General features: G+C 72.5%; 53 protein-coding genes and 2 pseudogenes (1 of these 55 only partly in view). 19 read left to right on the top strand and 36 right to left on the bottom strand.

Features of this window, described 5'->3' with window-relative positions; all coding sequences use genetic code 11:
* Positions 1-276 carry the 5' portion of an ester cyclase gene (locus ABZS42_RS21465; protein WP_355147856.1) on the bottom strand. 156 nt of this gene lie to the left of the window's left edge, so only the first 276 of its 432 coding nucleotides appear in the window; its start codon is at positions 274-276; its stop codon lies off the left edge, out of view.
* Between the two features lie 160 nt (positions 277-436).
* Between ABZS42_RS21465 and ABZS42_RS21460 the strand changes: the two genes are divergently transcribed.
* A complete protein-coding gene (locus ABZS42_RS21460; RefSeq protein WP_355147891.1) occupies positions 437-1,456 on the top strand; it encodes a glutathione S-transferase C-terminal domain-containing protein in 1,020 nt (339 codons plus the stop codon).
* A gap of 76 nt (positions 1,457-1,532) precedes the next feature.
* Here the strand turns inward: ABZS42_RS21460 and nuoH are convergent, their stop codons facing one another.
* Positions 1,533-2,492 (bottom strand): NADH-quinone oxidoreductase subunit NuoH, encoded by a 960-nt coding sequence (gene nuoH, locus ABZS42_RS21455; RefSeq protein ID WP_355147854.1) that lies wholly within the window; start codon positions 2,490-2,492, stop codon positions 1,533-1,535.
* A gap of 329 nt (positions 2,493-2,821) precedes the next feature.
* A pseudogene (locus ABZS42_RS21450) lies at positions 2,822-3,421 on the bottom strand (NADH-quinone oxidoreductase subunit C); the annotation flags it as partial.
* A 240-nt stretch (positions 3,422-3,661) separates the two neighbouring features.
* On the opposite strand from ABZS42_RS21450, the gene ABZS42_RS21445 reads away from it, so the two are divergent.
* Positions 3,662-4,708 (top strand): glucose 1-dehydrogenase, encoded by a 1,047-nt coding sequence (locus ABZS42_RS21445; protein ID WP_355147852.1) that lies wholly within the window; start codon positions 3,662-3,664, stop codon positions 4,706-4,708.
* A gap of 69 nt (positions 4,709-4,777) precedes the next feature.
* On the opposite strand, the gene ABZS42_RS21440 is transcribed toward ABZS42_RS21445, so the two are convergent.
* The 5 genes from ABZS42_RS21440 to ABZS42_RS21420 form a co-directional block, all read right to left on the bottom strand.
* A complete protein-coding gene (locus ABZS42_RS21440) occupies positions 4,778-6,094 on the bottom strand; it encodes a DUF2252 domain-containing protein (RefSeq protein ID WP_355147850.1) in 1,317 nt (438 codons plus the stop codon).
* Between the two features lie 87 nt (positions 6,095-6,181).
* Positions 6,182-6,760 carry an NADH-quinone oxidoreductase subunit B family protein gene (locus ABZS42_RS21435; RefSeq protein ID WP_355147848.1) on the bottom strand — a complete coding sequence of 193 codons (579 nt, stop codon included), beginning with the start codon at positions 6,758-6,760 and terminating at the stop codon, positions 6,182-6,184.
* Positions 6,761-6,869: 109 nt separating this feature from the next.
* A complete protein-coding gene (locus tag ABZS42_RS21430) occupies positions 6,870-8,354 on the bottom strand; it encodes an aminotransferase class V-fold PLP-dependent enzyme (RefSeq protein ID WP_355147846.1) in 1,485 nt (494 codons plus the stop codon).
* Entirely contained in the window at positions 8,351-9,769 is a 1,419-nt protein-coding gene (locus tag ABZS42_RS21425; protein ID WP_355147844.1) for an MFS transporter, read from the bottom strand. Before ABZS42_RS21425 ends, ABZS42_RS21430 begins: the two co-directional genes overlap by 4 nt.
* A 52-nt stretch (positions 9,770-9,821) precedes the next feature.
* Positions 9,822-10,151: an MGMT family protein gene (locus ABZS42_RS21420; protein ID WP_355147842.1), complete on the bottom strand. Its 330-nt coding sequence runs from the start codon at positions 10,149-10,151 to the stop codon at positions 9,822-9,824.
* A gap of 62 nt (positions 10,152-10,213) precedes the next feature.
* Here ABZS42_RS21420 and proB point away from each other — a divergent pair, with 62 nt between their 5' ends.
* Both proB and ABZS42_RS21410 read left to right on the top strand, forming a co-directional pair.
* On the top strand, positions 10,214-11,323 hold the full coding sequence (gene proB / locus ABZS42_RS21415; protein WP_355147840.1) for a glutamate 5-kinase: 1,110 nt from the start codon (positions 10,214-10,216) through the stop codon (positions 11,321-11,323).
* A 74-nt stretch (positions 11,324-11,397) separates the two neighbouring features.
* Complete coding sequence (locus tag ABZS42_RS21410; protein WP_355147838.1) at positions 11,398-12,642, top strand: glutamate-5-semialdehyde dehydrogenase; 1,245 nt, start codon at positions 11,398-11,400, stop codon at positions 12,640-12,642.
* Between the two features lie 46 nt (positions 12,643-12,688).
* Here the strand turns inward: ABZS42_RS21410 and ABZS42_RS21405 are convergent, their stop codons facing one another.
* The 6 genes from ABZS42_RS21405 to ABZS42_RS21380 form a co-directional block, all read right to left on the bottom strand.
* Complete coding sequence (locus ABZS42_RS21405; protein ID WP_355147836.1) at positions 12,689-13,564, bottom strand: prenyltransferase/squalene oxidase repeat-containing protein; 876 nt, start codon at positions 13,562-13,564, stop codon at positions 12,689-12,691.
* Between the two features lie 91 nt (positions 13,565-13,655).
* Positions 13,656-14,837, bottom strand: coding sequence for an adenylyltransferase/sulfurtransferase MoeZ (moeZ, locus tag ABZS42_RS21400; RefSeq protein WP_355147834.1), 1,182 nt, complete (start codon positions 14,835-14,837; stop codon positions 13,656-13,658).
* Between the two features lie 171 nt (positions 14,838-15,008).
* Positions 15,009-15,830: a DUF3152 domain-containing protein gene (locus ABZS42_RS21395; RefSeq protein ID WP_355147832.1), complete on the bottom strand. Its 822-nt coding sequence runs from the start codon at positions 15,828-15,830 to the stop codon at positions 15,009-15,011.
* Positions 15,831-15,973: 143 nt separating this feature from the next.
* Complete coding sequence (locus ABZS42_RS21390) at positions 15,974-16,768, bottom strand: DUF3152 domain-containing protein (RefSeq protein WP_355147830.1); 795 nt, start codon at positions 16,766-16,768, stop codon at positions 15,974-15,976.
* 191 nt (positions 16,769-16,959) lie between these two features.
* Entirely contained in the window at positions 16,960-17,934 is a 975-nt protein-coding gene (locus ABZS42_RS21385; protein WP_355147828.1) for an alpha/beta hydrolase, read from the bottom strand.
* Positions 17,935-18,003: 69 nt separating this feature from the next.
* On the bottom strand, positions 18,004-21,120 hold the full coding sequence (locus tag ABZS42_RS21380; protein WP_355147826.1) for a hypothetical protein: 3,117 nt from the start codon (positions 21,118-21,120) through the stop codon (positions 18,004-18,006).
* A 147-nt stretch (positions 21,121-21,267) separates the two neighbouring features.
* Here ABZS42_RS21380 and ABZS42_RS21375 point away from each other — a divergent pair, with 147 nt between their 5' ends.
* Positions 21,268-21,906, top strand: coding sequence for a TetR/AcrR family transcriptional regulator (locus ABZS42_RS21375; protein ID WP_355147824.1), 639 nt, complete (start codon positions 21,268-21,270; stop codon positions 21,904-21,906).
* Positions 21,907-22,028: 122 nt separating this feature from the next.
* Positions 22,029-22,256, top strand: coding sequence for a DUF3107 domain-containing protein (locus ABZS42_RS21370; RefSeq protein ID WP_076466726.1), 228 nt, complete (start codon positions 22,029-22,031; stop codon positions 22,254-22,256).
* A gap of 76 nt (positions 22,257-22,332) precedes the next feature.
* Here the strand turns inward: ABZS42_RS21370 and ABZS42_RS21365 are convergent, their stop codons facing one another.
* Entirely contained in the window at positions 22,333-22,635 is a 303-nt protein-coding gene (locus ABZS42_RS21365; protein ID WP_355147822.1) for a ferritin-like fold-containing protein, read from the bottom strand.
* 110 nt (positions 22,636-22,745) lie between these two features.
* Positions 22,746-22,901, bottom strand: a pseudogene (locus tag ABZS42_RS21360) (ferritin-like fold-containing protein); the annotation flags it as partial.
* Positions 22,902-23,343: 442 nt separating this feature from the next.
* Here ABZS42_RS21360 and ABZS42_RS21355 point away from each other — a divergent pair.
* The 3 genes from ABZS42_RS21355 to ABZS42_RS21345 all read left to right on the top strand — a co-directional run bounded on the left by ABZS42_RS21355 (position 23,344) and on the right by ABZS42_RS21345 (position 27,261).
* Positions 23,344-24,984 carry a DEAD/DEAH box helicase gene (locus ABZS42_RS21355; RefSeq protein WP_355147820.1) on the top strand — a complete coding sequence of 547 codons (1,641 nt, stop codon included), beginning with the start codon at positions 23,344-23,346 and terminating at the stop codon, positions 24,982-24,984.
* A gap of 466 nt (positions 24,985-25,450) precedes the next feature.
* A complete protein-coding gene (locus ABZS42_RS21350; RefSeq protein ID WP_355147818.1) occupies positions 25,451-26,641 on the top strand; it encodes an SAM-dependent methyltransferase in 1,191 nt (396 codons plus the stop codon).
* Between the two features lie 203 nt (positions 26,642-26,844).
* Positions 26,845-27,261 (top strand): helix-turn-helix domain-containing protein, encoded by a 417-nt coding sequence (locus ABZS42_RS21345; RefSeq protein WP_355147816.1) that lies wholly within the window; start codon positions 26,845-26,847, stop codon positions 27,259-27,261.
* Between the two features lie 97 nt (positions 27,262-27,358).
* Here ABZS42_RS21345 and ABZS42_RS21340 read toward each other — a convergent pair whose 3' ends face one another.
* The 3 genes from ABZS42_RS21340 to ABZS42_RS21330 form a co-directional block, all read right to left on the bottom strand.
* Positions 27,359-28,291: a hypothetical protein gene (locus ABZS42_RS21340; RefSeq protein WP_355147814.1), complete on the bottom strand. Its 933-nt coding sequence runs from the start codon at positions 28,289-28,291 to the stop codon at positions 27,359-27,361.
* A complete protein-coding gene (locus ABZS42_RS21335) occupies positions 28,284-28,511 on the bottom strand; it encodes a heavy metal-associated domain-containing protein (RefSeq protein ID WP_355147812.1) in 228 nt (75 codons plus the stop codon). The genes ABZS42_RS21340 and ABZS42_RS21335 overlap by 8 nt, the downstream gene beginning before the upstream one ends.
* 114 nt (positions 28,512-28,625) lie before the next feature.
* Complete coding sequence (locus ABZS42_RS21330; RefSeq protein ID WP_355147810.1) at positions 28,626-30,851, bottom strand: DEAD/DEAH box helicase; 2,226 nt, start codon at positions 30,849-30,851, stop codon at positions 28,626-28,628.
* Positions 30,852-31,023: 172 nt separating this feature from the next.
* Between ABZS42_RS21330 and ABZS42_RS21325 the strand changes: the two genes are divergently transcribed.
* Positions 31,024-31,230 carry a hypothetical protein gene (locus ABZS42_RS21325; protein WP_355147808.1) on the top strand — a complete coding sequence of 69 codons (207 nt, stop codon included), beginning with the start codon at positions 31,024-31,026 and terminating at the stop codon, positions 31,228-31,230.
* Positions 31,231-31,302: 72 nt separating this feature from the next.
* On the opposite strand, the gene ABZS42_RS21320 is transcribed toward ABZS42_RS21325, so the two are convergent.
* The 6 genes from ABZS42_RS21320 to ABZS42_RS21295 form a co-directional block, all read right to left on the bottom strand.
* Positions 31,303-32,049: an SDR family oxidoreductase gene (locus tag ABZS42_RS21320; RefSeq protein ID WP_355147890.1), complete on the bottom strand. Its 747-nt coding sequence runs from the start codon at positions 32,047-32,049 to the stop codon at positions 31,303-31,305.
* Positions 32,050-32,126: 77 nt separating this feature from the next.
* Positions 32,127-33,260 (bottom strand): branched-chain amino acid ABC transporter permease, encoded by a 1,134-nt coding sequence (locus ABZS42_RS21315; RefSeq protein ID WP_355147806.1) that lies wholly within the window; start codon positions 33,258-33,260, stop codon positions 32,127-32,129.
* Positions 33,257-34,147 (bottom strand): branched-chain amino acid ABC transporter permease, encoded by an 891-nt coding sequence (locus ABZS42_RS21310; protein WP_355147804.1) that lies wholly within the window; start codon positions 34,145-34,147, stop codon positions 33,257-33,259. Before ABZS42_RS21310 ends, ABZS42_RS21315 begins: the two co-directional genes overlap by 4 nt.
* On the bottom strand, positions 34,147-34,923 hold the full coding sequence (locus ABZS42_RS21305; RefSeq protein WP_355147802.1) for an ABC transporter ATP-binding protein: 777 nt from the start codon (positions 34,921-34,923) through the stop codon (positions 34,147-34,149). The genes ABZS42_RS21310 and ABZS42_RS21305 overlap by 1 nt, the downstream gene beginning before the upstream one ends.
* Positions 34,920-35,663, bottom strand: a complete 744-nt coding sequence (locus ABZS42_RS21300) for an ABC transporter ATP-binding protein (protein ID WP_355147800.1) — start codon at positions 35,661-35,663, stop codon at positions 34,920-34,922. The genes ABZS42_RS21305 and ABZS42_RS21300 overlap by 4 nt, the downstream gene beginning before the upstream one ends.
* Before the next feature lie 4 nt (positions 35,664-35,667).
* Positions 35,668-36,867, bottom strand: coding sequence for a substrate-binding domain-containing protein (locus ABZS42_RS21295; protein ID WP_355147798.1), 1,200 nt, complete (start codon positions 36,865-36,867; stop codon positions 35,668-35,670).
* A gap of 347 nt (positions 36,868-37,214) precedes the next feature.
* Here ABZS42_RS21295 and ABZS42_RS21290 point away from each other — a divergent pair, with 347 nt between their 5' ends.
* Positions 37,215-38,549 carry a potassium transporter TrkG gene (locus ABZS42_RS21290; protein ID WP_355147796.1) on the top strand — a complete coding sequence of 445 codons (1,335 nt, stop codon included), beginning with the start codon at positions 37,215-37,217 and terminating at the stop codon, positions 38,547-38,549.
* Between the two features lie 25 nt (positions 38,550-38,574).
* Positions 38,575-39,207 carry a TrkA family potassium uptake protein gene (locus ABZS42_RS21285; RefSeq protein ID WP_355147888.1) on the top strand — a complete coding sequence of 211 codons (633 nt, stop codon included), beginning with the start codon at positions 38,575-38,577 and terminating at the stop codon, positions 39,205-39,207.
* A gap of 41 nt (positions 39,208-39,248) precedes the next feature.
* Here ABZS42_RS21285 and ABZS42_RS21280 read toward each other — a convergent pair whose 3' ends face one another.
* The 7 genes from ABZS42_RS21280 to ABZS42_RS21250 form a co-directional block, all read right to left on the bottom strand.
* Positions 39,249-40,889 (bottom strand): serine/threonine-protein kinase, encoded by a 1,641-nt coding sequence (locus tag ABZS42_RS21280; RefSeq protein ID WP_355147793.1) that lies wholly within the window; start codon positions 40,887-40,889, stop codon positions 39,249-39,251.
* 70 nt (positions 40,890-40,959) lie between these two features.
* Positions 40,960-42,513: a fused MFS/spermidine synthase gene (locus ABZS42_RS21275; RefSeq protein WP_355147791.1), complete on the bottom strand. Its 1,554-nt coding sequence runs from the start codon at positions 42,511-42,513 to the stop codon at positions 40,960-40,962.
* 36 nt (positions 42,514-42,549) lie between these two features.
* Positions 42,550-43,554: a hypothetical protein gene (locus ABZS42_RS21270; RefSeq protein ID WP_355147886.1), complete on the bottom strand. Its 1,005-nt coding sequence runs from the start codon at positions 43,552-43,554 to the stop codon at positions 42,550-42,552.
* Between the two features lie 206 nt (positions 43,555-43,760).
* Positions 43,761-44,570 carry an inositol monophosphatase family protein gene (locus tag ABZS42_RS21265; RefSeq protein ID WP_355147789.1) on the bottom strand — a complete coding sequence of 270 codons (810 nt, stop codon included), beginning with the start codon at positions 44,568-44,570 and terminating at the stop codon, positions 43,761-43,763.
* Complete coding sequence (locus ABZS42_RS21260; protein WP_355147787.1) at positions 44,563-45,015, bottom strand: response regulator; 453 nt, start codon at positions 45,013-45,015, stop codon at positions 44,563-44,565. The genes ABZS42_RS21265 and ABZS42_RS21260 overlap by 8 nt, the downstream gene beginning before the upstream one ends.
* Entirely contained in the window at positions 45,012-46,736 is a 1,725-nt protein-coding gene (locus ABZS42_RS21255) for an ATP-binding protein (protein ID WP_355147785.1), read from the bottom strand. The genes ABZS42_RS21260 and ABZS42_RS21255 overlap by 4 nt, the downstream gene beginning before the upstream one ends.
* Positions 46,733-47,977 (bottom strand): fused response regulator/phosphatase, encoded by a 1,245-nt coding sequence (locus tag ABZS42_RS21250; protein WP_355147783.1) that lies wholly within the window; start codon positions 47,975-47,977, stop codon positions 46,733-46,735. The genes ABZS42_RS21255 and ABZS42_RS21250 overlap by 4 nt, the downstream gene beginning before the upstream one ends.
* A 354-nt stretch (positions 47,978-48,331) precedes the next feature.
* On the opposite strand from ABZS42_RS21250, the gene ABZS42_RS21245 reads away from it, so the two are divergent.
* The 3 genes from ABZS42_RS21245 (at position 48,332) to ABZS42_RS21235 (ending at position 51,989) form a co-directional block, all read left to right on the top strand.
* On the top strand, positions 48,332-50,701 hold the full coding sequence (locus tag ABZS42_RS21245) for a M28 family peptidase (RefSeq protein WP_355147884.1): 2,370 nt from the start codon (positions 48,332-48,334) through the stop codon (positions 50,699-50,701).
* 115 nt (positions 50,702-50,816) lie between these two features.
* A complete protein-coding gene (locus tag ABZS42_RS21240; protein WP_355147781.1) occupies positions 50,817-51,695 on the top strand; it encodes an aminoglycoside phosphotransferase family protein in 879 nt (292 codons plus the stop codon).
* Between the two features lie 18 nt (positions 51,696-51,713).
* Positions 51,714-51,989, top strand: coding sequence for an isocitrate lyase/phosphoenolpyruvate mutase family protein (locus ABZS42_RS21235; protein WP_355147779.1), 276 nt, complete (start codon positions 51,714-51,716; stop codon positions 51,987-51,989).
* Positions 51,990-52,019: 30 nt separating this feature from the next.
* On the opposite strand, the gene ABZS42_RS21230 is transcribed toward ABZS42_RS21235, so the two are convergent.
* Both ABZS42_RS21230 and ABZS42_RS21225 read right to left on the bottom strand, forming a co-directional pair.
* Positions 52,020-52,547, bottom strand: coding sequence for a PspC domain-containing protein (locus tag ABZS42_RS21230; RefSeq protein WP_355147777.1), 528 nt, complete (start codon positions 52,545-52,547; stop codon positions 52,020-52,022).
* Between the two features lie 3 nt (positions 52,548-52,550).
* Entirely contained in the window at positions 52,551-52,874 is a 324-nt protein-coding gene (locus tag ABZS42_RS21225) for a PadR family transcriptional regulator (protein ID WP_355147775.1), read from the bottom strand.
* Positions 52,875-53,263: 389 nt separating this feature from the next.
* Here ABZS42_RS21225 and ABZS42_RS21220 point away from each other — a divergent pair, with 389 nt between their 5' ends.
* The gene (locus tag ABZS42_RS21220; protein ID WP_355147773.1) at positions 53,264-53,398 is read left to right on the top strand and encodes a hypothetical protein; all 135 of its coding nucleotides are present in this window, start codon (positions 53,264-53,266) and stop codon (positions 53,396-53,398) included.
* A 76-nt stretch (positions 53,399-53,474) separates the two neighbouring features.
* On the opposite strand, the gene ABZS42_RS21215 is transcribed toward ABZS42_RS21220, so the two are convergent.
* Positions 53,475-53,690 (bottom strand): hypothetical protein, encoded by a 216-nt coding sequence (locus tag ABZS42_RS21215; RefSeq protein ID WP_355147771.1) that lies wholly within the window; start codon positions 53,688-53,690, stop codon positions 53,475-53,477.
* A 131-nt stretch (positions 53,691-53,821) separates the two neighbouring features.
* Between ABZS42_RS21215 and ABZS42_RS21210 the strand changes: the two genes are divergently transcribed.
* Together ABZS42_RS21210 and ABZS42_RS21205 are read left to right on the top strand one after the other, a co-directional pair.
* A complete protein-coding gene (locus tag ABZS42_RS21210; protein WP_355147769.1) occupies positions 53,822-54,148 on the top strand; it encodes a hypothetical protein in 327 nt (108 codons plus the stop codon).
* Positions 54,145-54,810, top strand: coding sequence for a hypothetical protein (locus tag ABZS42_RS21205; RefSeq protein ID WP_355147767.1), 666 nt, complete (start codon positions 54,145-54,147; stop codon positions 54,808-54,810). The genes ABZS42_RS21210 and ABZS42_RS21205 overlap by 4 nt, the downstream gene beginning before the upstream one ends.
* Before the next feature lie 160 nt (positions 54,811-54,970).
* Here ABZS42_RS21205 and ABZS42_RS21200 read toward each other — a convergent pair whose 3' ends face one another.
* The gene (locus ABZS42_RS21200) at positions 54,971-55,579 is read right to left on the bottom strand and encodes a permease-like cell division protein FtsX (RefSeq protein WP_355147765.1); all 609 of its coding nucleotides are present in this window, start codon (positions 55,577-55,579) and stop codon (positions 54,971-54,973) included.
* Between the two features lie 359 nt (positions 55,580-55,938).
* On the opposite strand from ABZS42_RS21200, the gene ABZS42_RS21195 reads away from it, so the two are divergent.
* Positions 55,939-56,709, top strand: coding sequence for a hypothetical protein (locus ABZS42_RS21195; protein WP_355147763.1), 771 nt, complete (start codon positions 55,939-55,941; stop codon positions 56,707-56,709).
* Positions 56,710-56,907 lie beyond the last annotated feature (198 nt).

Raw genomic sequence — 56,907 nt, 5'->3', positions numbered from 1 at the left:
GCCCGTCGGCGGCACCGGCCCGAACGGGCCCACCTGGGTGCCGGCCGCCCGCCAGTGCACGGCGACCCGGTCCCCGGCGGCGACCAGGTCGACGATCTTGTAACGGAGGTCGGGGAAGGCTGCCCGCCGGTCCCGGTGCCAGGCCAGGGTCGCCTCCGGGCCGGTGCCGCCCAGACCCGGGCAGTCGGGGGCGATCAGCTCGTACGCCGACTCCTCGCGCCCGGCGTTCCACACGTCGGAGATGAATCGCCGCGCCGCCGCCTCCGTGTCGATCACAGGAGGCAGCGTAGCGCCGGGGGCGCCCGACCCAGCCGCCGCTCGCGACGGACGCCCCGCAGCCGCCCGGCCCAGCCGCCAGAATGGGACGAGGCGACAGGATCGGAGGGGCGGCGTGGGTACGAGCAGCGAAGGCAGCGGGACCGAGACCGACGAGGAGGTGCTGCTGCGCACCGGCGGCAAGTACGTGGAGCCGGGTGGTGAGTTCACCCGCGACCAGCGGTACATCGCGACCCGGATCACCGTCGACGGACGAGACGGCTACCCGGTCGAGCCCGGCCGGTACCGGCTCGCGGTCAGCCGAGCCTGCCCCTGGGCGAGCCGCCTGGTCATCGTCCGCCGGCTGTTGGGCCTGGAGGACGCCATCTCGATGGCGATGGCCGGGCCGACGCACGACAAGCGGAGCTGGACGTTCGACCTCGACCCGGGTGGGCGGGACCCGGTGCTCGGCATCGAGCGGCTGGCCGAGGCCTACTTCAAGCGGTTCCCCGGCTACGAGCGGGGCATCACCGTGCCGGCGATGGTGGACGTGCCGACCGGGCAGGTGGTGACCAACGACTACGCGCAGATGAGTCTCGACCTCTCCACCGAGTGGACGGCCTACCACCGCGCGGGCGCGCCGGAGCTCTACCCGGAGCGGCTGCGTGGCGAAATCGACGAGGTCAACAACGTGGTGTTCAGGGACGTCAACAACGGCGTCTACCGGTGCGGGTTCGCCGGCAGCCAGGAGGCGTACGAGAAGGCGTACCGGCGGCTCTTCGACCGGCTGGACTGGTTGAGCGAGCGGCTGTCCGGCCAGCGCTACCTGGTCGGCGACACCATCACCGAGGCCGACGTGCGGCTGTTCACCACGCTTGTGCGGTTCGACCCGGTCTACCACGGCCACTTCAAGTGCAACCGGCAGAAGCTCACGGAGATGCCGGTGCTGTGGGCGTACGCCCGGGACCTGTTCCAGACCCCCGGCTTCGGCGACACCGTCGACTTCGACCAGATCAAGCAGCACTACTACGAGGTGCACCGGGACATCAACCCGACGGGCATCGTGCCGCTCGGGCCGGACCTGGCCAACTGGCTCACGCCACACGGCCGGGAGGCGCTCGGCGGTCGTCCGTTCGGTGACGGCACCCCGCCTCCGCCGCCCGCGGAGCCGGTCGACCCCGCGCACACCCCGCAGCGCTGAGCAGGCTCGGCGGTGAAGCCCCCTCCCTCGCGGAGGGGGCTTCAATCTGCCGGTACGCCGACGTGCGGGGGGTGCCTCACAGGGCGACGCGGACCGCGGCGGTGAGGACCAGCTGCGCCAGGGACGCCGGAACGAGGACCAGCCAGCAGAGGCGCTGGAGCTGGTCCTCCCGCAGCCGCGGGTACGACACCCGGAGCCAGATGATCACGAAGGCGACGGCGAACACCTTGAGCAACGTCCAGAGCCAGCCGAGTTGGTCGTCGGCGGGCCCGTGCCAGCCGCCGAGGAAGAGCACCGTGGTGAGCGCCGCGATCACCACGATGCCGACGTACTCGGCCAGCAGGAAGAACGCGAAGCGCAGCCCGGTGTACTCGGTCATGTAGCCGAAGACCAGTTCGGAGTCGGCGACCGGCATGTCGAACGGCGGGCGGCGGATCTCGGCGAGCCCGGCCACGAAGAAGACGATCATCGCGGGTGCCTGCCAGAGCAGCCACCAGGGCCGCCACGCCTCGACGATGCCGGAGAGGCTGAGCGTGCCCGCCGCCATCGCCACCGACGCCGCGGCCAGCACCAACGGCAGCTCGTAGCCGAGCAGCTGCGCGGCGCCGCGCAACCCGCCGAGCAGGCTGTACTTGTTGGCCGAGGCCCAGGCCGACATCAGCACGGCCAGCACCCCGACACCCACCACCGCGAGCACGAAGAACAGCCCGACGTCCAGCGGCTGCCCGACCAGGTCGTTCGGGCCGAGCGGGATCACCAGGAGCACGAGCAGGTACGGCACCAGCGCGATCACCGGCGCCAGGCGGAAGACGGAACGGTCCGCGTCGCGCGGGGTGACGTCCTCCTTCTGCACGAACTTGAGCCCGTCGGCGACGAGCTGCGCCCAGCCGTGGAACGCGCCCGCGTACATCGGGCCGAGCCGGCCCTGCATGTGCGCCATCACCTTGTGCTCGGCCTGGCCGACCAGCAGCGGCAGGACGAGGAAGGCGACCAGGACCGCTGCGACCCGGATCAGCAGCTCCAACCAGATCGGCATCAGGACGCGTCCCCGTCGTCGCCGTCACGGCCGGCCTCACCGGGCGGCGGCGTCGCCGGGCGGTCCGCTGCCGGACCACCGGCCGTCGGGCCCGGCCGCTCGGCGGCGGTCGCCCTACCCGGGCCGCCGGACGCCGAGTCCTCGGCAGGCTCCGGGCCGTCGCCGGTCGTTCCGGTCACGTCAGGCGTCGTGGCCGAGCTGCGGCGGGCCGCCGGGCCGCCGTCGGTCGGGACCGGTCGGCCGGTACGCCCGGCACGGGCCCCCGGCGCCGGTCGCGCGGGCCGGTCACCGGCCGGGCGAGCCGGCGTGCCGCCACGCCGCCCCTCCCCCGCACCGCCGGCGCCGGCCGGGGTGGGGGTGCTGCCCCACTCCCCGGGCGCGGGCACGCCTGGCGGGCGGATCGGTCGCCGGCCGCCGCCCGCCTCGGACTCGCCCGGCTCCTTGGCGCCCGGCCACGGTTTGGCCACCCGCGAGGCCAGCACGAACTCCTTGCGCAGCGGATGCCCCTCGAACTCGGGCGGGAGCAACAGCGGGCGCAGCCCGGTGTGACCGGCGAAGCCGATGCCGAACATCTCGTGCGTCTCCCGCTCGTGCCAGTCGGCCCCGGGGTAGAGGTCGACCACCGAGGCGACCGTGGACGCCTCGCGCGGTACCCGGGTACGCAGCAGCAGGCCGTGCCGATGCCGGGTCGACCAGAGGTGCGCCACCACGTCGAACCCCTCGGCGAGCTCGTCCACGGCCGAGAGCCAGTCGAAGAAGTCGCAGCTCAGCTCCGCGTCGTCGCGGGCCGTACGGACCGCGTCGCGCCAGCTGGCCAACGGCACGTCCACCGTGGCTCGGGCGTGCCGGGCGCCACCGGAGACCGAGGGGGTGGTCTCGGCCGGCGCGAGCAGCGTGGCCATCCGGCTGCCGACCTCTTCCGGAGTCATGCGCTGATCCTAGGGCCTGTTTCATGAGGCCCGCCCGAGCGAGCGCGGCCCAGGCGGCGGTCCGGCCCGGGCACGGTCTCGTGGAACAGGAGCTACCGCCGGCCCGCTCCGGCCCACCCGAGCGGGCCGCCCCGATTCTCGCGTCGGTCACCGGCGGACACGTCCGCCGGTGCGGGTCGCCCGGAGATGATCTGCCGCTTTGCCCGTCGGGACGGCCGCGGAGGGGCGAAGATGACAGACGTGCGCGCTGTGACTGTGGCCCCCGGGACCGCCAACTCCCTGGAGTTGATCGAGGACTATCCGGAACCGGCCCCCGAGGAGGGCTCGATCCTGGTCGAGTCCCTGGCCGTCGGCGTCTGCGGCACGGATCACGAGATCATCGCCGGGGAGTACGGCGAGGCGCCGCCGGGCGAACGGCGCCTGGTGATCGGGCACGAGTCGCTGGGCCGGGTGCTGGAGGACCCGACCGGCACCCTTCAGCCGGGGGACCTGGTGGCCGGCATCGTCCGGCATCCGGACCCGGTGCCCTGCCCGAACTGCGCGGCCGACGAGTGGGACATGTGCCGCAACGGCCGTTACACGGAGCACGGCATCAAGGCGCTGCCCGGATTCGCCCGGGACCGCTGGCGGATCCAGCCCCCGTACGCCGTCCCGTTGGACCGGGCGCTCGGCCAGGTCGGCATGCTGCTCGAACCGACGAGCATCGTCGCGAAGGCGTGGGACCACATCGAACGGATCGGGCAGCGGTCCGTCTGGCAGCCGAAGATCGTGCTGGTCACCGGCGCCGGCCCGATCGGCCTGCTCGCCGCTCTGCTCGCCGCCCAGCGCGGGTTCTCCGTGCACGTGCTCGACCTCGCCACCAGCGGCCCGAAGCCGGAGCTGGTTCACGCGCTGGGCGCTACCTACCATTCGGTGCCGGTCCACGAGCTGGACTTCGAGCCGGACGTCGTGCTGGAGTGCACCGGGGCGCCGACTGTGGTGCTCGAGGTGATGTGCAAGGCCGCACCGAACGGCATCGTCTGCCTGACCGGGGTGTCCAGCGGCGGTCGGACGATCGACTTCGACGCCGGCGCGCTCAACCGGTCGCTGGTGCTGGAGAACAACGTGGTCTTCGGCTCCGTGAACGCCAACCGGCGGCACTGGGAACTGGCCGCGGCGTCGCTCCGCCGGGCCGACCCGCTGTGGCTCAGTTCCCTGATCAGCCGCCGGGTGCCGGTGTCGGGGTACGCCGACGCGTACACGAGCGGGCCGGACGACATCAAGGTCGTGCTGGAGTTCGCGGTCTGACCCGCGGCCCGCGCCCCGACCGGCCGGCTCGGGAACCCGGCAGCCGGCTCACATGCCCGGGCAGCCGGCTCAGAGGCCGGGCAGCCGGCCGTTGCGGAACACGTCCACGAAGAGCTGGTGGTCCTCCCGGGCCCGCAGCCCGTACGCGTGGGCGAACTCCACCAGGTGGCCCACGAAACTCGACTCGTCCTGGTCCACCGCCGCGATGATCGCCTCCTCCGTGGAGTAGTCGACCAGATCATGGCTGGACTCGTCGTCGGCGACCGAGTGCATCCGGGCCACCGCTCGGCCCAGGTCGGACAGCACCCCGGCCAGCTCATCCGGTTCGTTGACGTCCGCCCAGTCCAGGTCGGCGGCGTACGGCGAGACCTCGGCGACCAGCTGCCCGACCCCGCCCAGCTCGGTGAAGCCCAGCCACGGATCGGCGTGCGCCTGCAACGCCCGCTGCGACTCGGCCGTCCGGTGCCCCTGGTGCTGGAAGTAGCCACGGATCGACTCGTCGGGGATGTGCCGCACCACCGCGGGCACCTGCGCCTGCTTCATGTAGATGACGACGTCGTTCTCCAGCGCCTGGGTGTGCCCCTCCAGCAGCAGGTTGTACGACGGCAACCCGGCCGAGCCGATGCCCACGCCCTTGCGCAGCACCACGTCCTTGATCCGGGTCTCGACCGGACGCAGCCGGGCCGAGGAGACGGGCAGCGTGCCGAGGTACGCCTCGAAGGCCGCGCTGACCGCCTGCCGGGTGTCGTCGTCGACCTCGTACACGCCGTCGCCGAGGGAGAACCGCCGCTCATAGTTGTCGATGGTGGTCTGCGTGGCGAGCAGGTCGACGCGGGTGTAGAGGCGGGCCTGCTGAAGCACCTGACGCAGCACACCGTCGGCGTTGTCGAGGGTGATCGAGCCGATGGCGTCGTCGCCGCCCGCGACGATCGCCCGCAGCTCGGTGAGGTACGCGCGGGCGAAGCCGGTGACCAGTTCGGTGATCGCCCGGTCGGAGAGCGCCTTGGCGTAGCCGAGCAGCGCCACGCTGGCCGCGAAGCGCTTCAGATCCCAGGTGAACGGCCCCACGTACGCCTCGTCGAAGTCGTTGACGTTGAACACCAGCTGCCCCGAGGCGTTCATGTAGGTGCCGAAGTTCTCGGCGTGCAGGTCGCCGTGGATCCACACCCGGCTGGTGCGTTCGTCGAGGAACCGGTCGTCGGCGAAGTCGCCGCGCTGGTCGGCGTAGAAGAGCGCGGCGCTGCCCCGGTAGAAGGCGAACGGAGAGGCGGCCATCTTGCGGAACTTGCGGCGGAAGGCGGCCGGGTCGAGCGCCATCGACGCCCCGAACTCCGCGATCAACACGTCGACGATGTGCGCGGCGCGACGCTGCCCTGAGCTGCTCATGTGCGCAGGCTATTCCCCCTGCGCCAACGGCCGGTCCGGCCGCGCTCGGCCAGGTCGCGGAGCCGCGGCGAGACGGCGGGGCGCCGGTCAGTTCGCGGGTGGGCGTACCGGCGGGGCGGTGAGCGACGCCACCGAGCGTGGGACGGCGCCGTCGCTCGGCGCGGCGTCGACCGGGGCGGCGAGCAGGTCCGGGCGGGACACCCCGCCGGGGCCGGACTGCTCGGCAGCGATCTTCTCCTGGAGGCGCAGGATGCCGTGCAGCAGCGCCTCCGGCCGGGGCGGGCAGCCGGGCACGTAGACGTCGACCGGAATGAGCTGGTCGACCCCCTTGGTCACCGAGTACGAGTCCCAGTACGGGCCGCCGCAGTTGGAGCAGGCGCCGAACGAGATGACGTACTTCGGCTCGGGCATCTGGTCGTAGAGCCGCTTGATCGCCGGGGCCATCTTGTCGGTCACCGTCCCGGAGACCACCATGAGGTCGGCCTGCCGGGGGCCGTGCGCGAACGGGATCACCCCGAGTCGCATGAAGTCGTGCCGGCTCATGCTCGTCGCGATGAACTCGATCGCGCAGCAGGCCAGGCCGAAGTTGAAGACCCAGAGCGAATAGCGGCGGCCCCAGTTCAGCACGAACCGGATCGGCTCGCCGAGCACTGCCGGCAGCTGCACGAACGCCCCCTTCCCGAACCTTCGGCCCAGTCAACCACAGCCGCCGGCCACCCTTGACGGCCGGCGGCAGGCCACCCGGTGCTCGCACGGGTCAGCGGATCGCCACTGGTCACCGGCTGGGCCGCTGGAGCAGGCCGACGAACTCCACCAGCAGCCGCTCCCGCAGCGCCGGGGACGCGGCGTCGAGCAGCGTGTTCACCATCGCCATCCGGTCGGGCAGCGCGCCGGCCGGGCCGCCCAGGCCCAGGCCGGCGGCGAGCCCAGCGACCAGTTCGGCGGTGAGCGCGTCCGGGGTGAGCGTCCCGGCGAGCGCGCGCAGTTCCTCGGGCAGCACGACCGGGCCGGCTGCCCGGGCGGCGTTCGCCGCCTCGGCCAGCGCCGGGCCGAACTCGCCCACCCGGGGGGCCACCGCCGCGGTCACGGTGAGGTGCACGCTCGCCGGCAGGCCGGCGTACGCGAGCTGCGGCTGGGTGTGCCAGCCCCGGACGGTCAGCTCGTCGACCAGCACGAACAGGTCGAGCTCCGGATCGGTGGTGGTGAAACAGACGACAGTGGACTCCGGCTCGGCCATCAGCCGCAGCCCGGGTAGGCCGCGTACGGCGTCGGCCAGCCCGGCCACGGCCTCCCGGGTGGCCGCCGCCAGCCGCAGGTAGCCGTCGTCGCCCAGGTGCCGCAGGGTGGCGTACGCCGCGGCGATCGGGCCGCCCGAACGCGTCGAGGCGATCGTCGGATTGATCATCGTGTAGCCGGGCCAGTCGGCGTACGCGAAGTACTGCGGCGCGCGCAGGGCCAGATCACGGTGCAGCAGCACGGAGACGCCCTTCGGCGCGTACGCGTACTTGTGCAGGTCGACCGAGATCGAGGTGACGCCGGGCACCCCGAAGTCGAACGGCGGCACGGGTGCGCCGAGCCGGCGCAGGTACGGCAGAGTCCAGCCGCCGAAGCAGGCGTCCACGTGGCAGCGCACCCCCGCCGCCGCGGCCGCTGCGGCGATCTCGGTGACCGGGTCGATCACCCCGTGCGCGTACGACGGGGCGGAGCAGGCCACGAGCACGGTGTCCGGCCCGAGGGCGGCGGCGGTCTCGGCCGGGTCGGGGCGCAGCGTCTCCGGGTCGACCGGCACCACGTCGAGCGCCACCCGCAGGTAGTGGGCCGCCTTGGCGAAGGCCGCGTGCCCGCTCGCCGGCACCACGAGCCGGGGCGTGGTGATCTCCGGGTGGGCGTCCCGGGCGGCCTTCACCGCCAGGATCAGCGACTCGGTGCCGCCGCTGGTGACGCTGCCGACCACGTCCGGCGCGGTGCTGCCGGGTCCGCCGCCGAGCAGCCCGGCCGCCGCACCGACCAGGGCGTTCTCCATGGCCAGCAGGGACGGGAACGCGGTCGGGTCCAACCCGTTGGCGTGCGCGCTGGCCGCGTGTGCCGTGGCGGCCAGCTCGTCCAGGCCGGGCACGGCCGGGTCGTAGACGTACGCGAAGAGCTGCCCACCGTGCGTCGGGCGATCCTGCGCACGCAGCAGGCGGATCTCGTCGAGCACCCGCTCGGCGGGGAGTCCCTGCTCCGGCAGCGCGCTTGCGTCGGTCCGCTCGTCGGTCATGAGGTGGTGACGCCCCTTCCGGGTGGCTCGTGGGTTGTCGTTCCCGCCACGACCGGCTGATCGGCGGCGGCGTCCGGCGCGGCGGGTAGGTCGTAGTGGCGCAGGAGGATCAGCGGTGCGGCCACCAGCAGAGCGGGGATCACGGTGAAGCCGAGCAGGATGCCGAGGCGGGCGGTGCCGGACTGCGCCGCGGCCGTTCCGGTGTCGGAGGAGACGTAGCCGGCAAGTTGCAGCACCAGCCCGTAGATGCCCGGTCCGAGCGCCAGCCCGAGGGTCTCCCCCGCCGTCCAGACCCCGGTGAAGACGCCGGCCTGCCGCCGGCCGGTGCGTGCCTCGTCCCAGCTGATGCAGTCGGGCAGCATCGCGAGCGCGAAGACCTGCTGGCCCGCGTACCCGGCGCCGACCAGGGCGACCACCGGGTAGACCGCGGCCGCCGGCACCAGTGGCGCAGCCGCCAGCGCCGCCACGCCCACCACGAGCAGCAGTGACGCCGCGACCAGGGCACGGAGTTTGCCGACCCCGGCGCCGATCCGGGTCCAGAGCGGCATCACCAGCAGCGCCGGCCCGACGAAGCAGGCGAACAGCAGGGTCGCCCCGGTCTTCGGGTCCCGCAGGATCTGGTCGGCGAAGTAGTTGACCCCGGCCAGGATGGTGGCCACCCCGGCGGACTGGACCACGAAGCAGACCAGCAGTGCGCGGAACGCGCGGTTGCGGCCGGCGACCGCCAACTGGGCGCGGAGCGTGGGCTCGCTTCCGCGTACCCGGCCGGTCGGCGCCGCCCGGGTGCCGGCGTACGCGCTGACCGCGCCGACCGCGATCAGCGCCGCGACGAAGAGGCCCATCCACCGGTGCCCGGCGAGCCCTTCGCCGCCCGCGGTCACCACGATCGGGGCGACCGCCCCGGAGACCAGGATGGCCAGGGCCAGCACGGCGATCCGCCAGGTCATCAGCCGGGTGCGCTCGGCGTAGTCCTCGGTCAGCTCGGCCGGCATCGCCACGTACGGCACCTGGAAGAAGGCGAACGCGGTGGCCGTGGCGAGGAAGGCCACCGCCACGTACGCCCCGGCCGCGCGGCCCGGCCCGAACGGCGCGGCGAAGATGCCGGCGAAGAGCAGGGCGAGCGCGAGACCGGCGAAGAGCAGGTACGGGCGGCGGGGACCCAAGCGCGACCCGGTGCGGTCGGAGATGCGACCGGCCACCGGGTTCACCAGCACATCCCACGCCTTCGGCACGAGCACCAGCAGCGCGGCCAGCCCGGCGGCCACTCCGAGTGTGTCGGTGAGGTACGGCAGCAGCAGCAGACCGGGCACGGTGCCGAAGGCACCGGTGGCGAGCGAGCCGAGCGCGTAGCCGAGGTGCACCCGGCGCGGCAGGCCGCCCGGGACGGAGGCCGGACCAGCCGGCGGCGCGTCCATGGCGCCGAATGCTACTCACATTATGGCGTCGGTCACATCCGCTCTCCGGTCGCTACGGGCCCTCGCCGGCGCCGGCCGACCCCGGCGACCAGCTGGCCGCCGTTATGTCCACCCCGACGCCGCGCAGCGGCGTCCCCTCCGCGCGCAACCGGGCCCGGGCCTCCCGCTCGTGCCCCGGCGGCAGTCGCCCCGCCGAGTTGACCACCCGATGCCAGGGCACCGCGCCGCCGTGACGAGCCATGATGTTGCCCACCAGCCGGGCCGAGGAGCGGCCGGACCGCTCCGCGAGCGCATCGGCGACCGCCCCGTACGACATCACCCGGCCCGGTGGGATCCGCTCGACCAGATCCAGCACCGCTTCGACGTACTCGTCAGGTGTCACAGCGCGCCACACTATGGGAACGCGGCGGGGCGGGGCCGCCCTGACCACGCAGAATGGTCGTTGTGCGTGAAGCGGTAACGGCGGCCCGACGGGTCGTCGTCAAGATCGGGTCTTCCTCGTTGACCACCGCGACCGGCGGCCTGGCCGGTGAGCGGGTCGACGCGCTGGTCGACGCCCTCGGGGCGCTCGCGGCCGACGGCCGGGAGGTCGTGCTGGTCTCGTCCGGCGCGATCGCGGCCGGCCTGGCCCCGCTGGGGCTGTCCCGCCGCCCGCGCGACCTGGCCACCCAGCAGGCCGCGGCCAGCGTCGGGCAGGGTCTCCTGATCGGCCGGTACGCGGCCGGCTTCGCCCGACACCACCGGACGGTGGGGCAGGTGCTGCTCACCGTCGACGACGTCACCCGCCGGGCGCACTACCGCAACGCGTACCGGACCCTGCGCAAGCTGCTCGACCTGCGGGCGGTGCCGATCGTCAACGAGAACGACACGGTGGCCACCGAGGAGATCCGGTTCGGCGACAACGATCGGCTGGCCGCCCTGGTCGCCGCGCTCGTCCAGGCCGACCTGCTGGTGCTCCTCTCCGACGTCGACGCGCTCTGGACCGGCGACCCCCGCAAACCCGAATCCGCCCGGATCGCCGAGGTGCGCGGCGAGGAGGACCTGACGGGTGTCACGATCGGCGGCGCGGGCCGGGCCGGAGTCGGCACCGGCGGCATGGTGACGAAGGTCGAGGCCGCCCGGATCGCCACCGGATTCGGCATCCCGGTGGTGCTCACCGCCGCCCCGCTGGCCGCCCCGGCGCTGGCAGGCGAGGAGGTCGGCACCTTCTTCCATCCGCGGAGCCGGCGTCCGGCGGCACGGTTGTTCTGGCTCGCGCACGCGACCTCTCCCCGAGGCCGGCTGCACCTGGACGAGGGTGCGGTCGCCGCGGTGGTCGGGCGGCGCAAGTCGCTGCTGCCGGCCGGCATCACGGCGGTCGACGGGGCGTTCACCGCGGGAGACCCGGTGGACCTGGTGGACGCCCAGCAGACACCGGTCGCCCGGGGACTGGTCAACTACGACGCGGTGGAACTGCCCGGGCTGCTGGGCCGCTCCACTCCGGAACTCGCCGCGGCGCTCGGCCCGGCGTACGAACGCGAGGTCGTACACCGCGACGACCTGGTTCTGCTGTGAACTCGGCAGCGGGCGGATCATCGACCCAGGGCGACAGTGACTCAGGACGGCACGGAGCGAAGCGGAGTGATGGGATGAGCGTGACCGAGCAGGCTCGTCGGGCGCGGGTGGCGGCGGAGGCGCTGGCCGTCGCGACGCGTACGACAAAGGACGCCACGCTGCACGCGATGGCCGACGCGCTGGTGGCACGTACGCCCGAGATCCTCGCCGCGAACGAGGCGGACCTGGCGGCGGGGCGGGAGGCCGGGCTGAGCGCGGCCGTGTTGGACCGGCTCGCCCTCGACGAGGATCGGGTGGCCGGTATCGCCGACGCGCTGCGGCAGATGGCCGCGCTGCCCGACCCGGTGGGCGAGGTGGTACGCGGCTCGACCCTGCCCAACGGCTTGGAGCTGCGGCAGGTCCGGGTGCCGTTCGGGGTGGTCGGGATCATCTACGAGGCCCGCCCGAACGTGACAGTCGACGCCGCCGGGATCTGCCTGAAGTCGGGCAACGCGGCGCTGCTGCGGGGCTCCTCCTCCGCGGCCAACTCCAACGCGGCACTGGTCGCGGTGCTGCGCGACGCGGTCGCCGGAGCAGGATTGCCGGCCGACGCGGTGCAGTTGCTCGACGCCACCTCCCGCGACTCGGTGAAGGAGCTGATGCGTGCCCGCGGACTGGTCGACGTGCTGATCCCGCGCGGTGGCGCGTCGCTGATCCGCACCGTGGTCGAGGAGTCGACGGTCCCGGTGATCGAGACCGGGGTCGGCAACTGCCACGTGTACGTCGATGCCGCCGCGGACGTGTCGAAGGCCGTAGCGATCACCTTGAACGCGAAGACGCAGCGGCTCTCCACCTGCAACACGGCCGAGTCGCTACTCGTGCACGCGGCGGTCGCGGACACCTTCCTGCCCCCGATGCTGGCCGCGTTCGCCGAGGCGGGGGTGACCGTGCACGGCGACGAGCGGGTCGCCGCGCACTCGACCGCCGTGGTGGCGGCGACCGAGGAGGACTTCGCCACCGAGTACCTCTCCGCGGACATCTCGGTGGCCGTAGTCGACACCCTCGACGCCGCGGTCGCGCACATCAGGCGCTACGGCACCGGGCACACCGAGGCGATCGTCACCGACTCGACCACGGCGGCCCGCGAGTTCGTGGCTCGGGTGGACGCGGCTGCGGTGATGGTGAACGCCTCCACCCGGTTCACCGACGGCGGCGAGTTCGGCTTCGGCGCGGAGATCGGCATCTCCACGCAGAAGCTGCACGCTCGCGGCCCGATGGGGCTGCCGGAGCTGACCAGCACCAAGTACGTCGTGACCGGCGACGGCCACCTGCGCGGCTGACCGTCGGGCCGGCGAGAAGAACGACGGCTCGGCGGCCGCCGAGCCGTCACTGCGCGGCGGCGGCCGCCTCCGTCGTCGCGGTCGCCGCAGCGGTGGCCGGTGTGATGCAGGCGCGGACGGCCCGCAGCGTCGTGTGCACGTCGAACTGGTGGCCGTCGTCGCTGTCCCAGCCACCGTCGCTGCGTTGGGTCTCGGCGAGCCGGCGCCGGGCGGACACGAGAAGCCACTGCTCCTCGCCGATCTCGACGCGGCGGAGTGTCGCGGCGAGCCAGGCGGTGTCCGCCGGGGACAGCTGCGGGATCCGCTCGGCCAGCACCGTCTGGATCCGCGCCGACTCGTCGTACATGCCCTGGCGATGCAGCACCGCGGCGCTCAGCCAGCCGGCGGGCAGGAACGACGGCCAGCTGCCGTCGGGGCCGAGCCGATCGGCGACGGCCTGCGCGGCCGCCTGCACCACCCCGGCGTACGCCCCGCCGACCCGATGATCGAGCGGGCCGGCGGACCGGGCGTCGAGCCCGGCGACGGTCAGCCAGAAGCCCGCGTTGGCGGTGAGGTAGAGCCGGGCCTCCGGGTCACCTGGGCGGGCCCACTCCGGAGCGACGTCGGCCAGCGCCGGGTCCTCCTCCCAACCACCGTCGGCCAGCTGCCGGGTGGCGAGCCAGTCCAGCGCGTGCCGGGCCGCCGGTCGACCGAGCGCGCCCAGATCGTCCAGCTCGGCGAGGCGGAAGCAGGTGGCGTCGACCGAGCCGATCGGGCCGTCGAGGGTGGCCGGCCAGCCGCCGTCCGGCGCCTGCCCGAACTCGGCCCGCTCGATCAGCTCGACCGGCACCGGCGCTCGGGTGCGCAGCCGGGAGAGCCGGGCGCGTTCCACCGCGTCCCCGTGCGCCACCACGAACCCGATGGCGGCATCCAAATCGACCACAGCGGACACGCTACCTGCGTAAACGCGATCCCGCCTCAGAGAATCGGCCGAGGTCGGAGCGGTCACCGGCCGCCCCGACCTCGCCGGTCGGTCAGTACTCGGGCAGCGACGGATCGATCTGCTTGATCCAGGAGAGCACGCCGCCCTGGACGTGCACCGCGTCCCGGAATCCGGCGGCCTTGAGCGCGGCGAGCGCCTCGGCCGAGCGGACGCCGGACTTGCAGTGCAGCACGATCTGCCGGTCCTGCGGGAGGCGCGAGAGCGCCTCGCCGGAGATGATCTCGCCCTTGGGGATCAGCGTCGCGCCGGGGATGCGGACGATCTCGTACTCGGCCGGCTCCCGGACGTCGACCAGGAAGACGTCCTTGCCGGCGTCCTGCCACTCCTTGAGCTCCAGCGCGGTGATGGTCGAGTCGACCACCGCCTCCTGGGCCTCCTCCGACACGGCGCCGCAGAAGTCCTCGTAGTCCTCCAGCAGGTCGGTGACGGTCGGGTTCTCCCCGCAGAGCACACAGTTCGGATCCTTGCGGACCTTGATCTTGCGGTACGACATCTCCAGGGCGTCGTAGACCATCAGACCGCCGACCAGCGGCTCACCGATGCCGGCGAGCAGTTTGATCGCCTCGTTGACCTGGATCGAACCGATCGACGCGCAGAGCACACCCAGCACGCCGCCCTCCGCGCAGGAGGGCACCATGCCGGGCGGCGGGGGCTCTGGGTAGAGGCAGCGGTAGCAGGGGCCGTGTTCGGCCCAGAAGACCGACGCCTGGCCGTCGAAGCGGTAGATCGAGCCCCAGACGTACGGCTTGCCGAGCAGCACCGCCGCGTCGTTGACCATGTAGCGGGTGGCGAAGTTGTCGGTGCCGTCGACGATCAGGTCGTACTGGGAGAAGATCTCCCGGACGTTCTCCCGGTCGAGCGCGGTGTTGTGGATCTCCACCTTGACCAGCGGGTTGATCTCACGGATGCTCGCCGCGGCCGACTCGGCCTTGGACCGGCCGACGTCGGAGACGCCGTGGATGATCTGGCGCTGGAGGTTGGATTCGTCGACGGTGTCGAAGTCGATGATGCCCAGCGTGCCGACGCCGGCGGCGGCGAGGTACATGAGGGCCGGTGAGCCCAGCCCGCCCGCGCCCACGCAGAGCACTCGGGCATTCTTCAACCGCTTCTGCCCCTCGACGCCGACGTCGGGGATGATCAGGTGGCGCGAGTAGCGGCGGATCTCGTCAACGGTCAGCTCGGCGGCGGGCTCGACGAGCGGGGGCAACGACACGATGGACTCCCCGGGATCGGCGGTGCGAACCCGGCCATTGTCACTCGGCAACGGACGTGTCGGCCATGAGGGGGGACACGCCGCCCGTCATTCGGGAGGGGAATAACGCAGTGGATCATCGTGCCCCGCCGGCGATGGGTGGTTTGCCGGGCTCCGCCACCCGGGCGTCGGCTACGGAACGATCTCGCCCTCGTACCGGAGACCGCCGAGGTACGGCCAGGCGTTGGCGAGGCAGCCCTCCAGCCCGTACGTCTGCTGCTGCATGACCGGAGCCGGGCTGCCCGGCTCGGGGCAGGACTCGTGCAGCTCGCCGAACTCGTGCCCGACCTCGTGGTTGATCACGTACGTGCGGTAGACGGACAGCGGGGCACCGTAGTCGGGCACCGCCTCCATCCATCGGGCCAGGTTGATGATGACCTGCCCGGGCAGGCGGCAGGAGGTGTACGCCTCGGTGCTCAACCCACCCTCGGCGCACATCTGTTCCGAGGTGACCGGGGTGGCGAGGTAGACGGTGAAGTCGGCCTCCACCGCCTCCGCCACCCGCTGCACCCGCAGTTCGCCCGAGGCGATCCAACTGCGCGGGTCGGCGAGTGTCTCGTCCACGCTCGCCGCGAACGCGTCGGCGTCCTGGCCGCTGCCCTCTTCCACCGCGACGTGGTAGCGGCGCACCGGGCCACCCTCGCCCCGCACCGGCGTGCCACCGGTGGCGGTGACGAACCGACCTGCGCCGTACGAGGGCACGACGTGCGGAACCTCGCGTGGCGCCTCGTGTGCCCCGACCCCGCCCTTCTGCGGCAGCGGTTCCGCCACAGGCGAGGGCGCCGGCGGCGTACCGGCGCGGGTCACGGCGACGGCGGCGGCGGCCGCGAGGAGCAGCACCACCCCGAGCAGGATGCTGCGGCGGCGCCGCCGGTACATCCGCAGGAGCGCCGCGCGCCGCGGGCTCTCCGGCCGTCGAGACGGAGCAGGCGGGTAGTAGGAGGACGCGGTCATGCCTTCAGGGTGCCAGATCAATCCCCCATTACATGACGTTCAAGGCTAATGCCACCTCGGATCGGTTATCGGGTCAAGTCGGCAAAATACACGAAGCGCACGATTCAGGAAGAAGAGACGCAACTCGCCCCCGATGTGAGGCGTCAGAGCGGCGGCCCGGCGTACCGGCGGCCGCCGCGATACGGCCACGGGTTGGCGAGGCACCCCTTGAGGGCGAGAGTCTGCTGCATCATCACCGGCGCCGCCCTGCCCTTGCCGGGACAGCGCTCATGGCGATTGCCCAGTTGGTGCCCCACCTCATGGTTGATCACATACAGCCGGTAGACCGACAACGGCACCTTCGCCGCCACGAAATGCGCAACGGAGAGCCGCCACCGGTCGAGGTTGATGACGACCTTCCCCGGCGCCCGGCACGAGGTGTACGGACGACCGCCGACCCGGATGTCCACCCCGCCCCGCGCGCACATCCGCGCAGCCGTACGGGCCGTCGCCAGGTACACGGTGAAGTCGGCATCCGCCTTGCCGGCCACCTGCCGCAGCCGCAGCCGGCCGCTGTCCACCCAACTGCCCGGGCCGGTGAGCGCGACCTGCACCGCCCGAGCGAACTCGCCCGGGTCCTCCCCGCTCCCCGACTCGACCGCGACCCGGTAGCGCTGCACCCGGCCGGCCTCACCAAGGATCGGCCCGGTGCGATCGACGTGGCCGAACCGGCCGGTGCCGGCCGAGGGCACGGGCCCCGGCAGCCGGAACACCGCAGACGCCGAGGTGGACGGCGACGGAGTCGCCGGAGACGAACCGAGCAACGGCAGCGGCGCTGCGGCAAGAGGCAGCGTCGCCACGTCGGCCGGTGCCGGCCGGGAATCGCCACCCTGATGCCGCACGATCACGGTGACCGCCGCCCCGATCGCGAGCAGCACCACCGACAGCTGGGCGATCATCTGGAACCGGCGGCCGCGGAGCTGCTTCGCGACCCCGCGCCGGCCGCGGGCGCCGTTCGCGCCACTCGGCGGACCAGATACCGCTTCGCCGTCCGCCGGGCCCGGCGCGGACCCCGGCGAATCGGCCGGGCATCGACCGGCCGAGACCATCGGGTCACCGGCAGAGCGGGGCGCGGAGCTGGGCATCCGGCTCAGCGTGCCAGATCGTGACGCTCTGCACCCTCCCCCGTTTCGGTGAGTAGTCCCAGCACCGCCCGGGCGACCAGCCGGGGTGCCTCGATCTGCGCCACATGCCCCACCCGGCCCAACATCAGCAGCCGGCTGTCCGGGATGACCTGGGCCGCCTGCGGGGCGACGCGGACGTCCACCAGCCGGTCACGCCCGCCCCCGACGACCAGGGTGGGCGCCCGCACCGACCGGGCCAGCCGCCAGAGCGAACCCGGCCCGGGCAGGTACGACCGCAGAAAGCTGGAGACGAGCCCGCGGAACGTCCGGACGTACGCGGCCGCGTAGTGCTCGGCCTGATAGCGCAGCCGGATCTCCTCCAGCGCCTCCCGCCGGCGTTGCTCGCAGATCCGGCTGAGGTCGGCCACACAATCCTCCAGCAACCGCTCGACCATCGCCTCCGGCGCCAGCTCGGTCAGCCGCCGCGCCGCCATCCGCTCCGCCTGGGGCAGGGCGAGCAGCGGCAACAGCCGACCCTGCAACGAGCGCCGGAAGTTGAGGAAGGGCAGCGCCGGCGAGATCAGGGTCAGCGTGCGTACCAGGTCGGGACGGAGCGCGGCGACCTGCACGGCGATCGCCCCACCGAGCGAGTTCCCGAAGAGATGCACGGCCCCCCGGTCGGAATGCTCGATGTACCGGATCAGCCGCTCGGCGAACGCCGGCACCGTGTAACGGTGGCCGGGCTCGCTGCGTCCGAAGCCGGGCAGGTCGATCGCCTGGCCGGCCATCCGGACGGCGAGCAGGCCGGCCAGGTCGGTCCAGTTCTGCGAAGAGCCGCCCAGGCCGTGCACGTACAGGGCCGGCTGAGCACCCGGGACGGCGGCCGGAGTGTCCCGGACGTAGCTGACCATGCCGTCGAGCCGGACCTCCCGGCCCGGCCACGGTGGCGGAACCCCGTGCTCCGGGAGCAGGTGCTCCGGGCAGAGGGTGGCGCGCTTCACCGCCTCAGTCTGCCTCCGTCAACCACACGGCGGCAGCGCGTCGCCGGGAAAGGACGGCTCGGCGGGCGGTCAGCTGAGCAGGGCCTCCAGCCGACGGTTCACCGCGGCCAGGGTGGCCCGTACCACCGCCTGTCGCGGATCACCCGCGACGAGCGCCGACCCGGCCAGTTGCTCGACCCAGCCATCACAGACCAGCAGCACCACCACGGTGGCCACCTCGCAGTTCCCGAACGGCACGACCGCGACATGCTCGACGAAGCAGCGCCCGCCCTCGGAGTGGACCGGGCGACGCAGCAACTCGTCCACCGCCGACGCGGCCGCCACCGCGCAGAGCCGCAGGACGTAGCCGTCGACGGCGGGGCCGGTGGCGTAGCCGGAGGCCGTCTCGCCGGCGGCGATGAGGCGTACCTCCACATTGGCGTCGAGGCCGAACGTGCTCACCTGGACGTGATCGATCACCACGCGGGGGCCGGGACGTCCGCCGGTGTCCAGGGGTCGCGACGGCGCGCTCTCCGTGGTCGTCAACTGCGCGCCGGAGTACGAGGCGCCGAGGTTCACCGGACTCCCGATGGCCGCGCCGGGCACCGCCTCGTCCACCGTCGCCCGACCGCGCGGTGGAGCGGACGGGCGGCGCCGGCGCAGCGGCTCCGGTTCGGTGCGCGGAGCGCGGCCGGCCGCCTCGCCGGGCGCCCGTCCGTCGGCTTCGGCGGGCCGGCCCTCGCGGACCTCCCGACCGGCATCGGCAGACCGGGCGGCCTCCGGGGCGCGTGCCGCACCGGCGGGACGAGCAGGCTCCGGGGCGCGTCCGGCGTTTCGGCGGCGAACCGGCGCCGGGGGCGCGGCCGGCAGACCGGGCAGGTTCTGCGGGGCGGCGGCGAGCCCCATCCGCTCCTGCAGCAGACGGGCGACCTGCCGGCTCACGTCGGCCGGGTCGGCGCCGTCGGCCAGGTCGAGGCGGAGGCTGTGCGCACCCGCCGGAGTACGCCGCAGCGACGCGTCACGGACGCCCGCGACCTCCCGTACCGCGCCGAGGATCGCATTGACGTCGAACCCTTCGGGCCGCTCCTGCGGCGGCGCGGGCTCGTCGTCACGACGCAGGTGGGTGGCGATGCGAGCGAGTTGCGGCGTTTCGGCGGGTGGCTCCACGGCTGGCGGCTCCGGCACGACGGGCACGTCCGGTTCGGCTGGGACGCGCTGCGGCAGCACCGCCGACGCCGGGTCCGGCTGCCGGCCGACGGACTGGTCTTCCGTCGGTGCCGGCTCGGGCGCGGATCGACGGGCCGCGTATCCAGGCGCGCTCGCCGCGGCGGCGGGGTGGTCGTGGCGATCGGCTCCGCTCGTGGCGGAGGCGGGCGCGGGACCCGTCCGGGTCTCTGCATCACGGGTCACGCCCGGCGTCGGGTCAGGGTCGTGGCGGCCGGTAGTCGTTGCTGGGGTGGCCGCCTCCGACGCCGTCCGGTTCGCCGCATCCGCACTGGCCGGACGGCGACGGAAGGCCTCGGCGGCGCGGCGCGGCGTCGGCTCCGGGCGGTCGGCCTGGTTCGGTTCGCGTACGACCGGCGGCGCGGTCGTCGGGCGGCTGGCCGCCCAGGACGGCCGCTCGGCCGGGGACACCCCCGATCCGCCTGCCCAGGCGGGCCGTCCGCGGACGCCGGCCGGGGTGCCGGCGGGGCCCACCGGCGGCACGCTCGTCGGCTCGGCCCCGGCCTCCCAGGACTGGCGCTCGGACGCCACCGCGGGACCGGGCGACTCGGACCCGGGCAACGACCGCTCGACAGCCCAGGCCGGGCGCTCGGGTCCCACCGCGAGACCGGACGACTCGGACCCGGGCAACGACCGCTCGGCAGCCCAGGCGGGCCGGTCCACCGGCGGCGGGCCCGGCTCCGACGGCGCCTCGGCCGGCGCGAACGGGGTACGCCCCCCGGCCCAGGCCGGCGGATTCACCGGGCTCGGCTCGGGCTCGGCACGGGTCGTCTCGTACGGGCCGCTTGGCTCGGCGCGGACCGGCTCGTACGGCTGGTGTGGCTCGCCCGCCCAGGCCGGCCTGCTCTCCTCGCGGGCCCGGCGCCCGGCCGGCTCTTCGGCCTCGTGGGCCCGACGTCCGGCGAGGTCTTCGGCCTCGCGGACCCGACGTCCGGCGAGGTCTTCGGCCTCGCGCGCCCGGCGCCCGGTCGGCTCGTCGGCGTCCCGCTCCTGGCGCGGAGCCGGCTCGTGGGCCTCGCGATCCTGTCCGGCCGGCGGATCGGTTTCGTGCGGGTGGCGACCGGCCGGTTCGCCGGTCTCGGCCGGCCGGCGGGCCGACGGCGCCTCCCCGGCCCGGTGGCCGGAGACGTCGTCGCTCTCCCGCCCCTGCCGGGTCTGCTCCTCGCCGGATCTCGACCACGCCGGAGCCCAGGCCGAACCCCAGCTCGGCCGGTTCCAACTCGGACCGGACCAGTCGGGCTCGCCGGCCGGCGACTCGGTGGGCGGCCACGACTGTGCCGGGCCCTGCTCACCGGCCGACGGATACGCCTCGGGCCAGCCGTGCTGCTCGGCCGGGGGCTGGCCCTCGACCGCGGACGGGGCGGCGGTGGGCGCCTGGAAACCCGGTGGCACCTCGAACCCCGACGGCGCCGTGCCGACCGGCGGGATCTGGACGGCGGGCGGTGCCGACGTCGGCAACCCCGGCTCGGTCCAGCGTGGCCGGGTGCCCGGCGGCTCCTCGGACACGTGCCGGGCGGGGCCTGGCTCCGGCTCGTTCGGGCCGTACGTCTGCTCCGCCGCTGGGGCGGGTCGCTGGGCGGGCACCACCAGGCGTTCGCTGCCAGGATCGCGTCGTTCGTCGGTTCCGGTGCCGGGTGGGGCGCTGACCTGAGCGGGCCGGCCCACTGATGCTTCGTCGGCCGCGTAGGTCACCCCGTTGGCGTGGTGCCCGTTCACTCGGCTCGGGGGCTCGGCGTCACCGGACAGACCGGCCACCGGTGCCGGCAGATCACCGTGCCGGGGCGAGGAGCTGGCCCAGCGGGAGGACGGGTCGGGCGCCCAGCGCGCCGCCGGTTCGCCGGACGGGCCGGGATCACCGGCGGGGTACCAAGCGGCCGCCGGGGGCGCCCATCCGCCGGCGGAGCGGGAAGGATCGTCCTGCTGGCCCGTCCCGTCACCGTGTTCTCCCGGGGTGGCGGCACCGGGTTGCCCTGCTTCACTCACCGCGCGCTCCTTGGTCGCCCCCGCTGAGGCTACCGTGTGGTGACAGTGGCGATAAGTTACAGCGGCGGGCCAATTCCGCGACGGGCGATCGAGCCCGACCGGTTCGGGTAATGCTGCCGGCTCGTACGAAGAAACTCGGAGGTTCCCATGACCGCTGTGGGGAACGGTGCGCAGACCGCTGGCCGGCCCACCCGGCTGCCGCGCTCCGCGCGTCGTAAGCAGCTGCTCGCCGCCGCCCAGGAGGTGTTCGTCGCCCAGGGCTACCACGCAGCCGCGATGGACGACATCGCCGAGCGGGCAGGAGTCTCCAAGCCGGTGCTCTACCAGCACTTCCCCGGCAAGATGGAGCTGTACCTGGCGCTGCTCGACACGCACTGCGACGCGATCGTCGCCAAGGTGCAGGAGGCGATGCGGGGCACCGACGACAACAAGGAACGGGTAGGCGCCTCCGTACGCGCGTACTTCGACTTCGTCGACCACGAGAGCGAGGCGTTCCGGCTGGTCTTCGAGTCGGACCTGCGTAACGACCCGGCCGTGCGGCAGCGCGTCGAGCGGGTCGAGCAGGGCTGCATCGCGGCGATCACCGACACGATCATCTCCGACACCGGGGTGAGCCGTGCGCATGCCGAACTGCTCGCGTCCGGCCTGGTCGGCGCTGCCGAGACCGCGGCGCAGTTCTGGCTGGCCGGCGGGCGGCAGGTGCCGAAGGCGGAGGCCGAGGCGTTGGTGGCCGCCCTCTCCTGGCGGGGCATCGCCAGCTTCCCGCTCAAGGACGAGTCGGCCTGAGCGGTTCCGGAGCGTGCGGACCCATCCGGCGTTACCCGGCAAGGTGAGTCAGCCTGACCGTCACGGCCGAGATCGGATAGCCTTCCCACGGCGGCTCTTTCGCCCCAGTTGAGGAGGCACGTGTGGAGGTCAAGATCGGCGTGCAGTACGCGCCGCGCGAGCTGGTTCTGGAGAGCGCGCAGGCGCCGGCCGAGATCGAGCAGATCGTGACCGACGCCATCGCCAAGAACTCCGGCACGCTGTCCCTGACCGACGAGAAGGGCCGGCGCGTGATCGTGCCGGTCGACAAGGTCGCCTACGTCGAAATCGCCGAGGCGTCCCCCCGAGCGGTCGGGTTCACCGTCCGATAGGCGCACATGGCGTCCGTGGCAGCTCGCCCGTCGCGGACACCGGAACCGTGAGCCCCGGGCCGTCCTGGCCCGGGGCTCAGTTGTTCAGACCGGCGGCGGTCATCCGCTCGGTGTGCGCGGCGGTCAGTTGCCGGAAGAGCGTTTCGACATCCGCCCACTCCCCCTGTGCGATCAGCGTGGTGAGCGCCCCTCGATCGGCGGCGGCGACCCGACTGGCCTGGGAGAGCGCCTCGCCCACCAACCGCCGGGCCCACATCGAGAGCCGGTGCGCCACCCGCGGGTCGGCGTCGATCGCGATCCGGATCTCCGCGGCGGCGAACTCGGCGTACCGGGAGTCGTGCAGCACGTCGAGCACGAGTTGCCGGTCCGCCCCGTCCAACGCGGCGGCGATCCGCCGGATGAAGTCGTCGGTGATCGCGTCGCCGACGTCGCCTTGGTCACCGCCTCCGCCCAGTCCCGCGGCTCGGTCGAATCGTGGTACGCCTGCAACGCCGCCACGTACGGCGCCATCGCCTCCTGCGGTGCCACGCCCAGCGCCGTGATCCGTGCGGCGAGACGGCGGCAGTTGGCGATCTCCGCGGCGGCCATCTCGCCCAACGCAGCCCGGCGACGCAGGTCGGGAGCGAGCCGGGCGTCGCCGGCCATCCGCTCGAAGGCGAGCAGCTCGCCGAGGGCGACCAGGCCGAGCAGGTCGGCGACGGTCGAGCCGGGGGTGCTCGGGGCGGACACGAGCGCAGGTTACCGCTCGGGGCACCGGTGCGCGGCCCCGTGACGGCACGACGGAGACTCCCTCGACGGCAACGACTCGCCCGGAATGTGGACGCACGGCGGATCACGGCGTGTGAGCTACAACACAGATCACCCACCCGGTGGATCACCCCCGACTCGGAATCAGGACGTCACCCTGCCGGTTCAGGTAGTATGGAACAGTTGCCGCGGGCGCCGATCTGATCTGAATCAGGCCCCCGGTGCGCGTGCGGCCCGGTCCGGCTCGGCGAAATGCCCCCGACCGTGTGGCCCGCGCCAGACCGAACGCGCCCTGCGGAGATGACGGGGCGCACCCACGAGAGGGCACCCCCACATCCAGATGAGCGAATTGACGCAGGACAACATCGGGGGCCAGATCCCGGCCCCCACCACACCGGCACGACCGGAAGCACCGACCTTCGCCGAGCTGGGCGCGCGTCAGGAGACCGTCGACGCGCTGGCCGGAGCCGGCATCACCCACGCCTTCGCCATTCAGCAGTACGCGCTGCCGATCGCGATTCGTGGCACCGATCTGATCGGCCAGGCCCCCACCGGCACCGGCAAGACCCTCGGCTTCGGCGTCCCGCTGCTCGAGCGGGTCTTCGCACCCGGCGAGGGCGGCGACGGCACGCCGCAGGCGCTGGTCGTCGTCCCCACCCGCGAACTGGGTCTCCAGGTCGCCAAGGACCTCGCCACCGCGGGCAGCACCCGGGGCGTCCGGGTCCTGCCGATCTACGGCGGCGTGGCGTACGAGCCGCAGGTCGAGGCGCTGCGCAAGGGCGTCGAGATCCTCGTCGGCACGCCGGGCCGCCTGCTCGACCTGGCCAAGCAGAAGCAGCTGCGACTGGACCGGGTACGCGCGCTGGTGCTCGACGAGGCCGACCGGATGCTCGACCTCGGCTTCCTCGACGACGTCGAGAAGATCCTGGCGATGCTCCCCGACGACCGGCAGACCATGCTCTTCTCGGCCACCATGCCGGATCCGATCGTCACGCTCTCCCGGCGCTTCCTGCGCCACCCGGTGACCATCCACGCCGGTCACACCGCCGAGACCGGGCCGTCGCCGCAGACCGAGCAACTGGTCTACCGCACCCACTCGCTCAACAAGGTCGAGATCGTGGCGCGGATCCTCCAGGCGGAGGGGCGCGGGCTGACGATAATCTTCACGCGCACCAAGCGCGCCGCCGATCGGGTCGCCGAGGACCTCGACTTCCGCGGCTTCGCGGTGGCCGCCGTGCACGGTGACCTCGGGCAGGGCGCGCGCGAGCGGGCACTGCGGGCGTTCCGGGCCGGCAAGATCGACACTCTGGTCGCCACCGACGTGGCCGCCCGGGGCATCGACGTCAGCGGTGTCACCCATGTCATCAACTACGACTGCCCCGAGGACCAGGACACGTACACCCACCGGATCGGTCGTACCGGCCGGGCCGGGGCCAGCGGTGTCGCGGTGACCTTCGTCGACTGGGACGACATGCCGCGCTGGCGGATCATCGACAAGACGCTCGGGCTCGACATGCCGGAGCCGCCGGAGACGTACCACACGTCACCGCACCTCTACACCGACCTGCACATCTCGTCGGAGGTGAGCGGCACGCTGCCGACCGCCGAGCGGACCCGGGCCGGGCTCTCGGCCGAGGTCGAGGAGGACCTCGGCGGTGGCCGCCGACGCGGTGAGGGCCGTGGCCAACGGGCCGGGGGCCGCCGCCGAGGGCGCGACGGGTCGGCAGCCACGCCGGACGCCGCACCGACCGAGGACGCCGCCGAGGAGGGCACCCGTACTCCGCGCCGCCGGCGTCGCCGCCGGGCCGGCGAGGTCGTCGCGGGCGAGGCGAGCACCGGGGCCGCTGCGGGCGGCAACGCCGAGCCGACGGCGGCGAGCGCTGACGGCGACGGCGGATCGACACCGAAGCCGCGGCGCCGTCGCCGCCGCAGTGGCGGTGGCAGCGCTCCCGCCGAGGCAGCCGCCACGACCGCCGACTGAGCCACACGAAACGCGCCGAGGTCCCCCGCCCACACCCGGGTCGGGGGACCTCCCGTCTCCACGCCCCACACCCCACGCCCCACACCCCACACCCCACGCCCCACACCAAGATCGTGCTGTTTCCTGGATCGAGTGGTATCCGGGCACGCTTTAGGCCACTGGATCCAGGATCGAGCGCGATCTTGCAGCAGGGGGCCGCCGACGTGGGCTCGCCGCCCGCGTCAGAAACGGGGACGGGGACGCAGACAGGGACGCAGGCAGGGACGGGGACGCAGACAGGGACGCAGGCAGGGACGGGGACGCAGACAGTGACGCAGACAGGGACAGGCACGCGCGGACACGCACGCGGATCGGGGCGAGGGGCAGGGACGGGGAACGATCTTGCGGTGCGGGCGGCCAGCGAGGGCGCGGTCGTGCGGCCGGGGTGAGTGGAAGGGGTCGCTGGTGGCCGAGAGAGGATGGGGAGATGCCTGAACCGTTGGACGTCGCGCTGCGTGAAGTCCGGGAGCTGCTGCTCGATCCCGCGCTGACCAGGGCGGTCGCCGCCGGGCGTCGCCGGGGCCAGCGACCCGCGGTGGTACGGGCGGAGCTGCGCCCGGTGACCCTCAAGGCGGGCCCGCGGTTGCAGATCGCCACCTCCGACGGGGCGCGCCCGTACACCCGGAACGTCGCGCCCGGCACGGAGGCCGCCGAGGCGGTCGACGCGCTGCTCGCCGAGCCGTTCGGCAACTGGCATGTGGAGACGGCCGGCACGACGGTCCAGCTGCGCGTGACAAAGTCCGGCGAGGCGCAGGTGCACCGGGCCGCGGCGAGCCGACCGGCCGTGACCCCGGACGGGCACGACCGCGAGAAGGAGTACCTGCTCGACCCGGGCGACCCGATCTTCGCCGAGATCGGCGGCACCGCCGCGAAGCGTCGCCAGGTCGACGCCTTCCTCCGCGCGCTCGCGGCGACCCTGCCGGAGGAGCTGACCGGTCCGCTACGCGTGGTGGACCTCGGCTGCGGCAACGCGTACCTGACGTTCGCCGCGTACCGGTACCTGTCGGGGCGCGGGCTCGACGTGGAGCTGGTCGGGGTCGACGTCCGGGAGGACCAGCGGCGCCGGAACACCGAGCTGGCCGAGCGCCTGGGCTGGGGCGACCGAGTCCGCTTCGTGGCCGGCACGATCGCCGACGCGGTGGTCGAGCCGGCGCCGGACCTGGTACTCGCCCTGCACGCCTGCGACACCGCCACCGACGAGGCGCTGGCCCGGGCGGTGCGCTGGGACGCCCGCTGGGTGCTCGCCGCCCCGTGCTGCCACCACGACGTCGCCGCGCAGTTGCGGGCTCGACCGGCTCCGGCCCCGTACGAGCTGTTGACGCGGCAGGGCATCCTGCGTGAACGGTTCGCGGACGTGCTCACCGACGCGCTGCGAGCCGGTCTGCTCCGGCTGCACGGCTACCGTGCCGAGGTGGTTGAGTTCGTCGATTCCCGGCACACCCCGCGGAACCTGCTCATCCGCGCCCGCCGTACCGGGTCCGTACCGACCGACGAGCAGCGCCGGGACTACCGGGAACTCGTCGATCAGTGGCAGGTCGCCCCGCGGCTGGAGACCCTTCTGTCCACTGCGGACGGTCCGGGGGCGGCGCTCACGCCCGCTCAGCCCGGCCCCCGCTAGCCGGCACCGACGGGAACGGCGGTCGGTCTCGGGTCATCGGACGACAACGATCACTACCTCTGTCCGCTTTCGTCCGGATGCGCCGCACAAAAGGTCCCGTCGACGGGACCTTTTGTGCGGTCAGTCAATTGTTTCGGGCTCCTCCGGTACTACTCTCGGGTGCGAGATCCGGTGTTCCGCCTCAAGAGGGAAGACCCGCAGGGATGCGTTCCGCAGAGGTTTCACCGCAGATGGCCTTCGCCCGCTTCGTGCGACGGGCCATCGATGACGCTCGCGACGAACGGGGCTGGACGGTCACCGAGTTGGCCGCCCACACCGGCGTCGGCCGCTCCACCGTCTTCCGCTGGCTCGCCGGCGACTGGCAGGACTACCCCGAACTGGCCAAGGTCCGTGGCTTCTGCGCCGCGTTGGACCTTCCGGTCGCCGCCGCGTTCCGCGCCCTCGGCTTGCCCGACGCCAACCCGACCCCGCGTCGCCGCGGCGACGAAGGTCCGGTCGAGGCGGACGTCCGCGTGATCCTCGACCGGCTCGCCGACCCGGCCGTGCCGCTGGAGGAGAAGCACCACATCCGGGACCTGCTGCGCTACCTGGCGCGCCGCCCGATCCGCCGGGCCGGCTGAGCAATCAGGGCGACGGCGGGCCGGCTCAGGACGCCGGTCCCGAGACGCCGCTGCGACATGGCGCCGAGCCGCGTCCCGCGGTCCGCACGGGCACCCGTCACGGCACCACGACGGTGAACTCCGCGGTATGCACCGCACCCGCCACCTGGAAGTCGAGGTAGAGCCGGTACCGGCCCGGGCCGGGCGTGGTCAGCCAGAACCGTACCGTCCCGTCGACCAGCTGCGGTTCGGGATGCACGTGCAGGTAGCCGAGGTCCCCCTCGCGCAGCGCCACCAGGTGGCCGTACGCCCCGAGGTAGCGCTCCAACGTGGCGGTGGCGCCGTCGGCGGCGACCCGGAACGTCAGCGGCACGGTAGCGCCCACCTGCGGCGTGCCCTGGTAGTCGACGTTGAACCCGCCGACCGTCGTCGAGGTGGCGGCGGCCGGCAGCGGGCGCGGTTCGTAGCCGCCGGCCACGGCCAGGTCGACTCCGAGCGTCACCGCCGTCTGCGCGCCGTCGTCGGCCACGGCGGTGAAGTCGGCGTACGCCCGCCAGGTGCCCGGCTGAGGCAGGGTGAGCGGCACGGACCAGGTGCCGTCCGCCGCCATGGTCGGGTGCAGGTGTTGGAAACCGCTGAGGTCACGGCGCACCACGATGAGGTGCATCGGCTTGTCGTGCACGATCGCGAACCGGGTGACGGGTTTGCGCTGCGCGTCGCGGATCTGGAACCGGAACTGCCCCTCCCGTGCGGGAGTGAACCCGGTGACGAGCGGGGCGAACGTGTACCCGCCCGCGCTGATCGCCAGGCCACCGGCCTCGCCCTCCGCGCCCTGACCGGTCCCGGAGACACTGCCGTGGTCGTGCGGGGCGGTGCCCGGCGGGTGCGTGTGGTCGGCGGTCTCCAGGCCCACCGCGGTGGGGGCACTGCCGGCGGCCGAGTTGAGCCGGCCCAGACCGAAGCCGAGCAGGACGGCGAGCACCAGCCCGCCGACCGACAGCGCGAGCCGGAGAGTGCCGCGGTCGGGCACCGCGGAGACCTGGTCAGGCAACGCCGGAGCCCAACTCGTAGCCGGCCTCGTCGACGGCCGCCCGGACCATCTCGTCGGGCAGGGGATCGGCGCTGCTGACGGTGGCGGTGCCGGCGGCCAGATCGACCCGTACCTCACGGACCCCGGGCAGCGCCGCGAGTTCGTCGGTGACCGCCCGGACGCAGTGCTCGCAGGTCATGCCGGTGACGGCATACGTACGCGTGACAGCCTGCTGATCCATGGCGCCCACGGTACCGCTGCCCAGAAGCAGGACCGGCCGGTGTTCCGATGGCGTGGCAACCGTCCCAACTTCGCACCCGCGGGAACTTTCTCCGATGCCATCGGCCGCCGACGATCAGCCGGCGACCGCCAGGGCGAGCGGCAGCACGTCGGGGGCACCCGCTCGACGCAGCGCGCGTGCCAGCAGCGTCATGGTCCAGCCCGAGTCGACCAGGTCGTCGACGAGGAGCACCGGCCCATCCAGGCCGGCCAGCGCGGCGGCCAGGTCGTCGGGCACGGTGAAGGCCTCGTGCAGCGCGCGTACCCGCTGGGCGCTGTTGCCCCGGGCCGCGCCGGGTGGTGCGGCCGGCGGTGGCAGCTGGCCGAGCAGCGGCAGCCGGCCCACCGTGGCGATCCGCTCGGCGAGCGAGGCGACCAGCCCGGCCCGGCTGCGTGAACCCGCCGCGACCACGGCGACCGGCCGGCGCGGCCATGGGTCGTCGCCGCGCGCCCACGCCTTCAACACCTCGACCACGGCGGCGGCCACGTCGTCCGGCACCGGGACGTCAGCCGCTTCCGGGCCGACCAGCTCGCGCAGCCGACCGCCCCAGCCGAGGTCGGAGAGGCGGCCCACGGCCCGGCCCGGCAACGCCTGCTCCGCGGGAGCGATCCGCCCCTTGAGCGCTACGCCGACCGCCTCCAGCCCGGTGGGCCAGAGCTTCTTCGGCGGGACCTCCACCCCGGGCCGACCGAGGAACGTCTCCGCGGCGCTCAGCGCGGCCGGCGAAACCTCGGTGCCGAACAGCGGCTCGGCGCACCGGTCGCACCGGCCGCAGTCGGTCGCCCCGGCGTCGTCGAGGCACTCCCGCAGGTAACGCATCCGGCAGCCGGGGGTGGTCGCGTACTCCCGCATGGCCTGCTGCTCGGCGGTGCGGGCGGCGGCGACGCGTCGCAACCGGGCATCGTCGTAGACCCACGGCTCGCCGGTGGCGAGCCAACCGCCGCGAACCCGGCGGACCGCGCCGTCCACGTCGAGCACCTTGAGCATCAGCTCCAGCCGTGCCCGGCGCAGGTCGACCAGCGGCTCCAGAGCCTGGGTGGAGAGCGGCCGGTCGGTGTGCATTGCGGCCAGCACCGCCCGCACCTGCTCCTCGGGAGGGAAGGCGAGCGAGGCGAAGTAGCGCCAGATGGCCGCGTCCTCGGCGCCGGGCAGCAGCAGCACCTCGGCGTGCTCCACGGCGCGGCCGGCCCGGCCGACCTGCTGGTAGTAGGCGATCGGCGAGGGCGGCGCGCCGAGGTGCACCACGAAGCCGAGGTCGGGCTTGTCGAAGCCCATGCCCAGCGCGCTCGTCGCGATCAACGCCTTGATCTTGTTGTCCAGCAGGTCCTGCTCGGCGGCCCGGCGGTCCGCGTCGTCGGACTGCCCGGTGTACGAGGCGACCGGATAGCCCCGGGAGCGGAGGAACTCTGCGGCCTCCCCCGCCGCCGCCACCGTCAGCGTGTAGACGATGCCCGAGCCGGGCAGCCGGTCGAGGTGGTCGGCGAGCCAGGCCAGCCGGTGCGCCGGGCTGGGCAGGTCGAGGACGCCCAGGCGCAGCGACTCCCGGTCCAGGGAACCGCGAAGTACGAGGACGTCGGCCCGCTGCCCCGCCGACCCGCTCCCCGACTCGACGGTCAGCTCGGTGCCGAGCTGCTCGGCGACGTCCGCCGTCACCCGGGCGTTGGCGGTCGCGGTGGTCGCCAGCACCGGCGTGCCCGCCGGCAGGTTGCCGAGGAAGGTGCGCAACCGGCGGTAGTCCGGCCGGAAGTCGTGCCCCCAGTCCGAGACACAGTGCGCCTCGTCCACCACCAGCAGTCCCGTGGTGGCGGCCAGCTTCGGCAGCACACCGTCCCGGAAGTCCGGATTGTTCAGCCGCTCGGGGCTGATCAGCAGCACGTCCACCGCGCCCGCGTGGATCTCGGCGGTGATCTCGTCCCACTCGTCGAGGTTGGCGGAGTTGATGGTGCGGGCGCGGATTCCGGCCCGCGCCGCGGACTCCACCTGGTTACGCATGAGCGCCAGCAGGGGCGACACGATCACGGTCGGACCGACGGTCTCGCCCGAGCCGCCGCCCCCGGCCGGCGCGCCGCTCGCGGTGGCGCCCGCGGCCGCCCGGTCACGCTCGCGCAGCAGCGCGGTGGCGACGAAGTAGACCGCCGACTTGCCCCAACCGGTGCGCTGGACGCAGAGCACCCGGCGCCGGTCGACCACCAGCGCCTCGATTGCCCGCCACTGGTCCTCGCGGAGCCGGGCGTGCTCGCCGGCCAACCGCCGCAGCACCGCCTCGGCCCGCTCCCGTACCGCCGCCCGATCCTGGCTCATCCGGCATTTCTACCAGCCACCGCGGACAACACCCCATCTCGCGCCGGCCCCCAGGGCCCAGGATGCGACGTCGCCGGGCGATGTCGGGGTCGGGGTCAGGGTTCAGCGGGCCGGCGCGGGAGGCAGGAAGAGCAGCAGGTGGCGGGCGTGCTCTCGGCGGATCCGCCGTTCGTTGGGCACGGAGGCGGCCGCTCCCCCGGTCGGCCCGGACGGCAACCTCGCCTCGTTCGCCGTCAAGGTGCCGGCCGCTGACGGGCGCAAGGCGTACGAGTACCTCGTGCAGTACCGCGACTACGGCACCGCGCCGAAGGTCACGGCGCCGACGGGCAGCGTTGTGCAGGACGCGCCGGCGGCCGCGTACGAGCTGGTGAACGGCTGACCGATCACCACGGCGGGGAGGTGACGCGGCCACACGGGGGGCCGGGTCGCCTCCCCGCCGTCGTGTGCGCGGTCAGCGGCCGAGCACCGACCCGCCGTTGACGCCGAGCACCTGGCCGGTGATGTAGCCGGCCTCGGGGCTTGCGAGGTAGCGGATCGCCTCGGCGATCTCGGCCGGCTCGCCGGCCCGCCCGACCAGCGTGGCGGCGACCCGCCGGGCGTGGCCTTCCGGCGTCATCCGGTCGCCGAAGAACTCGGTGTCCGCGACGTAGCCGGGGCTGACCACGTTGGCCGTGATCTGCTCCGAGCCGAACTGCGCCGCGAGGTCGTACGCCCAGCCGTGCAGCGCCGCCTTCGCCGCCGAGTACGGCCCGGCCCCGCCGCGCTGGGCGGCGATCGAGCTGACCAGGATGACGCGGCCACCCGGTCGGCGCAACGCGGGGAGCAGCGCCTCGGTGAGCAGCACGGCGGTGGGCACGTTCGCGTCGAAGTTGGACCGCCAGAACGCGGCGGCACCGGCGAGCGTCTCGGCCTGCGGGGCCAGGTATCCGCCGGCGTTGTTGACGAGCACGTCGACCGTACGACCGTCGAGGGCCTTCACGACCCGCTCGACCTGGTCGGGGTCGGTGAGGTCGGCGGTCACCGACCGGACCGCTCCGGCCCTTTCGCACTCGGCGTCCACCCGCGCGGCCGTGGCGTCGAGCACCTCCGCCCGCCGTCCGACGATCACCACGTCGTACCCGTCCAGGGCGAACGCCCGGGCGGTCGCCGCCCCGATCCCGGTGCCGCCCCCGCGGACCACGGCCACCCGCTTGTCCACCGCGCGCTCCCTCGCCGCCAACCCCTTGTCGATCATGAAGTTATCGTCACCCCGCCCGGCGTGTCGTGACAATAACTTCATGATCGACGGGGTGAAGAGGGCAGGCGGAGGGATCGACGGAGCAGGGTCAGGCGGGACGCCAGCCCGGCCAGGCCACCGGGGAAGAAGTAGACGGCCAGGATGAAGATCGTGCCGAGCACGAAGAGCGGCTGGGAGAGCGGACGGCTCAGCACCGCGGGCAACGAGTCCACCGCATCGGAGGTGCCGAACGCGGTGAGCCGGTGATCCAGGTACATGTAGAGCACGCCGCCGAGTACCGGCCCCCAGCGGGTGCCCGGCCCACCGAGCACCACCATGACCAGCAGCGACAGGGTCAGCTCGGAGGACGTGATGTGCGGCGACGCGCCGCCGACGATCAGGCAGTAGACCACGCCCCCGGCCGCCGCGAGCCCGCCGGCCAGCGTGAACGCCACCAGCTTGTAGCGGTACGGGTCGAGGCCGAGCACGCCGATGCGCCGCTCGTCGTCGCGCAACCCGGCCAGCACCCGGCCGGTCGGTGAACCGCTCACCCGGTGCACCACGAGCACGACCAGGGCCAGGTATGCCAGCGCCAACCAGTAGAGGTTCACCGTGTTGGTCACCCCGACCAGCGCGTCGGGCAGCCCGGACACGTCCAGCGGCAGGCCCTCCTCGCCGCCGGTGAGCCCGCCGAAGTCCCGGGCCACCAGGATCGCCCCGACCTGCGCGAAGGCCAGCGTCACCATGGCGAACGCGATGCCGACCGTACGCAGCGCCACCGCACCGAGCAACGCGGCGAGGACGGTCCCGCCGGTGACCGTGAGCAGCGCGGCCTGCCAGAGCGGCAGCCCGGCCTTGGTGACCAGGACATCGGTGCCGTACACCCCGGCCGCGAAGTAGAGCGCGTGCCCGAAGGAGAGCATCCCGGTCCGGCCGAAGAGCAGGTCGTACCCGGCGGCCAGCCCGCCGAAGATCAAGCAGATGGCGAGCAGTTGCAGGGTGCCGGGCGAGTTCAGCGGCCCCTCGAAGATGCCGGGCAGTTGCAGCGTCGAGTACGGCAGGATCGCCGCGACCAGCAGCGCGACCAGCGGCAGGTACGGCCGTACCCGGTGCCACCGGCCCGGTCGCGGTTCCAGTTCGGCGGGCACCGCCGCGGGGGGCGCGGGAACCTCAGGGCTCTTCACCTCGGTCATGCCGTTGCCACCTTTCCGGCGATGCCCTGCGGGCGCAGCAGCAGCACTGCGGCGAGCAGGCCGACCACGCAGATGTCGCCGAGGCCGGATGTGCCGTAGTAGTTGACGAACTGTTGCAGCAGGCCGACCGCGACCGCCGCGTACGCGGAGCCGAGCACCGAACCCATACCGCCGATGACCACCACGATGAACGCGAAGATCAGCAGTGAGCTGCCCTGCCCGGGCGAGACGGTGCCGAAGTAGACCCCGCCGAGCGCCCCGGCCAGGGCTGCGGCCGCCCCGCCGATGGCGAAGACCAGGGTGAACGCCTTGCGCACGTCGATGCCGAGCGCGGTGACCATCTCCCGGTTCTCCACGCCGGCGCGGATCACGAGGCCGTAGCGGGTCCACTGGAGAAAGGCGAGCAGCGCGCCGAGCACTAGCACCGCGGCGATGATCAGCAGCAGGCCGCCGTTGGGCACCTGCGCGCCGAGGATCCCGGTCACCCCGCGCGTCCACTCGGGACGCGGGAACGGGCGGGCGTCGGCACCCCAGGTGGCCTGGAGCAGCGCCACGCCGGCCAGCGAGAGGCCGACGGTGACGAGCACCTGCTCGATGGTGCGCGAGTAGAGCGGGCGGATCAGCACCAGCTCGACGAGCACCGCCACCAGCGTGCCGGCGGCCACCCCGAAGGCGAGGGCGAGCAGGAAGCCGAACCCGTCCGGCCCGGCGCCGGGCAGGTTCCCCGCCGCCCACCAGGTCGCGTACGCCCCGACGCCGAGGAAGAGCCCGTGCGCGAAGTTGAGCACGTCGGCGAGTCCGAAGACCAGGGAGAGCCCCGAGGCCACCAGGAAGTACAGCGCCGCCAGGCCAAGCCCGGTCAGCGTCAGCAGGATCACGGTGCCCATCAGTGCGCGTCCTTCCCCGGCACGGCGGAAGGCTCCGGCCCGCGATGCGACTCGCCGGTGCCCACCCCCAGCAGCGACTTGGTCAGCGCCGTCTCGAGCAGCAGGTCGTGCGCGTCGCCGGTCCAGGCGACCTGGCCGGCGGCGAGCACCACGGCGTCCTTCGCGAGCCGCCGCACCACCGCGAGGTTCTGCTCGACGAGCAGCACGGGCACCGACTCGGCGACCCGTTGCAGCACCTCGGTCACCTCGGTGACCACTTTCGGCGCCAGCCCCTTGGTCGGCTCGTCGATCAGCAGCAGGCGGTTGCCGTTGAGCAGCACCCGACCAATCGCGAGCATCTGCTGCTGCCCGCCGGAGAGCGAACCGGCCCGCTGCCGCGCGCGCCGCTGCAGCTCGGGGAAGAGCGCGAAGACCTTGTCGTACGCCGGGGTGCTGCCCCGCCGTTCCGCCAGCCGCAGATTCTCCGCCACGGTCAGGCCGGCGAACACGCAACGGTCCTCCGGTACGTAGCCGAGCCCGCCACGGACCAGCCGGTAGGTGGGGCGGGCGAGCAGGCTCTGCGCTCCCATGCGGATCGTGCCGCGCACCTCACCGTTGCGCGGCGTCAGCCCGACCACCGCGCGCAGCGTGGTGGTCTTGCCGACGCCGTTGCGGCCGAGCAGCACGGTCACGCCGGTCGGCGCGACCGTGAAGGACACCCCCTGGAGGATGTGCAACCCGGCGATCCGGACCGACAGGCCGTCCACCGTGAGCACCGGCGCCGTCACGGCAGTCATAGCGACTCCCCCAGGTACGCCTCCTGGACGGTGGCGTTGGCCATCACCGTCTCCGGGGTGTCGCAGGCGAGGAGAGCACCGTGGTGCATCACGGCGATCCGGTCCGCCAGCTCCAGGATCACGTCCATGTGGTGCTCCACCATGAGCACCGACCGGCCGCTGTCCCCGGTCAGCGAGCGGATCACCGCGACCAGTTCCGGAACGTCCTCGGCGCTCACCCCGGCCATCGGCTCGTCGAGCAGCATCACCCGGGGTTCACCGGCGAGCAGCAGCGCGATCTCCAGCTTGCGCTTCTCCCCGTGCGCCAGGGTGCCGGCGAGCGCCGTACCCCGGTGGGCCAGGCCGACCCGGTCGAGCGCCGCGTCGGCGGCGGCGGCCACCTCCCGGTCGGCCGCCGCCCGCCGCCACAGCTTCATCGAGCCCCCGCGGTGCGCCTGCACGGCGAGCCGGACGTTCTCCCGCACGCTGAGCGAGCCGAACACCGACGACGCCTGGAAGGTACGCCCGAGCCCGAGCCGGGCACGGCGGTGCGGCGGAAGATCGGTGATGTCCCTGCCGTCCACCAGGACCCGACCGTCCGTGGCCCGGCGCAGGCCGGTGATCAGGTTGAACAGCGAGGTCTTGCCGGCGCCGTTCGGCCCGATGACGCCGAGGAACTCCCCGGGCGCCAGGTCGAGGTAGACGCCGTCGACGATGGCGACCTCGCCGATCCGCCAGGTCAGAGCGCGGGTGGCGAGCATCGGGTCAGCCCTTCATCGCCACGGCCGGCGGCGCGGTGTCGTCACCGGTGAGGCTCTTCTGGGCGGACGCCGTGAACTCGGTGCCGCTGCCGGTCAGCTTCGCCTGGTACATCGGCTGAAGCAGGGCGTGGTCGGCGGCGCGGATCGTCATCTTGCCCTTGATCCCGTCGAAGCTCCAGTCCTCCAGGGCCGCCACCATCTTGTCGACGTCGTCCCCACCTTCCTGTACGGCCCGGACCACCATCTGGGCGGCGGCGAAACCGTCCGGGTGGAACAGGTCGACGGTGCCGACCTCGGCCTTCAGTGCCTTGGCGGCCTCGGTGTCGCTGGCACCGTCGAAGTAGTGCGACAGGAAGGAGATCTTGCTGCCGGCCGCGCCGAAGGTCGGCCAGGAGGCGCGGATGTCCAGGCCGGTGACGACCGTGGTGGACGACAGGACGCCCTGCTGGTCGAGGGTCTGCCACATCGCGGGGGCGGTGGTGCCGGCCCAGGCGACAAAGAGCAGGTCCGGCTTGGCGGCCTTGATCTGGCTGGCGAACGGGGTGAACTCGGTGGCGCTGGCCGGGGCGCGGACGCTGCTGACGGTCGCACCGGCACCGCCGATGACGGTCTTCACGGCCGCCTCGTTGGCGTCACCGAACGCGCCGTCCTGGGCGAACACCACGACCTTCTTGCCGGTCGGGTCGCCGATGAACGACCTCGCGGTCACCACGTCCTGGTACGACTGCCGTCCGGAGCGGAAGGTGTACTTGTTCGCGCCGGTCACCGCGTCGGTGGCCGCCGGCCCGGAGATGAAGAGAACCTTGTTCTGCGCCGCGATCGGGGCGACCTGGAGCGCCACGCCGGAGGCGGTGGAGCCAGCGATGATCTTGGTGCCCTTGCCGATCAGGTCCTTCGCCGCGGAGACCGCCTTCGCCGGGTCACCGGCGTCGTCGACCTCGGTGACCTCGATGGCCCGGTCGCCGACCATGTCGGTGCCCTTGGTGGCGTAGTCGAGACCGGCCTTGAAACCCTCGATGTACTGCTTGCCGTAGCTGGCCAGTGCACCCGACTGGGAGTACACCAGGCCGACCTTGACCGGAGCGGCGCTGTCGCCGCCACCGGAGGCGGTGTCCTGCGGGCTGCCACAGGCCGTGGCGGCCAGGGCCGCGGCCATCATGGTGGCGGCGGAGAGGAACACCCGCCGCGTCGTCCGGACCGTCATTGCGACTCCACGTGAGGACTCGGAGGGAGGGAACTCATTGTCGGCTCACGCTAGAAGTGACGTCACCCACGAGCTATGTGGTCGATACACACAAGTAACCGGAGCGGGGTGGCCGGGCCTTACAACGGGCCGGGCACACCCACCCTGGCGTCGCCTCACGGTGGCGGCGGAAGCCGGATCCGCCGTACCGCATGTGTCGGCCCCGGCCATCGACCACCGCGCCCGTCACGATGGCCGGCTCGGCCGGCCCAGCGCGACCGACACGATCGACCGGTGACCGGTCATCGGCTGGCCGCCGGATCACTGGTTCGGCCTCCCCGACCCGTGGGGAAAAGGAAGATTGTCTGGTGCGCCGGCTTCTCCGTCACCCCGTGCGGCTGGTGCCGTTCGGATTCCTGGCGACGATCCTGCTCGGCACCGGCCTGCTGATGCTGCCCTGGGCCACCGGCCAACACCGGACCACTCCGTTCGTCACCGCACTGTTCACCGCCACCTCCGCGGTCTCCGTGACCGGCATGGCGGTGGTCGACACCCCGGATTACTGGAACCCGTTCGGCCTGGTCATGATCACCGTGCTCACCCAGATCGGCGGAATCGGCATCGTCACCGGCGCGACCGTGGTCATCCTTCTCGTAGCCCGGCAACTCGGGCTGCGGAACCGGCTGCTCGTGCAGGCCGAGACCCAGGAGTTCGGCTTCGGAGACGTACGGCGGCTGCTGCGGCGCATCGCCGCCACCGCGCTGATCTGCGAGTTGGTGATCACCGCCATCCTCACCCTCCGCTTCCACTTCACCTACGACTACCCGCTCGGGCGAGCGCTCTGGCACGGCGTCTTCCACGCCGTCCAGGGCTTCAACAACGGCGGGTTCGCGCTCTACTCGGACAACCTGACGGGCTTCGCCAAGGACGGATGGATCACCCTGCCGCTGGCCCTCGGCGCGATCATCGGCGGCCTCGGCTTCCCGGCGCTGTTCGAAGCGGCACGGGAGTGGCGTCAACCCTCCCGCTGGGCCATCGCCACCAAACTCACCGTCTGGGGCAGCGCCGCGCTGCTCCTGGTCGGCTTCCTCGGGCTACTCATGGCCGAGTGGGCCAATCCGCGCACCATCGGCAGCTTCGCCTGGCCCGACAAGCTGCTCGCCGCGTTCGCCCAGGACTCGTTCATCCGTACCGGCGGGTTCAACGTCTTCGCCACCGACGCCCTCGACGAGGAGAGCTACCCGTTGATGATCGCGCTGATGTTCATCGGCGGCGGCAGCGCCAGCACCGCCGGCGGCATCAAGGTGGCGACCTTCTTCCTGCTCGCCTTCATCATCCGGGCCGAACTACGAGGTGAGCCGGATGTGACCGTCGGCCGACGCCGGGTCGCGAACGCCAGCCAACGGCAGGCGGTCACGCTGGCCCTGATCAGCGTCACCCTGGTGGCCATCGGCACGGTGACGTTGATCCTGATGACGGAGGACACCCGGGCCCTCCAGACGCTGTTCGAGGTGACCTCCGCGTTCACCACCACCGGGCTCTCCGTCGGGCTCGCCCCCACGCTCCCCGAGAGCGGCCAACTCGCTCTCGTCGTCCTGATGTACATCGGCCGGGTCGGACCGCTCACTCTCGGATCCGCGATCGCACTGAACACCCGGCGAAGGCTCTACCGCTATCCAGAGGAGCAACCAATTGTCGGATAGGGAGAGCGAAGCGGGCGGCGTCGCGGTGGTCGGGTTGGGACGCTTCGGCGGTCAGCTGGCCGGGTCGCTGATCCGCCTCGGCCACGAGGTCCTGGCCATCGACCGCAACGCCGACCTCGTCCAACGCTGGTCGGACCAGCTCGACCGGGTGGTGCAGGCCGACGCCACCGACGAGGACGCGCTGCGCCAGGTCGGCATCAGCGACTTCCGGCGCGTCGTGGTGGCGATCGGCGCGTCGGTCGAGGCGAGCGTGCTCACCGTGCTGGCCATGGTGGAACTCGGCGTGTCGCAGGTCTGGGCCCGGGCCACCTCCGACAAGCACGCGAAGATCCTCGCCGCGGTCGGCGCGCACCACGTGATCTTTCCCGAGGCGGAGACCGGCGAGCGCGTGGCGCACCTGATCGTCACCCGGATGCTCGACTTCATCGAGTTCGGCGACGACTTCGCCATCGCCAAGGTACGCGTGCCGGAGTCCCTGGCCGGAAAGTCCCTGTCGCAGGTGCGGCCGATCGAGCAGTACGGCATACGCATACTCGGCGCCAAACTCCCCGGTGAGCCGTTCGAGTACGCATCGGACTCCACCGTGCTCAGACCGGAGAGTGTCCTGGTGGTCGAGGGCGGCCTGGACCAACTCCAAAACTTCGCCGAACTCACCTGACCTCGTCCCCAGGGCGAGGCGTCTCGGGACGGGGGGTGGGGTCACTTCTTGGAGGGTTTCGGCTTCTTGGGTTTGTCGGGCTTCGGTTTGGGGGCGGGGCCGCCGTGCGGGCCGGGAGCGGCGGCACGCGAATTGGTGGTGGCCTTCCTGGTGGTGGTCTTCGAGGTGCTGGCCTTGACCGGGGACTTCGTGACCGCCGGGGAGTTCGGCGCAGCCGGGGTGGGTGCCCGACCGGCCACCCCGGACACCTGTACCCCGCAGCTCTCGCCGCCGATGCTGAACGAGACCGGCAGCGGGTTCGCGCCGGTGTAGCGGCCGGTGAGGCTCACCTTCTCCGCGGCACCCGGCGCCAGGGCGGGCCGCGCCGCCGGCGGGCGGACCACCACCACCCGCCCCTGCTGGGTCGCGGACGCCGGAGTCACCCGGGTCACGGTCTGCTCGCCGGGGAAGGCGAAGCTCATCGCCCAGTCACGCAACTCCCGATCACCCGTGTTGGTGAGGGTCAGCTCGGCGACGAAATCCTTGCCGGAGTCACTGCGCAGCACGTACGCCACCTGGCAGGCGGGCGCCCGCTCCATCCCCATCCGGGCCTCGGTCGGCGGTTCGACACCGCCGTTCGCCGGGCTCCGCCCGGTCACCCCCCAGAGCGCCGCGGTTACCGCCACCACGCCGGCCGCCGCCACCCCGACCTCGACGCGCCGTCGCCGCATCACGGCCCGCCGGTGCCGGGTGGACGGCGGCAGCGCGCCCGTCTCGGCGGACCAGGGCAGGATCGTCGTGCCGGCGTCCGCGAGGGTGGCCGGGCCCACCGGGCCGGCGGCCGGCGAAACGGGCACCGCCGTCAGCAAGCCGGCCGCGTCGGCCAGCGTGCGGGCCAGCTCCGCGGTGGAAGGCCGTTCCTCGGGGCGTTTCGCCAGGCAGCGGCGCACCAGGTCGGCCACCTCGTCGGGCAGCTCCGGCACCGTGGGCATCGGCTCCGGGTCGTTGTACAGGTGCGCCCGCAGCATCTCGGTGGTGGTGCTGGCCTGCCAAGGCAGCCGACCGGTGAGCATCCGGTAGAGCAGCAGACCCACCGCGTACACGTCGGTGGCGGGCGAGACCTGGCCGTTGTCGAGGCGCTCCGGCGCGAGGTACGCGGGGGTGCCGAGCAGAGCGCCGTCCGTGCCCTTCTCGCTCTCCCCGACCAGGGCGGAGATGCCGAAGTCGACGACCTTCACCCCGGTGGCGGTCAGCATCACGTTGCCCGGGGTGACATCCCGGTGCACCACCCCGCGGACGTGCGCGGTGGCCAGCGCCGAGGCGACCTCGGCGGCGATCGTCACCGCGTCCCGCCAGGGCAGTCGCCGCTCCCGACCGAGCCGGCTGCTCAGCGAATGGCCGTCGATCAGCTCCATCACCACGTACGGCGCGGTCACACCTTCGTGCTCGGCCTCTCCGTAGTCGTAGACGTTGGTGATGTTGGGATGGCACAGCCGGGCGGCGGCCTGCGCCTCGATCCGGATCCGATGCCGGAACGCACGGTCGCTGGCCAGCCGGGACGCCAGCACCTTGACCGCGACCTGACGCCCGAGCACCTCGTCGTAGCCGCGCCAGACCACGGACATGCCACCCGCGCCGAGCTGTTCGATGAGCCGGTACCGCCCACCGAGCGGCCGCACACCGAACCGGTCCCCTCCACCCATGGTGGGGGTTGTTGCCCGGACCCGCCCCGGCTACACCTCAGCTGTCGAAATCGGTCAGGAACTCACCTGATCAGGCGGTGGCGAGCAGCTGGTCCACCGGTGCGTAGTCGTCGGTGAGCACCAACGCGTCACCGACGAACTCGTCGAGCTCGACATCGGCGACCAGGCTCGCCCGGGTGTCCACCTCGATCAGCCGTTCGCCGATCGCCTCCAGCGCGAGCGGCGCGTCGGAGGCGACGAGGACGAAGTTCGAGCCCTGCTCGCCGCTGATCGCCTCCGGCGGGGCGATCAGCGCGACGTGCTGGAACTCGGCGGCGACAGTGGCCAGTTCACTGCGGATGAACCGCAACGGCGGATAGTCGATGACGTTCTGCACGTAGACGCCGCTCGGGCGCAGCACCCGGCGCACCTCGGCGATCATCTCCCGGGTGGCCAGGTGCCAGGGCACCACCAGGTGCCCGAACGCGTCGCCCACCACCAGGTCGCGGCTTTCCGGCGACTCGGCGGCGACCAGCAGCCGCGCGTCGCCGGCCACCGCCCGCAGGTCCGGCCCCTGGTGTACGCCGAGTTCCCGCTCGCCCAGCTCGATCAGCCCGCCGTCGATCTCGAAGACCAGGTTGTCGGTGCCGGGACGGGTGGCAGTCAGATACCGGGGCACGGTGAAGCCACCCCCGCCCAGGTGCAACGCGTCCAGCCGCTGCCCGGTGGGCGCGACCACGTCGGCGACCGCACCGAACCACTTCGTGTACGCGTACTCCAGGTGGCGGGGGTCGGCGAGGTCCACGTACGAGTGCTGCGCCGAGTTGAGCAGCAGCGTCCGTCCGCTCGCCCGGGACGGGTCGACCTCCACCTTCGCGCAGTGGTACGCCGTCTCGATGTCGCACGGGTTCGGCGCGACGGTGCTCAACCCGGCACCGACCAGGCCGAGCACGGCCAGTACCGCCTTGGCCCGCCCCGGGGCGGGCAGTTCCGCGGCCCCCTGCCGGTGCAGGTACCAGCCGAGACCCAGGCCGACGACGCCGAGCGACACCGCCAGTGCCACCAGGATCACCGTGCTCGACAGGGCCGCGACCAGCACGAACCCGGTGAGCAGGGTGGCCGTGATGCCGCCCAGCGTCCCGATGCTGGACAGCCGGCCGACCACCTGACCGGTACGACGCAGATCGGCGAGTTGAAGCTTGACGACCAGCGGGGTGACGGCGGACAGCAGCAGCGCCGGCACGAAGACGGCCAGGGCCACGAGGAGCAGGATGGCGCTGGCCGCGCCGCCGCGCAGCACCTCGCCGGCGTACCGCACGACCGGCAGCGTGACGGCGGTGGCGATGCCGGCGAGCACGAGAGCGGGGGCCAGCAGCGGACGCGGGTCACGCCGGTCGGCGAGCCGGCCGCCGGTCCACGCGCCGTACGCGATCGCGGCGAGCGCGACACCGATCACCGAGCTGGTCACCTGGAGGGTGACCCCGACGTACGGGCCCACCAGGCGCAGCGCGACCGTCTCCAGCACCAGGACGGCTCCGCTGGAGAAGAAGACGAGGAAGGCGGCGAGCCCGTTGGGCAGGGCCCGCCCGGTGACCGGCACGGGTGGCGCGGGTGGGTCCGCGACGTTGGACGGTGAGAGATTCATCGTCGCGATGGTACGCAGCCCACCCGTCGGCGCGGGTCAGTACATCGAGAGATGAACATGATTTGTGTGGCTGGCCGCCGGGCTGCCGCTGCCGCTGTAGGAGCGCCAGCCGGTGCCCGGGTGCCAGATCTGCCGGTACCAGATCACGTAGAGCACGCCGAGCCGATCGGCGTTGCGCACGTGCCAGGCGGCCAGGCTGTCGCCGTACGCCTTGTCACCGCCGGTGGCGTTCTGGTCCTTGAAGCCGCCCGCCGCCGCCGAGAAGTCGCAGGCCCGACCCTTGGGGTGCTCGCCGTCGCCGCCGCTGCGGTGGCAGGAGACGTAGCGCTGGTAGCCGGCCGCCTTGGTCTGCTGGAGGGCGTTGAGGGTGCGCGGGGTGATGCAGCCGGAGGTGGTCGGGTCATTCACCGAGCAGGACTCCGACGGCCAGGAGCCGTCCGAGTTGCGTGGTGCGGGTTTCGCCGAGGTCGAGCTGGCGCCGCCGAACCCACCGCTGCCGCCGGAGCTGACCGCGGCCAGCGCCGCCTCGGCCTCCTTCTTCTTCTGCGCGATCACGGCGAGCTGCTTCGTCTGCTGCCGCACCTCGGCGTCGATGGCGAGCTTGGCCCGCCGCGCCTGCTCGCGGGTCTCCGTCAGCTCGCGCAGTCGCTTGCCGTCCCGCTGCGCCATCAGGTCGAGGTTGGCCGCCCGCTCCAGGAACGCGTCGGGGGAGGCGCTGCCCAGCAGCATCGACGCGGGGGTGAGCCGACCCATCCGGTAGGAACGCGCGGCGACCTCGCCGACCTGCGCGCTCAGGTCGTCGACCCGGACCTGGAGCCCGGCCAGCTGGCCGGTCAACTGCTTCTGCCGGCGCTTGGAGTTGTCCAGCTTCTGCTTCGCCTCGATGTGCGCCCGCGCGGTGGCCGTCAACGCGTCGCGCAGCTTCTTGGTGCCACCCTCGTTCGGCTCCGCGTACGCGGGCACCACGCCGCCGCCGAGTATCAGCGTGACGGCTGCGAGCAATGCGATCAGCGGGCCGCGGGCGCGACGCCGGCGGGGCATGGTCCTGGGCACGACAGCGTCCTTCCGTCGACCGCCGGCCCCCCGGGTGCAACCTGCGCGGCGGCGGTCCCGCCGGCCCCGGTCGGCGGCCTGCTGGCGGTGACCGCCGGTCACGATACCGGACCGAGCGGCGCCGGCCGGTCCCGTGAAGGCGAGGGGCGTGCCGCGTCGACGTTCGGTGTCGGGACGGTCGCCGAGCGCGTGGATCAGCCGTCGAGCAGGGCCGCGCGGACGTCGTTCCAGATCTGCTCGCTCGCGGCGACCAGCAGGCCGTGGCCCTCCTCGGCCGGGTGGTAGTCGGCGCCGTCGAACCGGCGGGCGACACCACCCGCGCACTCCACCAGCAGGGCCCCGGGAGCATGGTCCCAGGGCAGGGTGCGCCAGAAGAGCGCGAACTGCTGCCGCCCGACGAGGATGTCCAGGTACTCCCGGCCCGCACAGTGCTGCCCGGGGAGCAGCTCGCCCAGACGGTCGCCGCCGGCGTTCACCCGTTCGCGGGTGGCCGTCGGAAGGAACCGGGTCATCGCCATGCCGCGCAGGTGGCCGAACTCCGGTGTCGACTCGTCGGTACGGACCGGGTGCCCGTCGACGTACGTCCCCTCACCGGCGCGGGAGGTGGCGAGCATGTCGGCGAGCGGGTCGAGCACCCAGGCGGCGGCCGGCCGGCCCTCGCTCAACAGTGACACCATCAGCGCGAACGGCCGACGGCCGGCGGCGAAGTTGCCGGTGCCGTCGATCGGGTCGACGATCCAGACGTCGCCGCCGTCACGCAGGTGCCGCAGCAGCCCCCGGTCCTCGGCGACGGCCTCCTCACCCACCACCACCGAGCCGGGGCGCAGCTCGCGCAGCGCCGCCGAGATCATCTCCTCGGCCCGGCGGTCGGCCACGGTGACGATGTCACCGGGCGCCTTCTCCGCGACGTCGGAGTCGTCGAGTTTCCGGAACAGGGGTACGACGACCTGGTCGGCTGTCTCCCGGAGCAGCCCACTCACGTCGTCGATCAGGGTGTCAGCCACGCGGCGGCAGCTTCACCACGCTGACGAAGAACTCGTCGATCTGGCGGACCACGGCGATGAACCGATCGAAGTCCACCGGCTTGGTCACGTACGCGTTGGCGTGCAGTTGGTAGCTGCGCAGGATGTCCTCGTCGGTTTGGGAGGTGGTGAGCACCACCACCGGGATCCGCCGGAGCTGCTCGTCCTTCTTGATCTCCGCGAGCACCTCACGGCCGTCCCGGCGCGGCAGGTTGAGGTCGAGCAGGATCAGGTCCGGGGTCACCGCGTCCGCGTACTGGCCCTCACGGCGCAGGTAGGCCAGTGCCTCGGCCCCGTCGGAGACGACGGTCAGCCGGTTACGCAGCTTGTGCTCCTCGAACGCCTCCTGGGTCATCAACACGTCGCCCGGGTCGTCCTCGACCAGCAGAACCTCGATCGGGCTCCTGCCGTCCGCCGGTACGGTCATCCCACCGTCTCCCTCATGCCGCCCGTCCTGCCGCCTGCCGGCGCCTGCTCCGTACGCTCCGACCCGGCGGACTGCTCCGGCGCGCTGTTCGAACCATCGCCGGCCGTCGTAGCCGTCTCCGCGTCCGCGACGGTAGCCGACGTCTCGTCCGGAGCCTCCACCGTCTCGGGAAGATCCTCCGGCAGCGCGGGGAGCGTGAACCGGATCGCGGCACCCTCGGCGACGTCGGTGTCCACCCAGACCCGGCCACCGTGGTACTCGACGATCTTCTTGACGATCGCCAGCCCGATCCCGGTGCCCGGGTAGGCGTCCTTCGGGTGCAGTCGCTGGAAGATGACGAAGATCTTGTCGGCGAACTCGGGCTCGATACCGATGCCGTTGTCGCGGCAGCTGATCTCCCACTCCTCGCCGACCAGCCGGGCGGAGATGTGCACCTTCGCGGGCACGTCCGGCCGACGGAACTTGATCGAGTTGCTGACGAGGTTGGCGAGCAGGTTGGTGAGCAGCGGCTCCTCGCCCCGGATCACCGGCAGCTCCGACCAGGTCAGCTCGGCGTCGGCGTACTGCCGGGCCGCCTCGGTCTGGCCGGCCACGTCCCCCATCACCTTGTCGAGGTCGACCTCGGTGAAGCCGGTGGTCAGCCGGCCGATCCGGGAGAACGCCAGCAGATCGTTGATCAGACGCTGCATCCGCTGCGCGCCGTCGACCGCGAACGCGATGTACTGGTCGGCCCGCTCGTCCAGCTGGCCGGCGTAGCGGCGCTGGAGCAGCTGGCAGAAGCTGGCGACCTTACGCAGCGGCTCCTGGAGGTCGTGCGACGCGACGTACGCGAACTGCTCCAGGTCACGGTTGGACCGGGTCAGCTCCTCGGCCTGCTTCTGGAGCTGCGTGTTGACCCACTCGATCCGCTCCCGGGCCTCCCGCACCTCGGCCAGGTCCGCCGCGATCCTGCGGCGCATCGCGTCCACGTCTTCCGCGAGCTGCACGAACTCGGGCGGGCCGGAACCGGAGATGACGTGGGCGAAGTCGCCCTCGGCGACCTCCCGGACCTGTTGGGCGAGGCCGGTGAGCGGGCGCACCACCGTCCGGTCCAGCGAGAGCAGCAGCAACGCTCCGGCGACCACCACCACCAGGGCGGCGAGGATCAGCAGGACGGCCAGGAGGTTGCCGGTACGGCGTACCTCGCGCGCGTTGCTCTCCCGGGCGTGGAGGATCTCGGCCTGAAGGTCGTCCACGGCGACCCGGAGGCCGTCGAACTGCTGCCGGGCCGATTCGGTGACGAGGGCCTGACCGGCCGCGGTGCCGCGCTGCTCAGTCGTTCTGATCACCGGCTCCGCGACCGACTGCCGCCACTGGTCGGCCCGGGTCTCGACCTGGCGCAGCTCTCCCTCGATCTGCGGGTAGCCGGCCAGGAGCCGCCGCATCGACGAGACGAGGTCCTGTTCCTGCCGCACCCCGGCGTCGTACGGGCCGAGGTCGGCGCGGTCGCCGCTGACGGCGAAGCCACGGACCGCGGTCTCCTGGTCGAGCAGGGCGTTGAGCAGTTCCTGCGACTGCGCCCGCAGCGGGCTGGTCTTGTTCAGCAGCGCGTCGATCTGGTTGCGGCTCCGCTCGGCCAGGGACGCCTCCGTCACCGCCAGCCCGATCAGCAACACCCCGACGACCACGAGCAGCGCGACCACCCGCTGGCGCAGGCTCCAGCCACGCACACCGGCGGTCACCGGCCACCTCCCCGGGAGACCAGCAGCATGGCGACGTCGTCGGCGAGCGGACCACCGTTGATCTGCTCGGCCCGCCCGACGAGCCAGGCCGGCAGCTCGGGCAGGGGTACCTCCCGGCTGGCCGGTTCCTCCAGCAGCTCGTTGAGCCCGGGCACGTCGAGCCGATCGTCGCTGTCGCCCACGCGCCCCTCGATCAGGCCGTCGGTGTACATCAACAGGGACCAGTCCTCGGTGTCGAACTCCAGGTCGTAGGCGACCGGCGGACGGGGCCGGACGCCGAGCAACAGGCCGCCGGGGGCGGGCACCGGTGCCACCTCACCGCCGGCGAGCAGCAGTGGCGGCGGGTGACCGGCCAACCGTACGACGGCCCGGTTCTGGTTCAGGTCGAGTCGGGCCGTCGCGACGGTCGCGAAGATCTCCTGAAGCCGGCGCTCGCTCATCAGCACCTGCTCCAGCGCGGGCAGCACCTCGTCGTCGGGCACCCCGGCGAGCACCAGGGCACGCCAGGCGACCCGGAGCTCGACGCCGAGCGCGGCCTCGTCGACCCCGTGCCCGCAGACGTCACCGACGATCAGGTCCACCCGGTCGGGGCGGGTCTGCACCACGTCGTAGAAGTCGCCGCCGATCAGCGCGGCGTGTCGTCCGGGCCGGTAGAACGTGTGCACCGCGACCTGGTCGGTCGTCATCAGCGGCTGCGGCAGCAGGCCCCGTTCGAGGCGGGCCGACTCGGCCTGGCGCAGCTCGACCTCGCGCAACCGGCGGGCGTTCTCGTCGGCGCGTTTACGTTCGACCGCGTAGCGCAGCGCCCGGGTCAGCAGGACGCCGTCGACCTGCCCCTTGACCAGGTAGTCCTGGGCGCCCTCGGCCACCGCCACGATGCCGAGGTGCTCGTCGCTGCGCCCGGTCAGCACGCAGACCGCCGCACCGCTGGACATCTCCAGCACCTGGCGCAGCCCGTCGAGGCCCTGGGCGTCGGGCAGGCCCAGGTCGAGCAGGACGCAGTCCACGCCCGTCACCCGTCGGCGTGCCTCGCTGAGGCTCGTCGCGACCAGCAGGTCGATCATCGAGTTGGTCTCGGCCAGCAGTTCCCCGACGAGGAAGGCGTCGCCCTCGTCGTCCTCGACCAGCAGCACCCGCAGCCGCTCACCGGGCGGCAGGTGAGCGTGCCGTCCCAGGCCGCCGTGCGGGTACGGCACCACGGAGGAACCGGCCAGACCGGTCCCCCGGTTCGGCCGGGTCACCGCCGCGAGACGCGGGAGTTCGCTGGTGATGTCGGGCTCCTTCCGAGTGCCCTGCTGATCCTGTATTAGACAACGGTCGCACACAACACGACGGACTCGGTGGGGCCGGGCATGGGCCGAATCACTACCCGATAAGCGGGCAAAGCAGGCAGAGGGCGTTCCGCCGACCGGACGGTCGACCTCCGCTCGGAACCGGCCGGGCAGTGGCCGGACGGCGTCGAAGTCTCGCCGACGGGCGGGCGTCCAGTCCCGCCCGACGCGGGGCAGGATGATTCCACCCCTGGCCCCGTCCCCGAGGAGTTTCCCGTGGGCGCACCTCCCACCCCGGCCCCGGACCGCGCACCCGCCCACCCGATCCCGGGCGTACCCGGCGCCGACCGGTCACTCGCGAGGCCCCGGCGTCGACTGGTCGCCGCCGTGGCGGCCGTCGCCGCACTGGTCGCCGTCGGCGCAGTCAGCCTCATCGACCTGCGGCCCCCGGCGCCGCGACCGGCCGACGCGGCGCCGGGCGAGTTCAGTGCCGACCGGGCCTTCCGGAACGTCGAGGTCATCGCCGCGCGCCCGCACCCGGCCGGCAGCGCCGCGAACGACGAGGTCCGCTCGCACGTCGAGCAGGTGCTGCGCGGGCTCGGCCTGGAGACGGAGGTGCAGGACGCCGTCGCACCGAAGGCCGGGCAACTGAGCGGGGCGGCCGGAGGTGCCACGCTGGCCCGGGTCCGCAACGTGGTCGCCCGGCTGCCCGGCACCGATCCGACCGGCCGGGTCTTCCTGGTCGCCCACTACGACTCGGTGCAGTCCGGACCGGGTGGCAACGACGACGCCGCCGGCACCTCCGCCATCCTGGAGGTGGCCCGAGCTCTGGCCGCCGGACCGCGACCCCGCAACGACATCGTCTTCGTGCTCACCGACGCCGAGGAGGCGTGTCTCTGCGGAGCGTCTGGGTTCGCCGCCGGCCACCCCCTCGCCGCCGACGGCGGGGTGGTGCTCAACCTGGAGGCGCGCGGCTCGGCCGGACCGGTGATCATGTTCGAGACGTCGCCACGGAACGCGAAGCTGGTGGACGTCTTCGCCCGGGCCGCGCCGCACCCCGTCGGCACCTCGTTCGCCGTGGAGATCTACCGGGCGCTGCCCAACGACACCGACTTCACCGCGTTCATGGGACACGGCTTCGTCGGCCTCAACTCCGCGTACATCGACGGCGGGGCCATCTACCACACCCCGCTGGACACCGCCGCGGCGTTGGACCGGGCCAGCCTCCAGCAGCACGGCGACAACGCGCTCGGGATGGCCCGTGAATTCGGCCGCATCGACCTCACCGACCTGACCGCCGGCGGGGACAACACCTACTTCCCGGTGCCCGGCGGGCTGGTCCGCTACCCGGGCCAGCTGACCCTGCCGCTCGCGCTGCTCGCGCTGGCCGCGGTGGTCGCGCTGGGTTGGTCGGCCCGTCGGCGCGGTCGTGCCGACGGTCGCCGGTTGGCGGCCGGTCTCGGCCTGTCGCTGGTGCCGATCGTGGCCGCCCCGCTCGCCGCGCAGGCGTTCTGGGCGCTGATCACCACGATCCGGCCGGGCTACGCCGAGCTGCTCGACCCGTACCGGCCGACCTCGTACCGGCTCGCCGTGCTGGCGCTCGCCGCCGCGGTCGTCTTCGCCTGGTACGCGCTGTCCCGGCGTCGGATCGGCCCGGCCGCGCTGGCCGTCGGCGGGCTGGCCTGGCTGGCCCTGCTCGGGGTGGTGCTCGCGGTGCTGGTGCCGGGCGGGGCGTACCTCGCCTCCCTGCCGGCGCTGGTCGGCGCGCTCGCCGGCCTGGTCGCGCTCGGCACCCGGATCGACGGGCCGTGGCCGGTGGTAGCCGTCACCGCGGGCGGCGCGGTGGCCGTGGTCATCCTGCTGCCCACTGTGGTGCTGCTCTTCCCGGCGCTCGGCATGGCGATGGGCGGGGTCGCCGCCCTGGTCACCGTGCTGCTCGGGTTGGCCGTACTGCCGGTGGTGGATCTGCTGCACCCGCAGGCCGGCGGGCAGCGCGGCCTGGTGGCGTTACGGGCCCGGCGGCTCGGCGCGCTGCCCGCGCTGGCCGCCGCGGTCGCGGCGGTGGTCTGCGCCGGGGTGGGGGTCCGCGTCGACCGCTTCGACGCCACGCATCCCGCACCCACCCATCTGATGTACGCCCTGGACGCCGGCGCCGGCTCGGCCCGGTGGCTCACCGACGAGACCGATCCGCAGCCGTGGACCAGCCGGTACGTCGACGGTCCGGCCTCGGTCGCGGACTTCCCGGCACTCGGCGATCATGCCTTCCGCGGCGGCCCGGCGGAGCCGGTGGACCTGCCCGCTCCGAAGGTCGAGATCCTGGCCGACAGCAGCGCGGGAGGCGAACGCACCCTGCGGGTGCGGGTCACCCCGCAGCGTCCGGTCCGCCTGGCCTCGCTGCACGTCGACGCGCGCACGATCGTCGAGTACGCGGTGGTGAACGGGCGGCGTGTCCCCGGAGGCCGGGCGACCGACGGCCGGCCGTGGGGCTTCGGGGTCGTCTTCCACGCGCCGCCGCCCGAGGGCATCGAGATCACTCTGGTGATGGGGGCCCACGACGACCTGCGGCTGCGGGCGATGGATGCCAGCGACGGCCTGGCCGAGCTGCCCGGCTTCCGGCCTCGCCCGCCGGACGTCGGGATCGTCGGCTCGCACAGCTCGGAGATGCTCGCCGTGGCCCGTACCTATCCGGTCTGACGCCGATGCGCCGGCCCAGGCCGTCTCCGGCGGATCGGGTGACGGCGCTGCGCGGCGCAGTCATCGCCCGCTCCTGCTGCCAGGCGCGCCGGGGTGCGGCCGTAGGGTTCTCGCTGTGCCGATTCAGCGAATGCCCGCTGCGGAGGTTCCCGTCTCCGTCGAACTGGTGCGCCGCCTGCTCGACGAGCAGCACCCCGACCTGGCGGACCTGCCGGTCGAGGTCCTGGCCAACGGCTGGGACAACCTCGTGTGCCGGCTCGGTGCGGAGTTCCTCGTCCGGTTGCCGCGGCGCGCCATGGCCGCCGAACTCGTCGCGCACGAGCAGCGGTGGTTGTCGGAGTTGGCCGACCGCCTGCCGTTGCCGGTGCCGGCGCCGGTGCGTGTCGGGCGGCCGACCGCGCAGTACCCGTGGTCGTGGAGTGTCGTGCCCTTTCTCCCGGGCCAGATCGCCGCGCGGTCGGCGCCGGACGACCTCTGGTCGGCCGCGGCGGCGCTCGGCGGTTTCCTGGCCGCGCTGCACGCCCCGGCTCCTGCGGGGGCGCCTGTCAACCGGTTCCGCGGCATTCCACTGGCCGGGCGCGCCGAGGGAGTCCTGACCGGGCTGACGCACGTCGATCCGGCCGACCGCGACGCCGCACTGCGGATCTGGGAGGCGGCCCGCGCTGCGCCTGCCTGGGACGGTCCGCCACTGTGGTTGCACGGGGACCTGCACCCGGCCAACATCCTGGTCGACCGCGGGAAGATCAGCGCCGTGATCGACTTCGGTGACATCACCTGCGGCGATCCCGCCACCGACCTCTCCGTGGCTTGGATGCTGTTCACGGCGGAGCAGCGTGCTGTCCTTCAACAGGCGTACGGCCGCGCGGACGACGCGACCTGGGAGCGGTCCCGCGGGTGGGCGCTTGTCCTGTCCCTGGTCTTCCTGACGCACTCGGCGGACAACCCGCTGATGCGCGACATCGGCGAACGCACCTTGCGTACGGTGCTGGAGTAGCGGCATGGCACCGACGGTGTGGTCCGGGACGCCGCGAGCGCCCGGCTGATCGAGGACGCCGGCGCAGCCGCCATCGCAACCACCAGCGCCGGGGTGGCCTGGAGCGTGGGCGCGGGTGACGGCGAGACGATGGGCCGTGACCGCGCGCTCGACGTGATCACCCGTGTGTCGTCCGCGGTCGGTGTGCCGGTCGCCGCCGACATCGAAGGTGGGTACGCGGATGACGCCGACGGGGTCGCCTCACTGGGTTTCGCGGAGATCGATGAGCTGATGGCAGCGCCGGCCCGTCGATGACCGCGTAGCCGGCGCCGCGCGCCTTCCGGTTCAGGTGTATCGCGGTGCGTCCCGCTGGCGTTCGTAGTCGGTGACCGTCGGGACGACCGGGAGCACGAGCAGCAGGACCAGGTACGCCACGGCGAGTAGTCCGCCCGTGACCAGGGTCAGCAGCAGCACGACGGTTCGTACCCAGTCGACGCGGAACTGGCCGTACGCCGCGATGCCGAGGCAGATGCCGCCGAACCATTTGCCCTCGTTGATCCGACACCAGAACCGGCCACGTGACCCCTCCACGGTGGAGGGCGGCGCGGAGTGTGCTGGGCTCACCGGCCCGAGCTCAGCCAGGATCGCCGCCATCTGGGGACCGGTCACCGGTTCGGCGCCCGAGCTCGTGAGAGCGCTCAACCGGTCGCCGATCGCGGACTCGAGGTCTCGGGCGATCTCGTCGGCGTCCGGGTCGGAGCGCAGCGCGCTTCTCGCGTCATCGAGGTACTGCCGCAGGGCCTCGCGTGCTTCGCGGGTGACCGGGAAGGCCGCGACGTGTCCGGTGAGGCGGATGGAGATCGGCTCGTTCACGGGTCATCGTCCAATCGTGTTGATGACGCGGGACAGCTCGTTCCAGTGGTCCCGGAACGCTGCGAGCTGGGCTCGGCCGGTGTCGGTGAGCGAGAAGTACTTGCGGGGCGGTCCTGACGGCGACTCACGCCACTCGTGGTGCACGAACCCGTCTCGCCGGAGTTTGCTCAGCAACGGGTACAGCGTGCCCTCCTGGGCGGGGAAGCCTGCCTGCTGCAATGCAGCGAGGATCTCCGCCGCGTACCGCTGCTGGGACTCGACGGCGGCTAGTACGAGTGGTTCGAGCAGGCCGCGCCGCAACGCGACGAGCTTCGGATCGACCTGCATGCCGCTACCTTGTCATAGCAAGGTACCTATCGCAATACGGAAACCCCGCACGACACACGGCTCACCGCCACAACTGTCGATTGCCGTCGGCCCGACAACTTGGAGTGACGATCCAGACGCAGGGTCGGACAAATCGATGCCTTCGGTCATAGACTCATCGCCCGACGGGGAGGTCAGGTTGGCTGACGGAGACGCGCCACCGCCCTTTGCGGCCGAGCTCAGGAAGCTTCAGGACGAAGCGCAGTCTCTGGCCGCGCAGTGGGCCGCCACATCCGATCCAGGGGCCAGGTATCGCGGGGCAGACCCGGACGACCTGGTGAGTGTTGTGGTGGATGGCCAGGGCTTGTTGATTGAGATTCAACTTCGGCCGGGCTGGCAAAGGTCCAGCGATGCCCTTGGGCTGGGCAGAGCTGTGGTCGACGCGCTCCGGACGGCGGATGGCGCACGTCGGACGGCTGGGCGGCAGCCGCTGGGCCCGGGGCAGCCGCGGCATCGACCACGGCGCCGGCTCCGGCGATCGCTGAGGCGATACCGATGATCGGCAGAGCATCGGCGGCGGCACCACTCCCGGAGGGAGATGCTCTACGTCAGCTCATGGGCCTACTGGAGGTGGTCGAACACGAACTCGACGGCCTGTCGGAGAGCCTGGAGCGCCGGCTTCGCGACGAGGTGGAAGCGTCCGCCCCGAGAGGTTCCGCCGTCGTACGCGGCAGTGCCGGTCTGATAACGGAAGTCCGCTTCGAACCCAGGTGGGCCGAGCACGCGGGTACGCAGGAGATCGCGCACTGGGTCCTCCAGCTCACGAGGGAGGTTCACCAGCGAATGTGGTCGGACGGCGGTCAAGACCTACCTGACGGCCTCAACGAACTGAGGTCCCTCATGGCGGGCCCCGCCCGATTGCTGGCGAGGCTCGGGCTCGCCGCCGAATTCGGTGAAGGACAGGGCTCATGACTCATCCGCCGAGCCCCGAGACCGTCCGGGTAGCGATCTCGGAACTGCGCACCGACGGCATCAAGTGGCGCGACGCCGCAGACCAACTGCGCGCGGCAGCGGAAGTTGCACGCACCCTTCACCTCGGCTCGCTCGAGTTCTCTGCTCCTGCCGACTGGGCGGGCCTGACCCAGGTGTATCAGGAGCTTCACGCCCGAATGACCGAACTGTTGAGCGATGGCGTCACGGCACTGGACGCCATGGGGAACGCTCTGACTGCAGCAGCGGACGGGTACGAAGAGGAAGACATCCAGAGCATGCACCGCATCCGCGGAGTCTGGTGAACGCGATGACCGACTTGGGATTCAGCCGAGAAGAGTTCGAGCAGACTCTGCAACGAATCGAGCGGCTGCTCGGCAAGGTCGAGCAGTTGAGCAACTCGATCGTGCAGCGCTGCAACCGGGCCGCGCAACTGCTACCTGCCTTCGCGATGGGCGGCTTGCAGGAGTCGCTGGACAAATTCACGGCTATCGTAAAGGCTTTCTTCGCAGTTATGCGGGAGCAGATGCTTTCGCCTGGATGGCCGCCGGCACTGTATGGAACCGGTGACGACTGGACCAATCGGGTCGGCGCGGTGGCCAGTTCCCTGTCAGGGATGGCAGGAAGTGACCAGACAACTGTCAACGAGAAATGGGAAGGGGCCGGAGCCACCGCTTACGCGGAAGCCCTGTCGGCACAGGGAAAGGCGCTCAGCGCGATCAAGGCGGCAACAGACGAGATCGACGACGCGCTGTTCAAGCTCTGTGCCGCCCTGGTGGCCTTCTGGGTCATGATCGCCGTTGCGATCGCCACGTACGTAGTGGAGCTGACCGCGGCGGCCGCCGCCACCAGTACAGGCGTCGGGGCGCCCGCGGGTGCGGCCGTGCTTGTGCGGGCGCGCCAGCCTGCACGCACGAACGCCTCAGCCAAGACCTGCACTCCTGGGGCATGGGGGAGGCGGCCGTAGACGTTGTTGTCGAGATCCGCTAAATGGTCAGCAAGGCGCGGCCCTGGGGTACCGCCAGAAGTGATCTCCACGTTCCTTCCGACCTTCCCTCGTGTCGCGGTCCGAGCCCTGACGTCGCGGGCCGCGAGCGATCCCCCCGTCGGCGGTTCCGCTGTGCCACTCAAAGCATCGACACCGGCACCAACTGCACCGCCTCGACGCCATCAAGGCGTCCAATCTCGGGTAGCCCAGTCCGACCCTTCCCGTCCACGGCAAGCTGGAGCCGCAGCGAGGCGCGCGTCATCTGGGAGTCGAGCTGCGCGGCAAGATCACCCTTGCCCTGACACTGCTTGCGCAGACGCTCGTAGGCGGCGTCCCGGTTCTCGAACTCGATCGACTCGGCGCGGGGTAGCGCCCGGACGGCCTTTTCTACCGCGGCTCGCTGCTCTGCCGTAGCCGTCGGTTCCAGCCGGACGATCGCCCCGATTTGCGACGGCAGGGGGTCAACATCGGCGATCTTGAGGACAGCCCACTCGACACCGTCGACCGTGCCTATCACCAAACCGACTGCCTCGGCGACCGACGCGTCGGTGACCGTCGCGCGAAGGGACTCCGGCAGGTCCTCCGGGTCGAGATCCGCCAGCAGGTCCGGCGAGTCGTTCCGCATCTTCTCATAGGCCTGATCGCGGGTCTCAAGGGCGACGCCCTCTACGCTCGGCATCGCGCGTAGTCGCTGCTCGACCACGCTCTTTTGCGCTGCCGTCACATCGTGGTCGAGCAGGACGGTCAAGGTTGTGTGTCCGGCATCCTTCGGCTCTGAGGTGCAAGCGGGCAAGCCGATTAGAAGTAGTAGGGCCATTGCCGGTGCGACGCGACGCATGGGTCAGATCGTAGGTGGGCGCAAGGCAACAAGTGGTCCCTGGGCTTGGTCCTATGCCCAACGCGACGGTGACACGCGACGCTAGGGTCACGTGACCTGGATGACGATGAATGGTCGTAGCGATCGACGGCCGAGAGATCTCTCGCTCCCGTGTGCCTACCGCTACAGCTGTCCATCTGCCGCTCCGCCCCGAGGGGCACCCGGCGTCGACCGAGTCCGCTATCGTGCCCTCGTCCCGCTACCAGCCGGCGGCCCACGGGGGAACCACTATGAAACAGAGCACCGCCCTGCTCGCGCTGGGTCTGACCGGCGGTTTACTCCTTGCTGCCGGTTGCACCCGGACGACGGAGCCTATGCGCGCCGAGAAGCCGGTCCAGGCGGCCACCGTAGTGCCGTCTCCGGCGCCCGACGTCCGCGGCGAGCTGGTCGTGGCGTTGCAGCGGTCGCAGGGGGTTGCCCACCGGTACGCGGTGCGCGGCAGCCTGCCCGAAGGGCAAAGCGTTAAGGGAACCGGCGCCTTCGATCCGAAGAAGCGCCGTTTTCAGGCCACCATCTCGGTCACGGGCGGCAAGTACCCACAGGCCGGGAGCCGGATCGTGATCGGCACCGACAGTTACGTACGGCCGGCCGACGAGAAGGACTGGGTGCACGTCGATCTAAAGCGAGTGAAGAGCGACGATCCCTTCCTGCGCTTCGATTGGGTCGACCCGACCGGCCTGAAGGCGTTCACCTCGTCGATCGTCTCGGCGGAGCGCACCGGCACGCACACCTACACCGGCCGTTTCGACCCCGACGGCAAAGACACCAAGTCGTTCCTCCCCGTGGGCGCACCGAGCATCGTCTCGATCGGCACACCCCTGTCGCCCTTTACGATCACCACTGACGACCAGGGCTGGGTCACCTCGGTCAGGGCGGAGCTGAGTCCCAGCGGGGGCCCGAAACTGACGATGACCACCACCATGAAGGATCACGCGAAGCCGTTGAAGATCACCGCGCCAGCAGATGCTGATGAGGCCGCTGACTTCTACTACCGCAAGTGACAGCTCGGCCGTAGCGGACCAGTTCGCCATGCCGAATCCCTCGATCAGGGCATGAAAGACGCCCTGGCTGAGCCGGATCGCACCGTCGCCGGCGGAATGGCTGTCGACAGCAGCGCTGACAGACATCCCATGAGCTTTGGAGTCAAGCAGCGGTCTTCTGGTCGTGCTGTTCGCGGTGTGGCCAGGCGGTGGTCTCGT

Source organism: Micromonospora sp. NPDC005367, assembly GCF_040606825.1.
GTDB lineage: Bacteria > Actinomycetota > Actinomycetes > Mycobacteriales > Micromonosporaceae > Micromonospora.
This window is presented reverse-complemented; position numbering and strand designations above follow the sequence as displayed.

Coding starts and splice junctions, on each gene's coding strand:
- ABZS42_RS21375 (WP_355147824.1), top strand. CDS start 21,268: ATGACCGCTGTGGGGAACGGTGCGCAGACCGCTGGCCGGCCCACCCGG.
- ABZS42_RS21355 (WP_355147820.1), top strand. CDS start 23,344: ATGAGCGAATTGACGCAGGACAACATCGGGGGCCAGATCCCGGCCCCC.
- ABZS42_RS21345 (WP_355147816.1), top strand. CDS start 26,845: ATGCGTTCCGCAGAGGTTTCACCGCAGATGGCCTTCGCCCGCTTCGTG.
- ABZS42_RS21220 (WP_355147773.1), top strand. CDS start 53,264: ATGCCCTTGGGCTGGGCAGAGCTGTGGTCGACGCGCTCCGGACGGCGG.
- ABZS42_RS21390 (WP_355147830.1), bottom strand. CDS start 16,768: ATGATCGCCCAGCTGTCGGTGGTGCTGCTCGCGATCGGGGCGGCGGTC.
- ABZS42_RS21210 (WP_355147769.1), top strand. CDS start 53,822: ATGACTCATCCGCCGAGCCCCGAGACCGTCCGGGTAGCGATCTCGGAA.
- ABZS42_RS21310 (WP_355147804.1), bottom strand. CDS start 34,147: ATGGGCACCGTGATCCTGCTGACGCTGACCGGGCTTGGCCTGGCGGCG.
- ABZS42_RS21330 (WP_355147810.1), bottom strand. CDS start 30,851: ATGAGCCAGGATCGGGCGGCGGTACGGGAGCGGGCCGAGGCGGTGCTG.
- ABZS42_RS21395 (WP_355147832.1), bottom strand. CDS start 15,830: ATGACCGCGTCCTCCTACTACCCGCCTGCTCCGTCTCGACGGCCGGAG.
- ABZS42_RS21430 (WP_355147846.1), bottom strand. CDS start 8,354: ATGACCGACGAGCGGACCGACGCAAGCGCGCTGCCGGAGCAGGGACTC.
- ABZS42_RS21410 (WP_355147838.1), top strand. CDS start 11,398: ATGAGCGTGACCGAGCAGGCTCGTCGGGCGCGGGTGGCGGCGGAGGCG.
- ABZS42_RS21195 (WP_355147763.1), top strand. CDS start 55,939: ATGAAACAGAGCACCGCCCTGCTCGCGCTGGGTCTGACCGGCGGTTTA.
- ABZS42_RS21275 (WP_355147791.1), bottom strand. CDS start 42,513: ATGAATCTCTCACCGTCCAACGTCGCGGACCCACCCGCGCCACCCGTG.
- ABZS42_RS21260 (WP_355147787.1), bottom strand. CDS start 45,015: ATGACCGTACCGGCGGACGGCAGGAGCCCGATCGAGGTTCTGCTGGTC.
- ABZS42_RS21270 (WP_355147886.1), bottom strand. CDS start 43,554: ATGCCCCGCCGGCGTCGCGCCCGCGGCCCGCTGATCGCATTGCTCGCA.
- ABZS42_RS21350 (WP_355147818.1), top strand. CDS start 25,451: ATGCCTGAACCGTTGGACGTCGCGCTGCGTGAAGTCCGGGAGCTGCTG.
- ABZS42_RS21300 (WP_355147800.1), bottom strand. CDS start 35,663: ATGCTCGCCACCCGCGCTCTGACCTGGCGGATCGGCGAGGTCGCCATC.
- ABZS42_RS21315 (WP_355147806.1), bottom strand. CDS start 33,260: ATGACCGAGGTGAAGAGCCCTGAGGTTCCCGCGCCCCCCGCGGCGGTG.
- ABZS42_RS21305 (WP_355147802.1), bottom strand. CDS start 34,923: ATGACTGCCGTGACGGCGCCGGTGCTCACGGTGGACGGCCTGTCGGTC.
- ABZS42_RS21280 (WP_355147793.1), bottom strand. CDS start 40,889: ATGGGTGGAGGGGACCGGTTCGGTGTGCGGCCGCTCGGTGGGCGGTAC.
- ABZS42_RS21440 (WP_355147850.1), bottom strand. CDS start 6,094: ATGAGCAGCTCAGGGCAGCGTCGCGCCGCGCACATCGTCGACGTGTTG.
- ABZS42_RS21295 (WP_355147798.1), bottom strand. CDS start 36,867: ATGACGGTCCGGACGACGCGGCGGGTGTTCCTCTCCGCCGCCACCATG.
- nuoH (WP_355147854.1), bottom strand. CDS start 2,492: ATGCCGATCTGGTTGGAGCTGCTGATCCGGGTCGCAGCGGTCCTGGTC.
- ABZS42_RS21225 (WP_355147775.1), bottom strand. CDS start 52,874: ATGCAGGTCGATCCGAAGCTCGTCGCGTTGCGGCGCGGCCTGCTCGAA.
- ABZS42_RS21335 (WP_355147812.1), bottom strand. CDS start 28,511: ATGGATCAGCAGGCTGTCACGCGTACGTATGCCGTCACCGGCATGACC.
- ABZS42_RS21425 (WP_355147844.1), bottom strand. CDS start 9,769: ATGGACGCGCCGCCGGCTGGTCCGGCCTCCGTCCCGGGCGGCCTGCCG.